This window comes from Micromonospora globbae, from assembly GCF_003610785.1.
GTDB classification, from domain to species: domain Bacteria; phylum Actinomycetota; class Actinomycetes; order Mycobacteriales; family Micromonosporaceae; genus Micromonospora; species Micromonospora globbae.
On the sequence record NZ_RAQQ01000019.1, the window covers coordinates 57,672 to 113,721 of the forward strand.

54 protein-coding genes (2 of these 54 only partly in view) are annotated in these 56,050 nt (G+C 74.7%); 34 read left to right on the forward strand and 20 right to left on the reverse strand.

All coding sequences use genetic code 11. The features are described 5' to 3' along the window. The 3 genes in view from D7I43_RS23725 to D7I43_RS23735 are tightly spaced (at most 9 nt apart) and all read left to right on the forward strand, a layout consistent with a single transcriptional unit that may run on beyond the window. Positions 1–1,004, forward strand: the 3' portion of a protein-coding gene (locus D7I43_RS23725; RefSeq protein WP_192902251.1) for a methyltransferase. Its footprint begins 34 nt before the window's first position; only the last 1,004 of its 1,038 coding nucleotides appear in the window; its start codon lies beyond the left edge, outside the window; its stop codon occupies positions 1,002–1,004. Between the two features lie 9 nt (positions 1,005–1,013). Continuing rightward, entirely contained in the window at positions 1,014–2,039 is a 1,026-nt protein-coding gene (locus tag D7I43_RS23730) for a methyltransferase (protein ID WP_120330766.1), read from the forward strand. Positions 2,040–2,042: 3 nt separating this feature from the next. Continuing rightward, the gene (locus tag D7I43_RS23735) at positions 2,043–2,237 is read left to right on the forward strand and encodes a ferredoxin (RefSeq protein ID WP_120330767.1); all 195 of its coding nucleotides are present in this window, start codon (positions 2,043–2,045) and stop codon (positions 2,235–2,237) included. 65 nt (positions 2,238–2,302) lie between these two features. Here the strand turns inward: D7I43_RS23735 and D7I43_RS23740 are convergent, their stop codons facing one another. The 4 genes from D7I43_RS23740 to D7I43_RS23755 form a co-directional block, all read right to left on the reverse strand. Beyond that, positions 2,303–2,863, reverse strand: a complete 561-nt coding sequence (locus tag D7I43_RS23740; RefSeq protein ID WP_120330768.1) for a DUF1062 domain-containing protein — start codon at positions 2,861–2,863, stop codon at positions 2,303–2,305. A gap of 257 nt (positions 2,864–3,120) precedes the next feature. Further along, positions 3,121–5,460, reverse strand: coding sequence for a xanthine dehydrogenase family protein molybdopterin-binding subunit (locus D7I43_RS23745; protein WP_120330769.1), 2,340 nt, complete (start codon positions 5,458–5,460; stop codon positions 3,121–3,123). 30 nt (positions 5,461–5,490) lie between these two features. Further along, complete coding sequence (locus D7I43_RS23750; RefSeq protein ID WP_120330770.1) at positions 5,491–6,693, reverse strand: cytochrome P450; 1,203 nt, start codon at positions 6,691–6,693, stop codon at positions 5,491–5,493. After that, on the reverse strand, positions 6,690–7,907 hold the full coding sequence (locus D7I43_RS23755; RefSeq protein WP_120330771.1) for a cytochrome P450: 1,218 nt from the start codon (positions 7,905–7,907) through the stop codon (positions 6,690–6,692). Before D7I43_RS23755 ends, D7I43_RS23750 begins: the two co-directional genes overlap by 4 nt. Before the next feature lie 78 nt (positions 7,908–7,985). Here D7I43_RS23755 and D7I43_RS23760 point away from each other — a divergent pair, with 78 nt between their 5' ends. From D7I43_RS23760 to D7I43_RS23845, 18 genes are read left to right on the forward strand one after another with little or no spacing between them, the layout of a single operon-like run. Beyond that, entirely contained in the window at positions 7,986–9,260 is a 1,275-nt protein-coding gene (locus D7I43_RS23760; RefSeq protein ID WP_120330772.1) for a cytochrome P450, read from the forward strand. A 37-nt stretch (positions 9,261–9,297) separates the two neighbouring features. Then, a complete protein-coding gene (locus D7I43_RS23765; RefSeq protein ID WP_120330773.1) occupies positions 9,298–10,437 on the forward strand; it encodes a steroid 3-ketoacyl-CoA thiolase in 1,140 nt (379 codons plus the stop codon). Between the two features lie 6 nt (positions 10,438–10,443). After that, complete coding sequence (locus tag D7I43_RS23770) at positions 10,444–11,715, forward strand: CaiB/BaiF CoA transferase family protein (protein WP_240033113.1); 1,272 nt, start codon at positions 10,444–10,446, stop codon at positions 11,713–11,715. 11 nt (positions 11,716–11,726) lie between these two features. After that, positions 11,727–12,479 (forward strand): 3-oxoacyl-[acyl-carrier-protein] reductase, encoded by a 753-nt coding sequence (gene fabG / locus D7I43_RS23775; protein WP_120330774.1) that lies wholly within the window; start codon positions 11,727–11,729, stop codon positions 12,477–12,479. Further along, positions 12,476–12,943 (forward strand): ApeI family dehydratase, encoded by a 468-nt coding sequence (locus D7I43_RS23780; RefSeq protein ID WP_120330775.1) that lies wholly within the window; start codon positions 12,476–12,478, stop codon positions 12,941–12,943. Before fabG ends, D7I43_RS23780 begins: the two co-directional genes overlap by 4 nt. Continuing rightward, a complete protein-coding gene (locus D7I43_RS23785; protein WP_120330776.1) occupies positions 12,943–13,413 on the forward strand; it encodes a 3-hydroxyacyl-ACP dehydratase FabZ family protein in 471 nt (156 codons plus the stop codon). The genes D7I43_RS23780 and D7I43_RS23785 overlap by 1 nt, the downstream gene beginning before the upstream one ends. Before the next feature lie 22 nt (positions 13,414–13,435). Continuing rightward, positions 13,436–13,690 carry an acyl carrier protein gene (locus tag D7I43_RS23790; RefSeq protein WP_120330777.1) on the forward strand — a complete coding sequence of 85 codons (255 nt, stop codon included), beginning with the start codon at positions 13,436–13,438 and terminating at the stop codon, positions 13,688–13,690. 1 nt (position 13,691) lies between these two features. After that, positions 13,692–14,897, forward strand: coding sequence for a beta-ketoacyl-[acyl-carrier-protein] synthase family protein (locus tag D7I43_RS23795; RefSeq protein ID WP_120330778.1), 1,206 nt, complete (start codon positions 13,692–13,694; stop codon positions 14,895–14,897). Then, positions 14,894–15,955, forward strand: a complete 1,062-nt coding sequence (locus D7I43_RS23800; RefSeq protein WP_120330779.1) for a beta-ketoacyl synthase N-terminal-like domain-containing protein — start codon at positions 14,894–14,896, stop codon at positions 15,953–15,955. The genes D7I43_RS23795 and D7I43_RS23800 overlap by 4 nt, the downstream gene beginning before the upstream one ends. Beyond that, positions 15,933–17,048, forward strand: a complete 1,116-nt coding sequence (locus D7I43_RS23805) for a beta-ketoacyl synthase N-terminal-like domain-containing protein (RefSeq protein ID WP_120330780.1) — start codon at positions 15,933–15,935, stop codon at positions 17,046–17,048. The genes D7I43_RS23800 and D7I43_RS23805 overlap by 23 nt, the downstream gene beginning before the upstream one ends. Next, positions 17,045–18,124 (forward strand): beta-ketoacyl synthase N-terminal-like domain-containing protein, encoded by a 1,080-nt coding sequence (locus D7I43_RS33750; RefSeq protein WP_240033114.1) that lies wholly within the window; start codon positions 17,045–17,047, stop codon positions 18,122–18,124. Before D7I43_RS23805 ends, D7I43_RS33750 begins: the two co-directional genes overlap by 4 nt. After that, on the forward strand, positions 18,121–18,930 hold the full coding sequence (locus tag D7I43_RS23815; protein WP_120330781.1) for an alpha/beta fold hydrolase: 810 nt from the start codon (positions 18,121–18,123) through the stop codon (positions 18,928–18,930). Before D7I43_RS33750 ends, D7I43_RS23815 begins: the two co-directional genes overlap by 4 nt. Then, the gene (locus tag D7I43_RS23820) at positions 18,927–19,850 is read left to right on the forward strand and encodes an acyl-CoA thioesterase (protein WP_120330782.1); all 924 of its coding nucleotides are present in this window, start codon (positions 18,927–18,929) and stop codon (positions 19,848–19,850) included. Before D7I43_RS23815 ends, D7I43_RS23820 begins: the two co-directional genes overlap by 4 nt. Continuing rightward, positions 19,850–20,539, forward strand: a complete 690-nt coding sequence (locus tag D7I43_RS23825; RefSeq protein ID WP_120330783.1) for a 2-hydroxychromene-2-carboxylate isomerase — start codon at positions 19,850–19,852, stop codon at positions 20,537–20,539. Before D7I43_RS23820 ends, D7I43_RS23825 begins: the two co-directional genes overlap by 1 nt. Then, positions 20,532–21,269, forward strand: coding sequence for a class II aldolase/adducin family protein (locus tag D7I43_RS23830; RefSeq protein ID WP_120330784.1), 738 nt, complete (start codon positions 20,532–20,534; stop codon positions 21,267–21,269). Before D7I43_RS23825 ends, D7I43_RS23830 begins: the two co-directional genes overlap by 8 nt. A gap of 26 nt (positions 21,270–21,295) precedes the next feature. Continuing rightward, a complete protein-coding gene (locus D7I43_RS23835; protein WP_120330785.1) occupies positions 21,296–24,076 on the forward strand; it encodes a cytochrome P450 in 2,781 nt (926 codons plus the stop codon). A 4-nt stretch (positions 24,077–24,080) separates the two neighbouring features. Beyond that, complete coding sequence (locus D7I43_RS23840; protein ID WP_120330786.1) at positions 24,081–25,211, forward strand: LLM class flavin-dependent oxidoreductase; 1,131 nt, start codon at positions 24,081–24,083, stop codon at positions 25,209–25,211. Continuing rightward, a complete protein-coding gene (locus D7I43_RS23845; protein WP_120330787.1) occupies positions 25,208–25,783 on the forward strand; it encodes an NADPH-dependent FMN reductase in 576 nt (191 codons plus the stop codon). Before D7I43_RS23840 ends, D7I43_RS23845 begins: the two co-directional genes overlap by 4 nt. A 64-nt stretch (positions 25,784–25,847) precedes the next feature. Here the strand turns inward: D7I43_RS23845 and D7I43_RS23850 are convergent, their stop codons facing one another. Together D7I43_RS23850 and D7I43_RS23855 are read right to left on the reverse strand one after the other, a co-directional pair. After that, entirely contained in the window at positions 25,848–26,381 is a 534-nt protein-coding gene (locus tag D7I43_RS23850) for a hypothetical protein (RefSeq protein WP_147427283.1), read from the reverse strand. 214 nt (positions 26,382–26,595) lie between these two features. Next, positions 26,596–29,352: a helix-turn-helix transcriptional regulator gene (locus tag D7I43_RS23855; protein ID WP_120330789.1), complete on the reverse strand. Its 2,757-nt coding sequence runs from the start codon at positions 29,350–29,352 to the stop codon at positions 26,596–26,598. Between the two features lie 559 nt (positions 29,353–29,911). On the opposite strand from D7I43_RS23855, the gene D7I43_RS23860 reads away from it, so the two are divergent. Next, a complete protein-coding gene (locus D7I43_RS23860) occupies positions 29,912–30,592 on the forward strand; it encodes a hypothetical protein (protein WP_147427284.1) in 681 nt (226 codons plus the stop codon). Between the two features lie 204 nt (positions 30,593–30,796). On the opposite strand, the gene D7I43_RS34145 is transcribed toward D7I43_RS23860, so the two are convergent. The 4 genes from D7I43_RS34145 to D7I43_RS23880 form a co-directional block, all read right to left on the reverse strand. Continuing rightward, positions 30,797–31,261, reverse strand: coding sequence for a low temperature requirement protein A (locus D7I43_RS34145; protein ID WP_120330791.1), 465 nt, complete (start codon positions 31,259–31,261; stop codon positions 30,797–30,799). Then, a complete protein-coding gene (locus D7I43_RS34150; RefSeq protein WP_120330792.1) occupies positions 31,258–31,977 on the reverse strand; it encodes a low temperature requirement protein A in 720 nt (239 codons plus the stop codon). Before D7I43_RS34150 ends, D7I43_RS34145 begins: the two co-directional genes overlap by 4 nt. Before the next feature lie 145 nt (positions 31,978–32,122). Beyond that, the gene (locus D7I43_RS23875; protein ID WP_120330793.1) at positions 32,123–33,673 is read right to left on the reverse strand and encodes an ArnT family glycosyltransferase; all 1,551 of its coding nucleotides are present in this window, start codon (positions 33,671–33,673) and stop codon (positions 32,123–32,125) included. Positions 33,674–33,760: 87 nt separating this feature from the next. Continuing rightward, the gene (locus D7I43_RS23880) at positions 33,761–34,999 is read right to left on the reverse strand and encodes an MFS transporter (protein ID WP_120330794.1); all 1,239 of its coding nucleotides are present in this window, start codon (positions 34,997–34,999) and stop codon (positions 33,761–33,763) included. A gap of 74 nt (positions 35,000–35,073) precedes the next feature. On the opposite strand from D7I43_RS23880, the gene D7I43_RS23885 reads away from it, so the two are divergent. The 3 genes from D7I43_RS23885 to D7I43_RS23900 all read left to right on the forward strand — a co-directional run bounded on the left by D7I43_RS23885 (position 35,074) and on the right by D7I43_RS23900 (position 36,802). Continuing rightward, entirely contained in the window at positions 35,074–35,562 is a 489-nt protein-coding gene (locus D7I43_RS23885; RefSeq protein WP_120330848.1) for a MarR family winged helix-turn-helix transcriptional regulator, read from the forward strand. Positions 35,563–35,650: 88 nt separating this feature from the next. After that, positions 35,651–36,166, forward strand: coding sequence for a DUF2087 domain-containing protein (locus tag D7I43_RS23890; RefSeq protein WP_120330849.1), 516 nt, complete (start codon positions 35,651–35,653; stop codon positions 36,164–36,166). Between the two features lie 210 nt (positions 36,167–36,376). Continuing rightward, positions 36,377–36,802 (forward strand): Hsp20/alpha crystallin family protein, encoded by a 426-nt coding sequence (locus tag D7I43_RS23900; protein ID WP_120330795.1) that lies wholly within the window; start codon positions 36,377–36,379, stop codon positions 36,800–36,802. 112 nt (positions 36,803–36,914) lie between these two features. Here the strand turns inward: D7I43_RS23900 and D7I43_RS23905 are convergent, their stop codons facing one another. Further along, on the reverse strand, positions 36,915–37,898 hold the full coding sequence (locus D7I43_RS23905; protein WP_120330796.1) for a helix-turn-helix transcriptional regulator: 984 nt from the start codon (positions 37,896–37,898) through the stop codon (positions 36,915–36,917). 86 nt (positions 37,899–37,984) lie between these two features. Between D7I43_RS23905 and D7I43_RS23910 the strand changes: the two genes are divergently transcribed. Next, positions 37,985–38,983, forward strand: coding sequence for a tyrosine-type recombinase/integrase (locus tag D7I43_RS23910; RefSeq protein WP_120330797.1), 999 nt, complete (start codon positions 37,985–37,987; stop codon positions 38,981–38,983). A 129-nt stretch (positions 38,984–39,112) separates the two neighbouring features. Here D7I43_RS23910 and D7I43_RS23915 read toward each other — a convergent pair whose 3' ends face one another. From D7I43_RS23915 to D7I43_RS23930, 4 genes are all read right to left on the reverse strand, one after another. Continuing rightward, positions 39,113–39,487 carry a VOC family protein gene (locus tag D7I43_RS23915; RefSeq protein WP_120330798.1) on the reverse strand — a complete coding sequence of 125 codons (375 nt, stop codon included), beginning with the start codon at positions 39,485–39,487 and terminating at the stop codon, positions 39,113–39,115. 82 nt (positions 39,488–39,569) lie between these two features. Beyond that, entirely contained in the window at positions 39,570–40,055 is a 486-nt protein-coding gene (locus D7I43_RS23920) for a cation:proton antiporter regulatory subunit (protein ID WP_158610143.1), read from the reverse strand. Beyond that, positions 40,055–41,617 carry a potassium/proton antiporter gene (locus D7I43_RS23925; RefSeq protein WP_120330800.1) on the reverse strand — a complete coding sequence of 521 codons (1,563 nt, stop codon included), beginning with the start codon at positions 41,615–41,617 and terminating at the stop codon, positions 40,055–40,057. The genes D7I43_RS23920 and D7I43_RS23925 overlap by 1 nt, the downstream gene beginning before the upstream one ends. A gap of 28 nt (positions 41,618–41,645) precedes the next feature. After that, on the reverse strand, positions 41,646–42,938 hold the full coding sequence (locus D7I43_RS23930) for an ArsB/NhaD family transporter (RefSeq protein ID WP_120330801.1): 1,293 nt from the start codon (positions 42,936–42,938) through the stop codon (positions 41,646–41,648). Between the two features lie 591 nt (positions 42,939–43,529). Between D7I43_RS23930 and D7I43_RS23935 the strand changes: the two genes are divergently transcribed. Beyond that, positions 43,530–44,483, forward strand: a complete 954-nt coding sequence (locus D7I43_RS23935) for a HAMP domain-containing sensor histidine kinase (protein ID WP_120330850.1) — start codon at positions 43,530–43,532, stop codon at positions 44,481–44,483. Beyond that, a complete protein-coding gene (locus D7I43_RS23940) occupies positions 44,480–45,127 on the forward strand; it encodes a response regulator (RefSeq protein WP_120330802.1) in 648 nt (215 codons plus the stop codon). Before D7I43_RS23935 ends, D7I43_RS23940 begins: the two co-directional genes overlap by 4 nt. A 64-nt stretch (positions 45,128–45,191) precedes the next feature. Here D7I43_RS23940 and D7I43_RS23945 read toward each other — a convergent pair whose 3' ends face one another. Continuing rightward, positions 45,192–46,895: an acyl-CoA dehydrogenase family protein gene (locus tag D7I43_RS23945; protein ID WP_120330803.1), complete on the reverse strand. Its 1,704-nt coding sequence runs from the start codon at positions 46,893–46,895 to the stop codon at positions 45,192–45,194. A gap of 161 nt (positions 46,896–47,056) precedes the next feature. Between D7I43_RS23945 and D7I43_RS23950 the strand changes: the two genes are divergently transcribed. Further along, positions 47,057–47,467, forward strand: coding sequence for an Rv0361 family membrane protein (locus D7I43_RS23950; protein ID WP_120330804.1), 411 nt, complete (start codon positions 47,057–47,059; stop codon positions 47,465–47,467). Positions 47,468–47,516: 49 nt separating this feature from the next. On the opposite strand, the gene D7I43_RS23955 is transcribed toward D7I43_RS23950, so the two are convergent. The 3 genes from D7I43_RS23955 to D7I43_RS23965 form a co-directional block, all read right to left on the reverse strand. Then, positions 47,517–48,227, reverse strand: a complete 711-nt coding sequence (locus tag D7I43_RS23955) for a thymidine kinase (protein WP_120330805.1) — start codon at positions 48,225–48,227, stop codon at positions 47,517–47,519. 75 nt (positions 48,228–48,302) lie between these two features. Further along, the gene (locus tag D7I43_RS23960; RefSeq protein WP_120330806.1) at positions 48,303–49,694 is read right to left on the reverse strand and encodes an MFS transporter; all 1,392 of its coding nucleotides are present in this window, start codon (positions 49,692–49,694) and stop codon (positions 48,303–48,305) included. Between the two features lie 17 nt (positions 49,695–49,711). Continuing rightward, complete coding sequence (locus tag D7I43_RS23965) at positions 49,712–50,479, reverse strand: glycerophosphodiester phosphodiesterase family protein (protein WP_120330807.1); 768 nt, start codon at positions 50,477–50,479, stop codon at positions 49,712–49,714. A 99-nt stretch (positions 50,480–50,578) separates the two neighbouring features. Between D7I43_RS23965 and D7I43_RS23970 the strand changes: the two genes are divergently transcribed. Further along, positions 50,579–51,034 carry a helix-turn-helix domain-containing protein gene (locus tag D7I43_RS23970; RefSeq protein ID WP_240033115.1) on the forward strand — a complete coding sequence of 152 codons (456 nt, stop codon included), beginning with the start codon at positions 50,579–50,581 and terminating at the stop codon, positions 51,032–51,034. Beyond that, positions 51,027–51,395 (forward strand): DUF4180 domain-containing protein, encoded by a 369-nt coding sequence (locus tag D7I43_RS23975; protein ID WP_120330809.1) that lies wholly within the window; start codon positions 51,027–51,029, stop codon positions 51,393–51,395. Before D7I43_RS23970 ends, D7I43_RS23975 begins: the two co-directional genes overlap by 8 nt. 953 nt (positions 51,396–52,348) lie before the next feature. Here the strand turns inward: D7I43_RS23975 and D7I43_RS23985 are convergent. Then, entirely contained in the window at positions 52,349–53,128 is a 780-nt protein-coding gene (locus D7I43_RS23985) for a lysophospholipid acyltransferase family protein (protein WP_120330851.1), read from the reverse strand. A gap of 207 nt (positions 53,129–53,335) precedes the next feature. On the opposite strand from D7I43_RS23985, the gene D7I43_RS23990 reads away from it, so the two are divergent. The 3 genes from D7I43_RS23990 to D7I43_RS24000 all read left to right on the forward strand — a co-directional run. After that, entirely contained in the window at positions 53,336–54,751 is a 1,416-nt protein-coding gene (locus D7I43_RS23990) for a cytochrome ubiquinol oxidase subunit I (protein WP_192902252.1), read from the forward strand. Between the two features lie 15 nt (positions 54,752–54,766). Then, positions 54,767–55,765 carry a cytochrome d ubiquinol oxidase subunit II gene (gene cydB, locus D7I43_RS23995; protein ID WP_120330812.1) on the forward strand — a complete coding sequence of 333 codons (999 nt, stop codon included), beginning with the start codon at positions 54,767–54,769 and terminating at the stop codon, positions 55,763–55,765. A gap of 81 nt (positions 55,766–55,846) precedes the next feature. Continuing rightward, a protein-coding gene (locus tag D7I43_RS24000) for an NAD(P)H-dependent flavin oxidoreductase (protein ID WP_240033116.1) crosses the window boundary here: on the forward strand, positions 55,847–56,050 show its start. 834 nt of this gene lie beyond the right edge of the window; 204 of the gene's 1,038 nt are visible here — the first part of the coding sequence; its start codon is at positions 55,847–55,849; the stop codon falls past the right edge of the window.

Here is a 56,050-nt window from a genome sequence, read left to right on the forward strand (position 1 = left end):
CCCTCATCCGGCTCACCGAACTGGCCGACTACACCGTGCCGTTCACCGTGCGCGCCGTCGCCGAGCTGGGGGTCGCCGACCAGCTCGTGGACGGTCCGCGGCCGGTGACCGAGCTGGCCGAGGCCACCGGCGCGCACGCACCGTCCCTGCTGCGGGCACTGCGGGCGCTGGCCGGCAAGGGCATCTTCACCGAAGTCGAACCCGAGGTGTTCGGGCTCACCCCGCTGGCCGAACCGCTGCGTACCGACCACCCGCTGTCGCTGCGCGACGCGTACCCGCTGCTGGCCGCCGACGTGCGTGCCTGGGCCGGGCTCGGGCGCAGCCTGCGCACCGGCGAGGCCGCCTTCCCCCGCACGCACGGAACCGACTACTGGTCGTACCTCGCCGCGCACCCGGCCGACAGCGTGGCCGTGGACCGGTGGATGTCGAGCCTGACCCGGCTGCACCTGCGTACCGTGCTGCCGGCCTGGCCCTGGGGACAGGCCCGGGAGGTGGTCGACGTGGGCGGCGGCGACGGCGCCTTCCTGGCCGGCCTGCTGCCCCGCTTCCCGGCGGTGCGCGGCACCCTGCTCGACCTGCCCCACGTGGTGGCCGCCGCGCCGGAACTGCTCGACCGGGCCGGCGTGGCCGACCGCTGCCGGATCGTGCCCGGCAGCTTCTTCGACCCGGTGCCGGCCGGCGCCGACCTTTACGTGCTCAAGACGATCCTGCCGGGGTGGGACGACGCCGAGGCCACGGCCATCCTGCGCCGGATCGCCGAGGCGATGCGCCCGCACAGCCGGCTCCTGCTGCTGGAGGCGATCATCCCGGCCGGCGACGTCTTCGACGTCGCCAAGCTCGTCGACGTGCACACCCTGGTGCTCACCGGCGGCCGGCACCGGACCCGCGACGAGCTGGTCGACCTGCTGGCCGACGCGGGGCTGCGCCTGGACCGGGTGGTCCCCACCCCCACGCTCACCGTGATCGCGGCCGGTCCCGCCGGGCCGGAGCTGACGTCCCGATAGGAGGTATCGATGGCCCCGACCCGACCCCGGATCGACATCGAGTCCGTGTTCCGACTGACCGAACTGGCCGACTACATCGTGCCGTTCACCGTGCGCGCCGTCGCCGAGCTGGGGGTCGCCGACCAGCTCGTGGACGGTCCGCGGCCGGTGACCGAGCTGGCCGAGGCCACCGGCGCGCACGCACCGTCCCTGCTGCGCGCGCTGCGGGCGCTGGCCGGCAAGGGCATCTTCACCGAAGTCGAACCCGAGGTGTTCGGGCTCACCCCGCTGGCCGAACCGCTGCGCACCGACCACCCGCTGTCGCTGCGCGACGCGTACCCGCTGCTCGAACCCGACATCGAGGCGTGGGCCCACTTCGACCACAGCATCCGCACCGGCCAGGCCGCCTTCGACCAGGTCCACCCGGAGGGCTACTGGTCCTACATGGCCGCCCACCCGCACGACAGCGCCCGCTTCGACGCCTCCCAGCAGGCGGCCACCCGGCTGGAGCTGCGGGCGGCGCTGCCCGCGTACCCGTGGGGCGAGCTGAGCACGATGGTCGACGTCGGCGGCGGCAACGGCGCGTTCCTCGGCGGGATCATGGCCCGGTTCCCGGGGTTGCGGGGCACCCTGTTCGACCTGCCGCACGTCGTGGCCGAGGCCGAGCCGGTGCTGCAGAAGCTCGGGGTGGCCGAGCGGTGCACGGTGACCGGCGGCAGCTTCTTCGAGACCGTCCCGCCCGGCGCGGACGCCTACATGCTCAAGCGCATCCTGTACGGCTGGAACGACGACGACGCCGTACGCCTGCTGACCGCCGTGCGGGCGGCCATGCGTCCGGACAGCCGGCTGCTGGTCCTGGAGCCGGTGGTCGAGCCCGGCGACCGGTTCGACGTCGGTCGCCTCTACGACCTGCTCCTGCTGGCCATGGTGGGCGGCGGCGCCCGTTCCCGGGAGCACATCGAGCGGCTCCTGGACGTCGCGGGCCTGCGGTTGGCCCGCAGCGTGCCCACCATGATGTTCCCCATCCTCGAGATCGTGACGAAGTCGGAGGCGTGAGCGATGCGACTGGTCGTGGACTTCTCCCGGTGCGAGAGCAACGCGGTGTGCGTGGGTCAGGCGCCCGAGGTGTTCGACGTCGGTGACGACGACCGGCTGCACGTCACCGAGCAGCCGCTGGAGGGTTCCCTGGCCGCCCGGGTCCGGGAGGCCGCGCGCCGCTGCCCCAAGCAGGCCCTCTCCGTCGTCGACGACTAGGGGACGACGGCCCCGAACGTGTCGGCAGGTGGCCGGGCGGACGTCCCGCCCGGCCACCTGCCCCGCTAGTCCCCGGCCAGCACCGTGAAGGTGAATCCAGTGCTCGTCGGTCGGCGCAGGGGGATGTCGCACTTGACCCGGCGCAGCGCCTCGTTCCTGCTGAGTCCGAGCCCCTGCGCGACGAGCCGATCCGGGCGCAGCGGCACCGGATCCGCGAAGACGACCGCCACCTGGACCGGCCACGCCGCGTCGAGACCGGCCGACGGGGCGTCCAGCCGCCAGGCCCCGGTCCAGTCCAGCGTGAAGTGGTGGCGCCGGGCGAGCAGCGGGTCCAACAGCGTGGACGCCACCAGGTCCGGGTCGTTGACGCCGTAGCCGTGGAGTTCGGCCGGATCGAAGGACCGGACCGGTGTCCGCTCGTGCACGGTGAGCTTGCTCGTCCGGTCGCAGGACACGCAGCGGACCAGCAGCCACACGTCCAGCAGCTTGCCGTTGGCGTTGACGCGGAACCTGCCCTCGCCGGTGGTGGCCGACTCCGACCGGCAGTCCACGCACCGCAACGACAGCAGAGGCAGCCTGGTCCGGCGGACGACCCAGGGCAGCACGGTATGGGGTGGTGAAGACATGACTCTCCAGACCTGATCTCTCGAAGACCCGACACGAGGCCGATTGCGCGACCTCGAACGCGGACCGGGCGCACGAGGGCAGCCCGGCGGAGCCGACGGGAGCGTCGGCTACCGGTGAGCGCGGAAAGGTGTCAGGTCTAGAGAGCAGGCGGGGTCACGCGGTGTCGTCCTCTGTCCTCACTGCGACGGGCCGCAGGCACGCTGCGGATCTGGGTCGCAGGCAAGCTACGGGACCGCGGTGGGACGGCTCAAACGGTTTACCGGCCGGAATCCCCGGCCTGCGACGTCGTGGCGGCGCGGATGGCCGACCAGACCCGCTCGGCGGTCAGCGGCATGTCGACGTGCCGCACGCCCAGGTGCCGGACGGCGTCGACGACCGCGTTCTGCACGGCGGGCGGCAACCCCACGGCTCCGGACTCGCCGAGCCCCTTGGCGCCGAGCGGGTTCACCGGTGTGGGCGTCTCCAGCGCCACCGTCTCGAAGGACGGCAGCTCGGCGGCGCCCACCATCGCGTACCGGTGCAGGTCGCCGTGCAGCGGCGTGCCGTCGGCGGCGAACCGGACCTCCTCGACGAGCGCCTGGCCGGCGCCCTGCGCCAGGCCGCCGTGCACCTGCCCCTCGGCCAGCATCGGGTTGAGCAGCACTCCCGCGTCGTCGACCGCCACCACCCGCAGCAGCGTCACCTGGCCGGTCTCGGTGTCGACCTCGACCACCGCGACGTGCGCGCCGTACGGGCAGGTCGCGGCGGACGGCTGGAAGGTGGCCTCCGCGAACAGCCCCTGGTCGGCCCCGCCGGCCTCGGCGTGGTCGGCGGTGTCGCCGGGGCTCCCGGCGGTGGTGTGCCGGCCGCCGGCGTCGACCGCCAGCTCGGCCCAGCCGGCGTCGCGGCCGCCCGCGGCGCGGAAGCGTCCCTCGGCGAACGCCACCTCCTCGACGGGCACGCCGAACCGGGCGGCCGCGGCCTCCCGGCCCCGGTCGACCAGGGCCAGGGCCGCCTCGCGGACGGCCATCCCGCCGGTCTGCAACGACCGGGACCCGCCCGTGCCGCCGCCCGCCGGGACCGTGCCGGTGTCGGAGTGCCGGACATCCACGTGGTCCAGCGGCAGCCCGAGCACGTCGGCCGCGATCATCGCCCAGGCGGTGACGTGTCCCTGCCCGTGCGGGCAGGTACCGGAGTGGACGGTGGCCCGGCCGTCGGCGCCGATCCGGACGGACGCGTACTCGCTGCGGGTGTCCGCGCCGGTGATCTCCACGAAGGTGGACAGTCCGATGCCCAGCTGGTGCACGTCGCCGCGTTCGCGCCGGGCCGCCTGCTCGGCGCGCAGCGCCGGATAGTCGGCCTCGGCGAGCGCCCGCTCCAGCGCCGCCGGGTAGTCGCCCGTGTCGTAGCGGGCGCGGGTGACCGTGGTGACGGGGAAGCTCTCCGGCGGCAGCAGGTTGCGCCGACGGACCTCGGCCGGGTCCATGCCGATCTCCGCGGCGAACAGGTCGACCATCCGCTCCAGCGCGGCCACCGCCTCCGGTTGGCCGGCCCCCCGGTACGACACCACGGGAGTGGTCGTCGTGGTCACGCTCGACGAGCTGAACCGGGCGCGGCCGATGGCGTACGGGCCGGTGAGCACGGTCCTGGTCCAGAACGGCAGGATCGCGCCGATGCGGGGGTACGCGCCCGCGTCCTGCACCACGTCCAGCGCGTACGACACGATCCGCCCGTCTCGGGTGCCGCCCAACTCGGCGCTCTGGTGCTGGGCCCGGCCGTGCCCGGCGGCGACCATGTTCTCGCTGCGCGTCTCGGCCCACCGCACCGGGCGCCCCAGCCGGCGCGCCGCCCAGGCCACGCAGACGTCCTCCCGGCTGGCGAACGCCTTGGACCCGAACGCCCCGCCCACGTCGCCGTTGACCACCCGCACGCGCTCCTCCGGCTCACCGAGGGCGGCGGCGAGCTGACCACGCCACAGGTGCACCGCCTGGCTGCCGGCCCGGTAGCACAGCCCGTCCGGCCCCCACTCGGCCTGCCCGGCGCGGGCCTCCAGCGGGCACGGCGCGACCCGGGGGTTGACCATCCGCTGCCGGACCACCACCTCGGCGCCCTCGTGCACGTCGGCCCGCCCGGCGGGGCGGCGGAAGGCGAGCTTGAGCACCAGGTTGGTGCCGGCCTCGGGGTGCAGCACCAGCTCGTCGGTGAGCGCCCGGTGGACGTCGACCAGGGGCGGCAGCGGTTCGATGTCCAGGTCGACGAGGGCGGCGGCGTCCACCGCCTCGGCCCGGCTGGTCGCCAGCACCGCGGCGACCGGTTCGCCGACGAACCGCACCACGCCGTCGGCGAGCACCGGCGTGGTCATCTTCTGGTTGAGCACGCCCGCCTCGGGCGGCAGCGGCGGCAGGTCCACGTCCGCCGCGGTGAGCACGGCGACCACGCCCGGCGCCCGCCGGGCGGCGTCGGTGTCCACGCGGCGCAGCCGGCCGTGGGCGAGCGGGGAGCGGACGAACACCAGCTCCAGGCATCCGGGCAGCGGGACGTCGTCGACGTACCGGCCTCCGGTGGTGAGCAGTGCCCGGTCCTCGGTGCGCCGGACCGGTCGGCCAATCAGTGACATCTGCGACTCCTCGTTGCGCCCGAGGCCGGGTCAGGCCGGGGTCACGGCCAGGGGGATCGACGCGTACGACCGGAAGAGGGCGCTGGGCTCGCGGACGGGCGCGGCGGCGAGGTCGACGGTGGCGAACCGGCGGGCGAGCCGCTCGAAGATCACCGCACCCTCGACCCGGGCCAGCGCGGCGCCGAGGCACCCGCGTACGCCGCCGCCGAAGCCCACGTGCGGGTTCGGCCGGCGGCCGATGTCGATGCGGTCCGGGTCGGCGAAGACGTCCTCGTCGCGGTTGGCGCAGCCGAGCAGGAGGAAGACCGACCGGCCGGGCCGGATCACCCGGTCGCCGACGGGGATCGGCTCCAGCGCCAGCCGTGCCGTGTACTGGATCGGGGCGTCGTACCGGACGAACTCCTCGGCCGCGGTGCCCGACAGCGACGGGTCCGCGCGCAGCCGGCGCCACTCGTCGGGGTTCCGCGCCAGGGCGACGCTGCCCGTGCAGACCATGTTCATGGTGGTCTCGTAGCCGGTGAAGCAGAGGAAGACGATGTTGTCGACGACCTCCTCGACGCCCTCGGCCGGGTCGGCCACCGCGAGCATCCGGTCGAGCAGGTCGCCGTCCGGGTCGGGGCGGTGGCCGTCCAGCAGGTCGCGGACGTAGCCGCGCAGCCAGACCAGTGCGTCCACCGCGGCCCGGTCGGTCTCGGGCAGGAACGGGGTGAAGGCCCGACCCAGCGCCGCCGAGCGGGGCCACACCTCGGCCCGCGTCCGCGCCGCCGGCAGGCCGATGAGCTCGCACACCACCGTCGCGGCGACGGGGAAGGCCAGGTCGGCGACGGCGTCGAGGCGCCCGGTGTCCAGCGCGGGCGTGAGCAGCTCGTCCACGAGCGCGCCGATCCGGGCGGCCGTGCGCCGGGCCACGCCGGGGCTGAAGGCCCGCACCATCTGCTGGTGCAGCCGGCTGTGGTCGTCGGGGTCGCGGGTCGGGATGATCCGCCGGAACACCTCCTGGGAGAGGTCCCGCGCCATCCGGAACTGCGGGTCGTCCTCGGGGAAGGTGTTGCTGAGCCGGCGGTCGCGCAGCAGCGCGGCCACGTCCCGGTGCCGGGTCACCCCCCAACTCGCCGGGCCGAACCGGCACAGCGGCCCGGCCGCCCGCACCCGCGCGTAGGTCGGGTACGGGTCATCGACCACCTCGGGGGAAAGGGGGTCCATCCGGGCCGGCAGCACACGTCCGGCGGTCATCCGGTCACCTCCACGGCCACCGGGACGCTGGCGTACGACCGCAGCGTCCCGCCGGTCTGCCGGCGCGCGGGCCCGCCGGGGGCGAGGGTGGGGAAGCGGCGCAGCAGCGTCTCGACGGTCACCTGCGCCTCCACGCGCGCCAGGTACGCGCCGAGGCAGTGGTGGATGCCGCCGCCGAAGGACAGGTGCGGGTTCGGGTCCCGGGTGACGTCGAGCCGGTCCGGCTCGGCGAACTGCTCCGGGTCGTGGTTGGCGCTGCCCAGCAGCAGGATGAGCACCCGGCCGGCGCGGATCGTCCGGTCGCCGATGTCGAGGTCCTCGCGGACCAGCCGGGCGACGCCCTGGATGGGGGCGTCGTAGCGGAGGAACTCCTCGACGGCGCGCGGCACGAGCGTCGGGTCGGTGCGCAGCAGGGCCATCTGGTCGGGGTGGTCGAGCAGGGCCGCGATGCCGGTGGCGATCAGGTTCGTCGTGGTCTCGAAGCCGGCGAAGAAGGCGAAGACGGCGTTGTCCACGATCTCGTCGGGGCCGAGCACGGCGCCGTCGTCGTCGGTGGCCGCGAGCATCCGCGAGAGCAGGTCGTCGCCGGGCTCGGCGCGGCGCCGGTCGAGGATCTCGCCGAGGTAGCCGCGCAGCCACTCGACGGCCCGGTCGGCGGCCGGCCGGTCCTCGTCGGGCACGATCGCCGCGAACGCCTTGCTGAGGTCCAGCGCGTACGGGCGGATGCGGTCGTGGTCGGCCGGTGGGATGCCCATGAGCGCGCACACCACCATCACCGGCAGTGGAAAGGCGAGATCCGAGACCGCGTCGAACCGTCCGGTACGCGCCGCCGGGGCGAGCAGCTCGGTGACCATCGACTCGATCGTCGGGCGGAGCCGGCGTACCAGGGCCGGGCTGAACGCCTTGGCCATGAGCCGGCGCAGCCGGCCGTGCTCGGGCGGGTCGCGGTAGAGGATGATCCGGCCGAAGAACGCGCCCGCGGGGCCGTCGCCGGCCGACATGCGGTGGTAGTCCGGTGGGAACTCGCTGCCCAGGCGGGGATCGCGGACCAGGCGGGAGACGTCGGCGTACCGGGTGACGCCCCAGCTGCCGGGCCCCATCCGGCACAGCGGGCCGGCCTCGCGCAGCGCGCGGTAGGTGGGGTAGGGGTCGGCGACCACGGCGGGGTCGCGGGCGTCGAATCTCGGCGGCATGCCGGTACGGGCCGAGGTCATGCCCGCCAGTATGAGCAACCGAAGATACGAGAAACAAGTACTTCCGAGATACGCGAAACACTACTAGGCTTTCGAGCCATGACCGAGACCGTGGTGAGCGCTGACCCCCGGATCATCGCCATGGAGCTGCTGATGAAGGCCCCCGCCACCGTCAGCAGCCCCTACCCGCACTACCACGCGCTGCGGGCCGCCGCACCGAAGTACCGGATGGAGCAACCCGGCCAGGGCGTGGGATGGGTGCTCACCACGTACGACGAGTGCCGCGCCGCCCTGCGCAGCCCCTCCCTGGACAAGTCGGCCCAGCGCCCCCGCATGGGTGACTTCCGCGGCCGCGAGGGCGCCCGCACCCTGCTCTTCCTCGACGGGCCCGAGCACACCCGGCTGCGCGGCCTGGTGAGCCGCGTCTTCACCCCCCGGCGCGTCGAGACCCTCCGGCCCCGGCTGACCGCGTTCGTCGACAGCCTGCTCGACGAGGTGACCCGCCAGGTCGGGCCCCGCGGCGGCGAGATCGACCTCGTCGGCGCGTTCGGCTTCCCGCTGCCGGTCATGGTGATCGGCGAGCTCGTCGGCGTGCCGCCGGAGGACTGGCCGCTGCTGCGCCGGCTGACCCGGGCCGCGTCCGGCGGCCTGGAGATCTTCGCGCCCGAGGAGGTGCTGAAGGCCTCCGACCAGGCGCTCGGCGAGATGGAGGAGTACTTCGCCGACCTGGTCCGCAAGCGCCGGGAGGAGCCCCGCGACGACCTCGCCACGGCGCTCGGCCAGGTCGAGGTGGACGGCGACAAGCTCTCGGTCGACGAGCTCATCCAGGTCATCGTGCTGCTCTTCGGCGCCGGCTTCCAGACCATGACCGACCTGATCGGGCTCGGCACGTACGCGCTGTGCCGCAACCCCGACCAGATGCAGCGGCTGCGTGAGCAGCCCGAGCTGACCCGCTCCGCCATCGAGGAGCTGCTGCGCTACGACTCCCCGGTGCACGTGCTGGGCCGTGCCGCGTTCGAGGACACGACCTTCCTCGACGGCACCCCGCTCGCCGCCGGCGAGCACGTCATCACGCTGATCGGCGCCGCCAACCGTGACCCGGCCCGCTACGCCGACCCGGACGTGCTCGACATCGCCCGGTTCGCCGGGCCCGAACCGCCCGAGACGCCGCTGTCGTTCGCCTGGGGGCCGCACCACTGCCTGGGCGCGCAGCTCGCCCGGGCGGAGGGGCAGATCGCCTTCCGCCGGCTGGTCGACCGGTTCTCCGTCGTCGAGCTGGCCGACCCGGACATCGACGAGATCGACCTGGAGTGGCGGCACAGCAGCACCTTCCGGGGCCTGGAGGAGCTGCGCCTGCGGCTCGTGCCGGCCTGAGCACCACGAACCACGCGCGGACCAGGAGGGGGAGAACGTGCCGGAGGCGGTGATCGTCGAGGCGGTCCGCACCCCGATCGGCCGGCGGAACGGGGCGCTGTCCGGCCTCAAGGCCGTGGAGCTGCTGCGGCACGTCCAGGTCGAGGTGATCCGCCGGGCCGGCATCGAACCCGGCGAGGTGGACCAGATCATCGGCGGCTGCGTCACCCAGGTGGGCGAGCAGAGCCTGAACGTCACCCGCAACGCCTGGCTCAACAGCGGACTGGACTACGAGGTCGCGGCGACCACGGTGGACACCTCGTGCGGCTCCGCCCAGCAGGCCAACCACCTCGTCGCCGCGCTCATCGCCGCCGGCGCCATCGACGTGGGCATCGCCTGCGGGGTCGAGTCGATGAGCCGGGTGCCCGTCGGCACCAACCTCTACCAGGGGCCCGGCCACTACAAGACCCCCGACTACCCGTACGACGACCCGCCCAAGGCGCAGTTCGGCGGCGCCGAGCGGATCGCGGCGCGGCAGGGGCTGACCCGCGCCGACGTCGACGCCTACGGGCTGCGCTCGCAGCAGCGGGCGGCCCAGGCCCGCGACGAGGGCCGGTTCGACCGCGAGATCAGCCCCGTGCCGCTGCCCGACGGCACCGTGGTGAGCGCCGACGAGGGCATCCGGGAGACCACCCTCGACGGGCTGGCCGCCCTGCGGCCGGTGCTCCCCGACGGCATCCACACCGCCGGCACCACCTCGCAGATCTCCGACGGCGCGGCGGCGGTGCTGTGGATGTCCCGGGAACGCGCCGCCGCCCACGGACTGCGGCCCCGGGCCCGGCTGGCCCACCAGGTCGTCACCGGCGCCGACCCCTACTACCTGCTCGACGGGCCCACCGTGGCCACCCGCAAGCTGCTCAAGCGGGCCGGGATGAGCCTCGCCGACGTCGACCTCGTCGAGGTCAACGAGGCGTTCGCCGCGGTCGTGCTCTCCTGGGCCGCGCACCACGACGCCGACCTGGACCGCGTGAACGTCAACGGCGGCGCGATCTCCCTGGGGCACCCGCTCGGCAGCAGCGGCACCCGGCTGCTGGTGACGGCGCTGCACGAGCTGGAACGACGCGACGCGGAGACGGCCCTGGTCACCATGTGCTGCGGCGGCTCGCTCGGCACGGCCTCCCTGCTGGTGCGGGAGTAGGCGGGCATGGACACCGACCTGCGTACCGCGCCGGCCACGGCGCCCGCCGACGCGCCGGACGCCGCGGCCTTCTACGCCGAGGCGCGCCACGACCTGCCCGGGCCCCTGCACGGCGTGCGGGTCCTCGACGTCACGAAGGTCTGGTCCGGCCCGGTGGCGAGCTGCGTCCTGGCCGACCTCGGCGCCGACGTGCTGCGCGTGGAGATGCCGGGCAACCGCGAGGGCCTCATGCCGCCGGAGATCCCCGGCACCGGGCTGTCCTGGTTCCGGCAGAGCGTGCACCGCAACAAGCGCAGCATCGGGCTGGACCTGCGCCGCCCCGGCGCGGCCGAGGTGTTCCTCCGGCTCGTCGCCACGGCCGACGTGGTGGTGGAGAACTACAAGCCGGGCACGTTGGACGCGTGGGGCGTCGGATACCGGGCCTGCCGTGCCGTCCGGCCCGACGTCGTGATGGTCTCGATCTCCGGCTACGGCCAGTACGGCCCGGACGCCGGACGCCCCGGGTACGACCCGACGACCCAGGCGGCCGCCGGCTGGATGGCGCTCAACGGCGAGCCCGACGGGGCCCCGCTGAAGGCGCCCACCTTCCTCGCCGACGACCTCGCCGGCCTGCACGCGGTGATCGGCGCGCTGGCCGCGCTGCGCCACCGCGACCGCACCGGGGAGGGGCAGCACGTCGACGTGAGCATGCTGGACTCCCTGCTCTTCTCCAGCAACGGCTACCTCACCCTCGGCGCGACGGGGGTGCCCCTGCGCCGCTGGGGCGACCAGGCGGACTTCGTGGTGCCGGCCGGCTGCTTCCGCTGCGCGGACGGGCACGTCTACGTGGCCGTCGCCCTCGACCGCTCCTGGCGGCGGCTCGCCGAGGTGGTCGGCCGGCCCGAGCTGGCGCGGGCGCCGGGGTACGCGACCAACGAGGAGCGCCGCGACAACCGGGCCGCGGTCAACGCCGTCCTCGCCGGCTGGTGCGCCGACCGGACCTGCGCCGAGGTGGTCGCCACCCTCGACGCCAACGGGATCACCGCCGAGCGGGTGCGCACCTTCGCCGAGGCCGCGGCCGACCCGCAGGTCCGCGCCCGGGCCATGGTGCAGGAGACGGTGCTGGCCAACGGCACCACCGCGCCGCTGACCGGCCCCGCCGTCAAGTTCTCCCGGACGCCGACGGCGGTGCGCACCGGCGCCCCCGAACCGGGCGCGGACACCGAACGGATCCTCGACGAACTGGGCGTCGACGCGCCCACCCGGGCCCGACTGCGCGCGGATCGGGCGATCGGATGACCGGAGGTGGCATGGACACGGCAGGCGACGCGCCGCGCTGCGCGCTGGTGACCGGGGTATCCCGCGGGATCGGCCGGGCGGTCGCGCTGCGGCTGGCGGCCGAGGGGTACGCCGTCGCGGGGTGCTACACCACGCCGAGCGAGGCGGCCGACAAGACCCGGGCGGAGGTCGAGGCGCACGGGGTGCGGACCTGGTTCGCGCCCTGCGACGTCACCGACGCCGCCGCGGTGGACGGCTTCGTCTCCGCCGCCGAGGAACACCTCGGGCCGCTCACCGCGCTGGTCAACAACGCCGGCATCACCCGCGACCGGCCGATGGTGCTCATGGGGCCGGACGAGTGGCACGACGTCATCGCCACCAACCTCACCGGCACCTGGCACACCTGCCGGACCGTCGCGTTCCGCTTCCTCAAACGCCGCCGCGGCGCCATCGTCAACCTGTCCTCCGTCGCCGGGGTCACCGGCAACGCCGGGCAGACCAACTACGCGGCCAGCAAGGCCGGCATCATCGGGCTCAGCCGGTCCCTGGCCAAGGAGGTCGCCCGGTACGGCGTACGGGTCAACGTGGTGGCCCCCGGGTTCGTCGAGACCGACATGACCGGCGTGCTCTCACCCCGGCAGCGCGACCAGGCGCTGGGGCAGATCCCGCTCGGCCGGTTCGGCGAGCCGGCCGACGTGGCCGAACTGGTGGCGTTCCTCCTGTCCGACCGGGCCGGCTACATCACCGGCCAGGTGATCCGGGTGGACGGGGGGATGGTGCTGTGACCGCCCCGCCCACCTTCCGCGCCGGGACCGACCCGGCGCAGACGTACGCCGCCGCGGCGGCGCCGCTGCAGGCCGTCGAATGGGTCGAGGTCGGCGCCGGCCCGCGCGGCGGGATCACCCTGCGCGCCGGCGTGACGGTCGACCCGGCCGACGTCTACCTGGGCGGGCACTTCCCGCAGCTCACCGTCTACCCGGGCGTATTCACCCTGGAGACGCTCCGGCAGGCCGTGACCGCCGCCGTGGGCTGCTGCGCCGGCCGGCTGCCGGACCTGCACCGGTTGCGCTCCGCCCGGTTCCTCGCCCCGCTGCTCGCCGGCGACACGCTCACCGTCACGGCGTCGCTCGGCCCGGTCGCCGACGACCAGTCCTTCGAGGTCACCGCGGAGTGCGTACGCGGCGACGGGGTGCGGGCGGCGACGGTGCGGGCGGTGTTCCGCTGGCCGGCGCCGGAAGGGGGCGTGTGATGAGGCTGGAGCACGCCGAGCTGCGGGCCCTGCTGCCGCACCGGTACCCGATGCTGCTGCTCGACCGGGTCGAGGCCGTCGAGCCCGGGGTGAGCCTGGAGGCGGTCAAGACGGTCACCGGCTGCGAGCCGTGCTACCGGGGGATCGCCGAGGGCGAGCCCGCCGACCGGTACGCCTACCCGGCCTCGCTGCTGATCGAGTCCTTCGGTCAGGGCGCCGCGGTGCTGTGGCTGCTGTCCCGGCGACCGGGCACGGCGGGGCTGCCGATGTTCACCGCGGCCCGCGAGTGCGTCCTGCTGCGCCCGGCGTACCCGGGCGACGTGATCCGGCACCGGGTCCGGCTGGACCAGGTCGTCGACGGGGCCGCGTTCGCCTCGGGATCCAGCTGGATCGGGGACGACAAGGTGGCGGAGTTCGGCTCGATGATGGCGGTCGTCCGACCGGTCGACGCCATCGCCCGAGCCTCGTGATGAGAGGGAAGAGGGGACCGCGATGAGTGAACACGACCAGCACATGGCGGAGCTGCGGGAGATCGTGGCCGAGGTGCTCGAGGTGGAGCCCGAGGAGGTGGCCGACACCGCGGACTTCGTCGAGGAGTACGAGGCGGACTCGTTGCGGGCGATCGAGATCCTGGCCCGGATCGAGAAGAAGTACAAGGTGGAGATCCCGCAGGCCGAGCTGAACGAGATGCGCAGCCTCAAGGCCGTGCACGAGGTGGTGGCGCGGTACGCCGGCTGGCAGGACTGACATGAACCGGGTAGTCGTCACGGGGCTCGGCCCGGTCTCGGGCATCGGCATCGGCGTGGACGAGTTCACCGCCGGGCTGCGGTCCGGGCGGTCGGCCGCCGCGCCGATCCGCAGCTTCGACGCGACCGGCTTCCCGCACCGGTACGCGGGCGAGGTGCCCGCGTTCCGGCCGGAGGCGGTGCTGCGCCGGCTGCGGATCGCCGACTGGGGCCGTTCGGCGCTGTTCGCCGCGGCGGCCGCCCGGCTGGCCGTGACGGACGCGGGCCTGCCGCTGCCGGCCGCGGATCCGGGGCGGACCGGCGCGGTCATCGGCACCACGAGCGGCGAGTCGACAGTGGTGGAGCAGCTCGTGGCCGAGCTCGTCGACGGCGGCTACCCGGCCATGTCCGCCGAGGCGCTGCGCCAGGCGCCGGCCGAGCGGCTGGCGTACGCGGTGAGCGCGGAACTGGGGCTCGCCGGCGAGTCCGTCACGCTCGCCACCGCCTGCTCGGCCAGCAACTACGCCATCGGGTACGCGTACGACCTGCTCTGCAGCGGGGAGGCGGACGTGATGGTGGCCGGCGGCGCGGACTCGGTGTGCCGGTGGGCGCACGCGGGCTTCTTCCGCCTCGGCGCGCTGACCGAACGGCAGTGCCGCCCGTTCGACCGGGACCGCTCCGGCATCCTCACCGGGGAGGGCGGGGCGGCGTTGGTGCTGGAGACCCTTGACCACGCGCGCGCCCGGGGCGCCCGCATCTACGCCGAGGTGCTCGGCTACGGCGTCAACTGCGACGCCCACCACATGGTCGCGCCGAATGAGGACAGCGTGGCGGCCTGCATGCGGCTGGCCCAGGAGAACGCCGGGGTCAAGCCGGCGGACGTGGACTACATCAGCACGCACGGCACGGGTACCCCGGCCAACGACCTGTGCGAGGCGCGGGCCATCCGGGCCGTCTTCGGCGACCACGTGCCACCGGTCAGCTCGATCAAGTCGATGCTCGGCCACACGATGGGGGCGGCGAGCGGCTTCGGCGCGATCGCCACCACCCTCGCGATCCGGCACGGGTTCCTGCCACCGACCATCAACTGGGCCAACCCCGATCCCGAGCTGTCCTGGATCGATCCGGTGCCGAACACGGCCCGCCCGGCCACCGTGCGGGTGGCTCAGAACAACGGGTTCGCCTTCGGTGGCAACAACGCCATCACGATCTTCGGAGCGATCCGGTGACCGGCGTGGTGACCGGCTGCGGGGTGCTCTCCGCCGCCGGGGACTCGGTCACCGACCTGCTCGCCGCGGTTCGCGCCGGCAGCCTGGTGGGCACCGACGTCCGGGGACGCTTCGAGGAGCCGCTGCCGGCGGCCGAGGCGCCGGCGATCGCCGACTTCGACGTACGGCGGCTGCTCGGCCGCAAGGGCACCAGCTTCCTGGATCGGGCCACCGCGCTGGCGATGGTGGCCTGCGGGCGGGCGCTGGCCGACGGCGGGCTGACCGTGGACGACGACAACCGCCGCCGCGTCGGCGTGGTGCTGGGCACCACCACCGGCAGCCTGAGGTCCACCATGGACTTCTCCCGCGACACGCTCGTGCAGGAGAAGCCGTACCTGGTCAACCCGGTGCTGTTCCCCAACACGGTGATGAACTGCGCGAGCGGCCAGGCGGCCATCCGGTACGGGCTGCGCGGTGTGAACGCCACCCTGGCCGGCGGTCCGCTCGGGTTCCTGTACGCGCTGCGCTACGCGCTCAACGCCATCCGCCGCGGGTACGCCGACGCGCTGCTGGTCGGCGGGGTCGAGGAGTACACACCGAACACGGCATGGGCCGCGGACCTGACCGGTGACGGCCCCGCCGGCGAGGCGGCCGCCGTCTACCTGCTGCGCCGCCCGGACGCCGCCGCGGCAGGGACGCCGCGCGCGGAGGTGCTCGCCGTGGCCACCGGCTTCCACCCCGACGACCCGGCCGAGGGACTGGCCGGCTGTGCCCGACGCGCGCTGGCCACCGCGCACGTCCGGGCCGGCGACGTCTGGGCGGTCGCCGGCGGCGACCCGGACCCGGACACGCTGCGGGGCGTCGTGCCCGCCGCCGTCGAGCGGCTGCCGGTGCGACCGGCCCTCGGGGACTGCCAGGCCGCGACGGGCGCGCTCGCGCTGGGCGCCCTGCTCGGCCGGTACGCCGAGGACCCGGCCCCGCACGGGCGGCCCGCGCTGATCACGGGACGGTCCCGCGACGGCGGCGTCGCCGTGGCCGTGGTGAGGGGGTGGCGGCGTGCCGGCGACCATCACGGCTAGCGCGGTCCGCACCTGCTTCGGCGACGGTCCGGCCACCTGGGCGGCGCTGCTGCGGGGCGACTGCGGTGTCGCGCCCCTGGAGCGGGCGACGGCGGAGCAGGTCGGCGTCGGGTCCGGCTACCCGATCGCCGACGGCGGGCCGTTCCGGCCGAGCCGGTGGCTCGCCGACTGCGTGCGGGAGGCGTTGGCGGCAGCCGGCGTCGATCCGCGCCGGCAGCGGGTCGTGAGCCTCGTCGGCACCGGTCTGCGGGAGTCCGCGGAGGTGGAGCGGGCCGCCCTGGCCGGCGTCGTGGACTTCCCCGCCGAGCGGCTGCACTTCGGCGGCGCGGTCGCCGCGGCGGCCCCCGGGGTGGAGCGGGTCGTCACGCTGGCCAACGCGTGCAGCGCCGGCGGGCACGCCCTCGCGCTCGCCCAGGACCTCGTGGAGACGGGCGACGCGGACGCCGTCCTGGTCGGCGGCACCGACGGCAGCACCGCCTCCATGCTCGCCATGATCGGCCGGGTCGCGAGCCGGCCCACCGAGCGGGTGCGGCCCTTCGACGCCGACCGCGCCGGGGTGCTGCTCGGCGACGGCGCGGCCGTCCTGGTGGTGGAGCGGGAGCGGGGCGACGGGGGCCTGGCGCGGCTGCTGGCCACGGGGCTGTCCTGCGACGCCGGCCACGAGACGGCACCGGACCCCGAGGGCATCCTGCGGGCCGTCCGGGACGCGCACGAGCGCGCCGGCCGCCGCCCCGACCAGATCGACCTCGTGCTGGCGCACGGCACCGGCACGGCGCTCAACGACGCGACCGAGGCGCACGTGCTGGCCGAGGTCTTCGCCGGCTGCGCGCCCGGCCCGCTGGTCACCGCCGTCAAGGGCGCCGTCGGGCACACCTCGGGCGGATCGGCGCTGCTCAGCGTCGCCGTCGCCGTCGAGGCCCTGCGTACCGGCCAGGTGCCGCCGATCGCCGGGCTGGCCCGGCCGGCGCCCGAGGCGGCCGGGCTGCGGCTGGTACGCGGCGAGGCCGTCCGGGCCGACCCGCGGGTCGCGCAGGTCGACGCGTTCGGCTTCGGCGGCCTCAACGCGGTCACCCTGCTGGAGGCCGTCCGATGACCACGCTCCGCCACGTCGCCACGCCCCACCCGGCCGCCACAGCCGGCCTCGGGCCGCGTGCGGCGGCGGGCGAGCCGGTGGCGGCCGTGCTCGCCGCGGCGCTGCACCTGCCCGGCGTCGACGCGCTGCCGGCCGACCTTCCCGGCGCGCGGGCGGCGACCGTCGAGGAGCCCGCCTGCCCGCCCGAGCGGGCCGCCGACCTGCTGGGCCGCAAGGGCCTGCTGGCGAAGGAGCCCGCCACCCGGCTGGCGCTCTGCGCCGTGCACCGGGCGCTCGGCCTGCCGGCGAAGGCGCCCCGCCGCACCGGGCCGGCGGACCCGCGTACCGCCGTGGTGGTCAGCTCCAACCTCGGCAACGTCGCCACCGTGGGCGACATCGCCCGCCGGCTGCGCGACGGCGGCCCGCGGGAGGTCGGGCCGTTGGAGGCGCCCAACGCGTCCAGCAACGTCATCGCCGGTGCGGTCGCCATCTGGTTCCGGTTCGGCGGGCCCAACCTCACCGTCTGCTCCGGCGCCACGGCCGGGCTGGACGCGATCTGGCTGGCCGGCCTGCTGCTGCGGATTGGCCGCGCCGACCGGGTCGTGGTGGTGGGCACCGAGCCGGACGACGCGCAGGCCCGGGCCCTGCACGCGGCCCGGCGCGGTCGCGCGGACAGGCGGCCCCTGCGCGCCGGCGCCGCCTGCCTCCTGCTCGGCCCGGTCGACGGGCCGGGCGAGCCGCTGGGTCTGCTCGGGCCGGTCCGCGCGGTCGGCGCCGACGGTGCCTCCCCGGCCGCCCCGGGGTCCGCCGACGACACCGTGCCCGGGTCGGTCGACGGTGACGTGCCGGGGTCGGTCGACGGTGACGTGCCGGGGTCGGTCGACGGCGCTGTGCCCGGGTCGGTCGACGGCGTGCCGCCGGCCGCCCCGCGCCTGGTCGACGACGCCGTCCTGCCCGGCGACCACTACGGCGCGGCCGGGGTCGTGCACACGGCGGTGGCGCTGCGGCTCCTCGCCGGGACGCCCGCCGTCCGGGTCCGCTGCGGTGACCCGGCCGACGGGTTCCGCGAACTCACGGTGACGGGGGCGGCACGATGACCGGCACCCCACCCCCGGCCCCCGTGCACCCGGTCGCGGGCCGCGCGGCCGGCGCGCCGACCGTCCTGCTCGTGCACGGCATGTCCGACACCTGGCGCAGTTGGGGTCCGCTGGCGGCGCTGCTGCCCACCGGCTGGCGGTCGGTCGCCGCCGAACTGCCGTGGAAGGCCGGCACCGACCACGGGTGGCGGCGGCGGGGCACCCCGGGAGCCTGGCTCGCGGCGACCGTCCGTGCCATGGCCGAGCCGCCCGACGTCGTGGTGGGGCACTCGCTCGGCGCGAACGCGGTGCTGGAGATGATCGCCACCGAACCGGACGTCACACCCCGCGGCGCCATGCTGATCGCACCCTTCTACTGCCCGCCCGACCTGCCGGTCACCTGGGCGGTGCACGAGCGGGCACAGGCGAACTTCGTGCAGATCATCGACGAGGGGCTGCGCAACCGACTCGGCGAGCGCCTGGCCGGGTTGGACGCCGAGACGCTCGCGTCCATGCGGGACATCATGGTGGACCGCATCGGCCCGGTCGGTTTCACCACGCTGTTCGACCACTTCACAGCCACCGCCGGCCTGCCGCTGCACGCCGTCACCGTGCCGACCATGGTGCTCACCGGCGGCCGGGACCCGAGCCTCGACGGCCCCCGGGCGACGGCCCTGCGGGCCCAGATGCCCGACGCGCACGTCGTCGTCGAGCCCGAGTTCCACCACTTCTGTCATCTCGACCAGGCGACCGAGGTGGCCCGGCACGTCGCGGGCTTCGTCGAGAAGGTCTGCCCGGATTCCGTGATCCGAGGAGGTACGCCGTGACCACGGCGGTCCAGAACGCATCCGTGACCCTGTCGGCCCGACCCGGGTTCGAGGGGGCGAACATCCGCACCTGGATCGGGTTCAAGCACTTCGCCTACCTGGTCGAGCAGGGTGTCCTGCAGTGGTTCCGGGAGCGCGGGTACGGCCCGGGCCGGCTCTACCACGAGCACGGCGTGGGACTGTCCGTCCGGGACTGCTCGCTGCTGCTGCCCGCCGTGCTCGACGTGGACGACGAGGTGACCGTCACCGTGACTCCCGGCGCGGGTGGCCGCTTCGCCGTCCGGCTCGGCGTCCGGCGCGGCGACGACCCGGGAAGCGGCGAGGTCACCGCCTGCCGCTCCCGCGTACGCGTCGCCCTGGTCCGTGAGCCGGAGGCGCCCGGCTCGGCGCCGGTGCCGTCCGAGCTGGCCGGTCTCGTGGAGGAGCCGGGCGGCGGCGAGGTGGGCGTACCGGCCGGCGACGACCCGGCGGAGACGCTGCGCGCCGCGGGCGCCGGTTTCGTCTGGCCCTGGCGGGTGCCCTACTTCTACTGCCAGTACTCCGAGCGCATGCAGCACTCCGGCTACGTGCGTGTGCTGGAGGAGGTGGTCGACCGGTACCTCGCCGACCGGGGCGTGTCGGTGGGACGGATGCTGCGCGAACGCGGCTGGATCCCCGTGGTCTCCCGAGCCCGGATCGAGGTGCGGGGCGACGCCCGGCTGGAGGAGCCCATGTGGGTCACCTTCACCGTCACCGACCTGCTGAAGGACGTCACGTACGACGCGCGGATGGACTGCCACGTCGTCCGCGACGGGCGCCTGGTCCGGGTCGCGACCGCCACCATCCTGCACGGGTACGCGGTCAGCCGCGGCACCGAGGCCGGCCGGCTGGCCACCCTCGACCCGGACACCGCCGCCGCCATCACGGCCGGAGGTCGCTGATGGCCGCCCGCAAGCCCCGGCTGTACTTCTCCTTCCGCAGCCCGTACAGCTGGCTGGCCGTGGAGCGGCTCACCCGCGCCCTGGGCCGGCCGCACGAGGTGCTGGAGTTCATCCCGTACTGGGATCCGGACGCCCGCACCGAGGCGGCGCTGACGGCCCGCGGCGGAGCCTTCCACTACGTGCAGATGAGCAAGCCCAAGCACCTCTACCTGCTCCAGGACGCCAAGCGGCTGGCGCGGCGCCTGGACGTGCCGATGCGCTGGCCGATCGACGTGGACCCCTGGTGGGAGCTGCCCCACCTGGGCTTCCTCGCCGCCCGCGAGCACGGCGCGGGGGAGGCGTTCTACCGGGAGGTGATCGCGGCCCGCTGGCAGCGGGGCGAGGACGTCTGCACCCCGGAGGTGCTCACCGGCGTCGCCGAACGGGCCGGGGTGGACCCCGCGGTAATACTCGGCGCGGTCGACGACGAGGCGGTCCGGGCCGCCGGGGTGGACTGCCTGATGCGGGCGTACGAGGAGGACATCTTCGGCATCCCGTACCTGCGGCTCGGGCCGCACCGCTTCTGGGGCGTCGACCGGGTCGACGACTTCCTCGCGGCGTACGCCGGGACGGGCACGCCGGTCCCGGTCCCCGAGCCGGTGCCGGCCGGCGTCGGCTACGACACCGACACGGGAGGCGGCTGTGGCTGAGCGACGCGACCCGGACCAGGAGCGGGCGTACCGCCGCCGGCAGCTGGTCCTCACGCTGCGGGCCTTCGCGCTGGCCGGCTTCGACGAGGGCGCCGGCGGCCACGTCACCGCCCGCGACCCGATCGAACCGGACACCTTCTGGATCAACCCGTTCGGCCGGCACTTCGGCCACGTGCGGGACGACGACCTGCTCCGGGTCGACCACGCCGGCGAGGTGGTCAGCGGTTCCGGCCGGATCAACCCCGCCGGGTACGCCATCCACTCGGCCATCCACAAGGCCCGCCCCGACGTGGTGGCCGCCGCGCACACCCACTCCATCCACGGGAGGGCGTTCTCCGCGCTGGGCCGGCCGCTCGCCCCGATCACCCAGGACGCGTGCGCGTTCTTCGAGGACCACGCGGTGTACGACGAGTACGGCGGGGTGGTGCTCGACGGCGCGGAGGGGGACCGGATCGCCGCGACCCTGGGCACCGGCAAGGCCGTGATCCTCCGCAACCACGGGCTGCTCACCGTGGGCGGGTCAGTCGCCGAGGCCGCCTGGTGGTTCCTCGCCATGGACCGCTGCTGCCAGGTGCAGCTGCTCGCCCAGGCCGCCGGTGAGCTGGTGCCGATCCCCGACGCCGCGGCCCGCGCGGCCCGCGCCGACATCGGCACCCCGCAGATCGCCCGGTTGAACTTCCGGCCGGTCGCCGAGCACGTCCTGGCGGTCAGCACCGACCTGACCTCCTGAACCCACTGCCAGACAGGAGTTGCGAGATGGCCGAGCTGCTGGAGCACCTCGTCCGCGACCGGGCGGACGAGGTGGCGCTGGTCGACGAGAACGCGACCTCGACGTGGGCCGAGCTGGACCGGTCGGTGGACCGGTGGATCGCGGTGCTGCGCGGCGCCGGCCTCGCCGTCGGCGACCGGGTGGCGTTCGTGCTCGGCAACCGGCGTGAGACGTTCGAGGCGCTGCTCGCCTGCGTGCACGCCGGACTCGTGGCGGTGCCGGTCAACTGGCACCTCACCGCGCCGGAGATCGCCCACATCGTGGCCGACTCCGGCGCCCGCGCGGTGCTCACCGAGGCCGCGTACGCCCCGACCGTCCGCGCGGCCGTGGACCTGGTGCCCGAAGCCCCCGACCTGCTCGTCACCGTCGACGGCGGCGAGGGGTTCGCGCTGGCCGCCGACCTGCCGGCGGGCCCGCCGGTGCCGGCGGCCTCCGGCGGCGTGCTGCTCTACACCTCGGGCACCAGCGGCCGGCCGAAGGGGGTGGTCAACCCGCTGCTGGTGGTCGGCGCCCCGGTGGAGCGGGTGGCCGGCACCACCGCGGCCCTCGGTGACGGGCTGGGCATCCCCACCCGTGGCCGGGCCCTGCTGGTCGGCCCCTGGTACCACTCGGCGCAGCTGTTCTTCGCCCAGTTCCCGCTGCTGCGCGGTTGCACCCTGGTGATCCGCCGCCGGTTCGACCCGGTCGAGGTGCTGCGCCTGATCGATGAGGAGCGGATCAGCATCAGCCATCTGGTGCCGACCCAGTTCATCCGCCTGCTCCGCGTCGACGAGGCCACGCGCGCGGCGTTCTCGGGCGCCAGCCTCGCCCGGATCTGGCACGGCGGCGGCCCGTGCCCCCCGGAGACGAAGCGGGCGATGATCGACTGGTGGGGGCCGGTGTTCGTGGAGTACTACGCGGCCACCGAGGCCGGCATCGTCACCCTCGCCGACTCGCAGACCTGGCTGGCCCGCCCCGGCACGGTCGGCCGTCCGGCGCCCCCCACCGAGGTGGTGGTGGTCGACGAGGACGGCAAGCCCGTGCCCGCCGGGCAGGAGGGCCGGGTGGCCGTGCGCCGCCCGCCCGGCCGCGGCTTCCACTACCACAACGCTCCGGAGCAGACCGAGAACGCCCACGTCGCCCCGCACACCTTCACCGTCGGGGACCTCGGCTACCTGGACGACGACGGCTACCTGTTCCTCACCGGACGCTCGGCCGAGCTGATCGTCTCCGGCGGGGTGAACATCTACCCCGCCGAGGTCGAGGGGGTCCTGCTCGCCCACCCGGCCGTCCAGGACGGGGTCGTCATCGGCGTCCCCGACCCGGAGTTCGGCGAGCGGGTCCACGCCCTCGTGCAGCTCGACCCGGACTGGCCGGCGACGGACGTCGACCGGGTGCTCGACGCGCACTGCCGGACCGCCCTGGCCGGCTTCAAGGTGCCCCGCTCGTACGAGGTGGTGGACCGGATTCCGCGCGAGCCCACCGGAAAGCTGCCCCGACGCGCCCTGCGGGACCGCTACCAGCACGATCCGGCGCCGCCGACCCGGCTCGCGGACCCGGCCACCTACCTGGCCGGCGTGCCGCACCACGAGTTCGCCCGCCTCCGCCGTGAGGCTCCGGTCGCCTGGGTGGACGAGGTGGAGCTGACCCGCACCGACGGGGACGGCCGGACGCGGTCGCGCGGCCGGGGCTTCTGGGCGGTGACCCGGTACGCGGCGGTGTCCGAGGTGTCCCGTGACCCGGTCACGTTCTCCTCGGCGGCCGGCGGCGCGTTCCTGGCCGACCCCCGGACCACGGAGGACCTGGAACGCAACCGGCAACTGCTGATCAACATGGACGCTCCCGAGCACACCTGGGTACGCCGCCTGGTGGCCGGCGTGTTCACCCCCCGGGCGGTGGGCCGTCTCCGCGACATGGTCACCCGGCACGCCGAGGAGGTTGTGGCCCGGGCGGTGGCGGCACGGGAGATCGACGTGGTGGCCGACCTCGCGGCCGAACTGCCGCTGCTCGTGCTCACCGACCTGCTCGGCATGCCGCCGTCGGACCGCAAGCTGCTGTTCGACTGGAGCAACAACCTCGTCGGCTTCGACGACCCGCGCTACGGCGGCGGCAGCGTGCAGCGCTACCGGGACACCTTCGCCGCGGCCTTCGCGTACGCCCGGCAGCTGGCCGCCGAGCGGCGGGCGCGACCGACCGACGACCTCGTCAGCCTGCTCGTGCACGCGCGCTCGGACGGGCGGGGCCTGACCGACGCCCAGTTGTGCCAGTTGTGGCTGCTGCTCGTCATCGCCGGCAACGAGACCACCCGGCACCTGATCTCCAACGGGGTGCAGGCGCTACTGGAGCACCCCGACCAGCGCGACCGGCTGATCGCCGATCCCACCCTCACGGCGTCCGCCGTGGAGGAGCTGCTGCGGTGGGTCACTCCGATCATGCAGTTCCGCCGGACCGCCACGCGGGACACCGTGCTGGACGGCACCCGGATCGCCGCCGGGGACAAGGTGGTCATCTGGTACGCCTCGGCCAACCGGGATCCGGCCGTGTTCGCCGATCCCGACCGGTTGGACCTCGGCCGCGACCCGAACCCGCATCTGGCCTTCGGTATCGGGCCGCACTTCTGCCTCGGCGCGCACCTGGCCCGGCTGGAGATGACGGCCTTCCTCACCGCGCTGCGCCCGCACCTGGCGGGGCTGCGGCTGACCGGGCCGGTGCAGCGCATGCGGACCAACTTCATGAACGCGATCACGGCGATGCCCGCCCGTTTCGACGCCGTGCCGGAAGGTGAGTGACCTGATGCCCCTGGAGCTGCACTGGTTCCTGCCGTCCCACGGGGACGGCCGCGACCTCGCCGAGCCGACCCGCAACGGCCCCCGGCCGGCGCGGGTCACCCGTCGTCCACCGGAGATCGGCTACCTGGCGCAGGTGGCCCGGGCCGCCGACCGGCTCGGGTTCGCCAGCGTGCTCACCCCGGCCGGGCTGTTCTGCGAGGACCCCTGGGTGGTGGCGTCCGCGCTGGCGGCGCAGACCGAACGGCTCAAGTTCATGATCGCCCTGCGTCCGGGCCTGGTGTCGCCCACCCTGGTCGCCCAGATGGCCGCGACCCTGCAGCGCGTCTCCGGCGACCGGCTGCTGCTCAACATCGTGGCGGGCAGCGATCCGGACGAGCAGCACCGGTACGGCGACTGGCTGGACCACGACGCCCGCTACGCGCGGGCCGAGGAGTTCCTCACCGTGCTGGGCGGCGTCTGGTCGGGCCGGCCGTTCGACTTCGCGGGCGAGCACTACCGGGTGCGGGGCGCCATGCTGGCGCGGCCCCCGGTCACCGTGCCGACCGTGTTCCTCGGCGGGTCGTCGCCGGCGGCGCAGCGGGCCGCCGCCCGGCACGCCGACGTCTACCTCGCCTGGGGCGAGACGCCGGCCCTGCTCGGGGAACTGCTCGCCCGGGCGCGGGACCTCGCGGGCGAGGCGGGCCGTACGCTGCGCACCGGCAGCCGGCTTCACGTGATCACCCGGGACACGGCGCGGGAGGCGTGGGCCGAGGCCGAGCGGCTGCTGGCCGGCGTCGACAAGGCGCGCATCGAGGCCGCCCGTACGCGGTTCGCCCGCACCGAGTCCGAGGGGCAGCGGCGGGCGGCGGCGCTGCACGCCGGCGCCAACGACCGGATGGAGGTGTACCCCAACGTGTGGGCCGGGTACTCGCTCGTCCGGCCGGGGGCGGGCGCCGCCCTGGTGGGCAGCCACGAGGAGGTCGCCGAGCGGATCGCCGAGTACCACGCCGCGGGCGTCGACCACCTCATCCTGTCGGGGCAGCCGCACCTGGAGGAGGCGTACTGGTTCGGTGAGGGGGTGCTGCCGCTGCTGCGCCGCGACGGTCTCCTCGACGCCCGGGCCGAGCAGGCGCCCGCGCTGGCGGTGCGCGGATGACGTCGCCCGCCCCGGAGCCGTCCACCGCGTACCTGCCCATGACGGTGGTCATCGGCAACCCGAAGCCGCACTCCCGGACGCGGACCGTGGCGCTGGCGGCCGCGTCCGCGCTGCACCGGCGGCTGACGGGCTGCGCCACGCCGGTCGGCCCGCCCGCCGTGGTCGACCTGTCCGAGCTGGCCGCCGAGCTGGTCGGGCAGGGCGGCCGGCCGGAAGTGCTCGACGAGGTGCTGGAGTCCGTACGCCGTCCGGGCCTGCTGCTCGTGGCCAGCCCGACCTTCAAGGCGGCCTACAGCGGCCTGCTGAAGCTCTTCGTGGACGTGCTGCCGCGCGGCGCGCTCGCCGGCGTGGTGGCGGTGCCGCTGATGACCGCCGCCCGCTCCGGGCACCGGCACGTCGTCGACACCCACCTGGGCGCGCTGCTGTCGGAGGTGGGGGCGTGCGTGCCCACGCCCGGCCTGTGCGTGCTCGAGCGGGAGTTCGACACGGCCGAGGTCGGCATCGGGCGCTGGCTCGACCGGGCGGCGCCGGCGGTCGCCGGGGCGCTGGCCAGCGCTGCCGGTCGGGGCTGAGGCCGCGCCGCGTCCGTGCCTCGCGCCGCCCGGCCTGCCCGGTGGCTCCGCCGGCGGGCGACGGTCAGGTCGCGCTGACCTCGGCGCTGTGCTTGCGCCGCATCCGGCTGATCCACCCCTGCGCCGTGTGCACCGGCACGTCGAAGTGCTCGGCCACCCGGCTGATGGTGCCGACCTGCTCGTAGACCGCCTCCAGGTGCGCCGGGTCGGGCGCGCGGCGGTAGGCCCGCCCGGCCTTGAGCCGGCTGAGCCGCTCCGGCTCGCCCGCCCGCGGCGCGGGGCGGGGCGGCTGCGGGCGCGGCGCGGTCTCGGTGGCGGCGGGGACCGGCCCGATGTCGGCGACCGGCCTGCCGGATGCCACGGTGCCCCGCACCCGGTCACGGTCCTGCGGTGGCACGAACGCGCGGAGCAGGGCGTCGAAGTCGACATAGGGAAGTTCGCCGGTGAGGCCGGCGTTCTCCGGTGCGCGGACGGTCAGCTCCCGGACGACCGGGTGGCCGCTGCCGGTGTCCAGCCGGACGACGGTCTGGGCCACCGGGCCGGCGATCTGCTCACCGTCGTCCTCGACCGGCACGATGGTGATGATGTATTGGCTCACGATGATGCCCTTCCTGCGCATCTCCGGCCAGGCACGGTTTCCGGCCTTTCCGACCCGCCTCGTCGGGTGTCCGGCGGCGGCGAGACAAGATCTGGGACCTCAGTATGGCAGAAGACGAGATGTCCGACACCGTCCGACGGCCGCCTATCCTCCATCTACCTTTCGTTACGCGTATCAGCTATCTTAACCGGGCACAACGGGCGAATGCCTGATCCTAGTTCGGGCCTCGCGGGGTGACCGCCCCCGACGCGAGCAGCGCCGCGAGCCCGGCCCGCGACGACACACCGGTCTTGCGGAAGATCCGCGTCAGGTGCGCCTCCACGGTCTTCACCGTCACGTACACCTGCTCCGCGGCCTCGGCGTTGCTCGCACCCGCCGCCACGAGGCGGGCGATGTCCCACTCCCGGCGCGTCAACGTCAGCTCCCCGCCGGCGGCCGCGTCCGGCAGGCGGCCGGCCGCCCCGGCCGCGCGGCTCTGCTCGACGGCCACCGCCCGCCGCAGCGGCGGCGAGTCGACCAGCTCGGCGATGCGCCGCGTCTCGGCGAGCTCGACCTCGGCCGCCGCCCACTCCCGCGCGAGACAGAGGGCCCGCGCCCGGACCAGCCGCGCCGACGCCTCCTCCAACCGCCAGCCCAGCGTGGCGAAGGTGTCCGCGGCGACCGCGGCGAGTTCCGCCGCCTGCCGCGGCTGCGCGTCCAGCGACAGGCGGGCCCGCGCGACGCGCACCAGCGCGCCCTGCCCCCGCAGCCGCACCTGGCCCGCGTACCGTTCCGCCACCTCCAACCAGCGGGCGGCCTCCTCCCGGCGGCCGGCCTTGTGGCTCATCTCCGCCAGTGCCGAGGCCCAGCACGGCCGGCTGCTCAGCTCCACCTGGTCGAGGTCGTCCCCGCCGCAGGCCCGCCGCAGCGCCGAGGCGGCGCCGGCCCGGTCACCGGCGAGGTACCGCAGCCGCGTGGTCACCCGCTGGCTCAGCCCGTCGTACCAGTTCGCGCGCCGGCCGGCGGCGTCCAGCAGGGCGGTCTCGGCGAGCTGGCGGGCGGCGGCCGGGCCGCTGCGCCACGCGACCGCGATGGCCCGGTACGCGCGGGCCAGCCCCACCAGCGGGTCGACCCCCATGGCGACGGCCACCTCCTCGGCGTCCTCGCCCTCGACGAGGGCGCGCTCCAGGTTGCCCAGCCGCCCGGTCACCGCGCACCGGCCGATCAGCAGCCACGGGATCAGGGCGACCAGGCCGGCGCGGCAGCACACCTCCAGCGCGCGGTCGAAGTGGTGCAACGCGCACCGCTCCCGTTCGTGCAGGTACTCCGCCCAGCCGAGCAGGGCCAGCAGGTCCGGGTGCCGGGCGAGGTCGGCGTCGGCCAGGGCGTCCACCTCGGACCCGGCGCGGTCGAGGGTGTCGTCGACCCGCAACCCGCAGTCGGTGTGCGCCGCCACGAAGGACTGCACCACGGCCGCCGTCGTGCCGAGTACCGGGTCATCCGCCTCGGCGGCGAGCCGGTCCAGGTGCCGCGCGTGTCGGGCGGCGTCGGCGGTGCCGCAGAGGACCCCGGTGACGGCGGCCTCGGCGGCCAGGGCGAAGCGGGCGCGGGGCCCGGCCGGCTCGTCGAGCCGGGGCGCCAGCAGCGCGTACCCGTCGGACGGCCGGCCCAGCAACCGTTCCACGCGGGCACGCGCGACCAGCGCCCGGACCCGCTGGTCGCCGTCGGCGAGCGGCCGGCCGGCCAGTTCCTGCAGCAGGTCGCGGGCCTGGCGCAGCTGGCCCGCGCCGACGAGGGCGTCGGCCATCGCGAAGTCCAGACGCGTGTGGCGCGGGTCGGCCGCGTCGGCGGCGGGCAGCAGCCGTCGGGCGTTGGTCAGCCAGCGGATCGCGTCGAGCCGGGGCACCGAGGCGCTCTCGGCGGCCTCGATCAGCGTGTCGACGGTCGCCGGCTCCGCACACTGGCCGCTCGCGGACAGGTGCTCGGCGTACCGGGTGACCGGATATCCCAGGTCCCGCAGGACGGTCGCCGCGGTCGTGTGCAGGCGGCGACGGCGGCCGGGGGAGAGCGACCGGTACACCACCGTGCGGTCGACCTCGTGCCGGAAGCGCAGGGTCGGCGCGTGCCCGGGGTCGGTGCGCAGCAGGTCGGCGGCCACCAGCGCGTCCAGCAGGTCGCTGGTGGCCTCGGTGCTCCGCCCGGTCAGCGCCGCCGCCAGCGTCGGCTCGAACCCGTCGGGGCAGACCGAGACGGCCTCCAGCATCTCGCGCTGCTCCCCGGGCAGCGCGTCGACGTCGAGCTGGACGGCCGCGGTGACGTCGACGGGCAGTTCGGCGGGCAGCCCGCGCAGTGCCGCGACGGGCCCGTCCAACGCGCCCGGCCGGTAGGCGAGCACGTAGCGGGGCAGTCCGCCGGAGAGCGCGTGCACCCGTTGGCCGGCCCGTCCGTCGGGCAGCCCGAGCAGCGCGGCCACACTGGACGGATCGAGCGGGGTGAGGGTGACCGAGCGCCGGCTGAGGTGTACCCCGGCGGCGAGCGCGGCCGTGGTGCGGCAGGGCATCTGCCGCGGCCGGTACGCGGTGACCCACAGCAACCCGGCCGGTGGCGCCTGCGCGAGGCGGGCCAGCAGCGGCGCCACCTCGGCCGGTACGGCGTGCAGGTCGTCCAGGAGCAGCAGTCGGCGGGCGTCCGGTCGGGGCGGGGCGTCACCTGCCGCCCCCAGCAGCTCGGACAGGACCCGCTCGACCTGGTCGCCGTGCCGTCCGGCGGCCGCGAGCACCGGCACCCCGGCGCGGCGCGCCCGCGCGCCGAACTCGCGCAGCAGCCGTGTCTTGCCGGAGCCGGGATCGCCGACGAACTCCAGCAGCGCCGGCTGCCCGTCACCGACACCGGCCAGGGCCCGGTCGAAGAGGTCGACCGCGCAGTTGCGCCCGACCAGGGGTTCGAGCGGGCCGCCCGCCGGCCCCCCGGCCGGTTCCTCGGTGGCCGTCATGAGCGTTCCGGAGCGGAGAGCCGGCCGCCGGCGCGGCGCGGAACGGTGGTGAGCCCGGCGGCCGGTGGAGCGACCATCGTGCGGGCTCGACGGGCGACGCGACGTGGCAAGCTTCGGTCCAGCATCAACTGCCATCCCCAGGATTGTTCCGTTCGGCCTTTTCGGCGGCCCGACGGGCCGTGCCAGTGCCGGCGTTCGGGCGAGCGGCAGATGTAACTCTACGGTGACGTGTCGACCGTCGCGATCACGCGACCGGTTGGTCCTTTCGGCCGAGCGGTGAAATGACGGTGGTCAAAATTCCGGAATAGGGGAATTCGTTCTCCACGCAGCGCTCGCCGACGCTCGCGGTCAGTTCACCACAGTGTCGGGTTTTCCCTACTGTCACATCGGTCGAAGTCGCTTAACGTCGACTCCGGCGGGTGCGACGCCGACCTGGGGGGAACGGGCGATGACGATGAATTATGGCTCCGATCTGGACAATCCGTCCGATGTCGAGGGAATCGGGAGCGAGGCGGAGCGATGGCACGCATTCCAATGCATTCTTCCGGCCAGTGCCGCGGTGGCGGACGCGTTCGTCACGCGCGGGGTGGGTCCGCTGCTGCGGGGGCTGCGGTCCGCGGGTGAGCTGTCCGGGTGGTCGTTCACCCGCGAGTCCCCGCGCGTGGTCAACCTCCACCTGCTGGGCGACGACCCGCGGCTGCTCGCCGCCCGGCTGGCCGGGCTCTGCGCCGCGGTCGGTGCGCGGGGCCCGGTGTACGCGCCGGAGCTCGCCGGGCCGCCGGACCGCGACCCGCGCCTGGTCGACGTGGCCGTCGACCTCATCGGGATGACCCCGGGGCGGCAGGCCCGGTTGAGCGCCGCGGCCGACGTCGCGATGGTGGCGGCGGTGCACAACTGTCCGGCCCTGCGCCCCGATGGTGGTGCGGCCGGCCGTGGGGACGTGGTGGTGCCGGCCGCGCGATGGTCGCGGATCGCCGCCGCGCTGGCCACCGAACGGCACCCGCTGACCTGCTGGTCGCGGGTGCTGGAGGCGCGGCGACGCGCTCCCGGCTACCACGGCACGGCGGCGTTCGACCTGGTGCACCTGCTGCACAACCAGCTCGGTCTCAGCCCGGGGGACGAGCAGCGGGTGCACGTGGGCCTGATCCGGTCGCTGTCCCGCCGCGCGGGCGGACCGCGCCGCGCGCCCCGCTGGCACCAGGGGGTCCTGCGGCCGGGGACGGTCGGCCCGAAGAGCTGACCCGAATGGCTCCTCGACGACCCGCCGGGCGGCCGCTCCGAACGACGGTGACCGCCCGGCGGGCTCGGACCTGAGCGGTCGCCCGGCCGCCGGGCCGTCCCATCGCGCCCCGGGCCGGAGGTGTACGCGCGACGGCCGGTCCGCGTCCGGTGTCTTCGCACCGGCGGCGGCGAGCCGCACCTGCCGGCACCGCGCCGGGTCGGGTCAGCCGACGCGCCCCGGCCGCAGGAACGGCAGCCGCAGGCGCGTGCCCAGCACGTCGAAGGCCACGACACCACCGAGCACCAGGGCGCACGTGACGGCCACCAGCATCGACGGCCAGCCACCCGCCCACGGCGCCACGGCCGGGAACACCAGCAGCCAGACGAGTCGGCGCCACGGCACCACCCCGGAGACCCGGTAGGTGAACGCCGCGCGCCCGAGGATGAACAGCGTGGGGCCGCCGAACATCAGCGCGAGCGACCGTACGGAGGTCTCCCCGGTCGGCTCGGCGACGATCCGGTCGAAGCCGCCGGCGATGCACACCACGCCGGCCAGCATGACCGCGTGGGTGTACGGCGCCACCCGGGCCGCCTGGCCCAGCGCGCGCCGGGAGGTGATCTGCAGGATCTGCCCGCTGCGGTAGACGTAGATCTGCCACAGCAGCAGCATCGTGACGAACGCGGTCACGAACGCGGCCTCGGAGCCGCGAAGTCCGACGTGCCGATCTTCAGGGTGGGCACCAGGATGATGTCGCCGAGGGCCAGGATGACGAACTGCTGGTACCGCTCGCCCAGGTGCTCGGTGGCCCGCTCGTACTGGTCGATCGGCACCCGGCCCAGCCAGGGCGTCGGGTAGCGCGCCCCCGCCGAGACGTAGTCGATGGCCGCCGCGGCGACCCACAACGGCCAGTGCGGCTGACCGGGCGGGAGGGCCCCGACGATCCAGAAGATCCCCGAGACCACGAACCAGAACATGAACCGGGCCGCCCGCTCCTGGGCGTTGTGGCGGTGCCGGTGCAGGGTGCTGACCAGGATCGCGCCCCGCACCAGGTGCGGCGCCACGTACGCGACGGCGAACACCAGCGCGTGGCCGCCGGCGGCCCGTGGCAGCGCCGCGGCCGCTCCCACGGCGCCCAGCATGGTCACCATGAGCACGGCCTGGATGGGGCGTTGCTCCGGGTCGTAGAAGTCGGTGGTGACCGAGGTGACCGACCAGATCCACCAGATCGCCATGAGCATGAGCAGCGACTGGCCGAGGGCGCCCCAGCTGTCCCGCTGGGCGATGGTCATCGAGATCAGCGCGAGAGCCGCCACGAAGACCACGTCGAAGAGCAGTTCCAGCAGCGTGGCGCGGTTCGACGCGTCCGGCCGGCGCACCAGCCCGGTGCCGCCTCCGGTCGTCATTCCGGCCTCCCGCCGATCCCGTCGCGGTCCGCGGGCGCCGCGTCAACGGGGCGTACGACCCTGGCGTCGCCTCTGGGAGGAATTATCGACGCCGTGGGGACGGCGGGTGGGATCTTCGAGGATTCCGCCCGGTGCGCGGCACCGGTCAACCGGCGTGGCGTACCTCGGCCTGCCAGATGTCGGCCCACGGTCGCCGCAGCCCCGTGCACACCCAGATCGGGCCGCCGTTCTCGTCGTTGTCGACCTCGACGCGCTGGTCGACCCGCCCGGCGAGGGTGACGTCGCCGAACCAGGCGCGCAGCCGGTCGGGGCGCTCCCAGCCCACGGCGATCACCACGTCGGCGTCGGCGGGCGGCTGCCCGAAGTCGGCCATGCTGTTGTGGCCGGAGTACGCCGCCGGCAGCCCGCGGGCCGGGCCGAAGCGCGCGATGGCGCCGGCCTCGCCGTAGTTGGCCGTGAGGACGACCGCCCGCTGCCGCTGTGCGGCCGGCAACGCGCGGTGCACGGCGGCGACCGAGTCGGCGAACTCGGGCCAGCCGATGGTCTCGCCCGCGTCGTAGTTCACGTCCACCACGAACCCGGGCAGCCGGTCGGCGGGCAGGGTGGGAAGCAGCAGCACCCCGTTGGGGGCCACGAAGAGCAGCGCGCCGACGACCAGCAGCCCGCGCCGAGGCAGGGTGGCGCCGCGACCGGCCCACGCGATGGTGAGCACGGCGCCGGCGGCGGCGAGCACCAGCAGCAGCGGGGCGTCGTAGTAGCCCTTCCCGCCGGCCAGCAGCACGATGGCGACGACGACCAGCCAGGCCCAGGCCAGCGCCCGGTACGCCCGCCAGGCCGGCCTGCGCAGCAGGGCCACCAGCCCGGCGATCCAGATCGGGACCGCGTACGGACTGATTATCACGAACTGGAGGGTGAGCGCGTCGAGCCGCCCGCTGTAGGAGCTGTCGCCACCGGAGATGGCGGCGGCCACGGACAGCTGCGGGAAACCGTGCGCGGCCTGCCAGATCAGCGTGGGGGCGGCCAGCAGCAGGGCGATGCCGGCGGCGGCGAGCACCCACCGGTCGCGCAGCAGCCGGCGGGGCCCGGCGATCGTCACACCGGCGAGCAGCCCGACGGCGAGCAGCGCGGGCAGCAGCTTGTTGAGCATCCCGACGCCGAGGGCCAGCCCGATGCCGAGCGCCCACCGGGTGTCGCCGGTGCGCAGCATCCGCACGGTGAGCAGGGCGACGACCAGCCAGACCAGCATGTCGACGGTGGTGGTGCTGAGCAGGTGCGCCGTGGCGAGCACCAGGCCCGACGTGCCGGCGAGGAACGCCGCGAACGTCTGCGCGCCGCGGCCGGCGCCGAACTCGCGGGCGATGGCGGCGACGAGCAGGACGCAGACCCCGCCGATCAGCGCGGACGGGGTGCGCAGCACCACGAGGTTGCCGGGCGCGACCGTGTCGGCCAGCCGCGCCAGGGCCGGCACGAGCGGGCCCTGGTCGACGTAGCCCCAGTCGAGGTGCCGACCGCAGAGCAGGAAGTAGAGCTCGTCGCGGTGGTAGCCGTAGCGGGGGGAGAGGAGCAGCAGCACCGCCGTCACGGCGCCGGCGATCAGCCACGGCCCGCGAGCGCGGGGGCCGGGCGGCGGCGCCGCGACGGGCGGGTGCGGCTCGTCGCGGCGGGGGCGGTCGAGGTCGGCGACGGATTCGGCCACGTCGACATCATGGCGGGCTGCGGTCCGTGGCGGCGCCCCGAACGCGGTCGGCGGCGTAACGGATCGGCCACGAGTCGGTGCGCGCGGTCACCGGGCGGACACCCGGTCGAGCGCCGGCTCCGTCGCCGGCGGTTGCTGCCACCCGACCCGCCGTACGCCGGGAACGAGCGCGGTGCCGCCGCACGCTACGAGGACCAGGACTCCGGCCACGGCGAGGGGCACGGGCTCGCCCCACAGCCGCGCTGCCAAGGGCGCCACGGCGTAGCCGAGCGGCATCGCGCCCAGGGAGACCAGCCAGTCGTAGGAGGTGACGCGGGCCAGCACGTGCGGCGGGAACTGTCCCTGTACGACGGTCTCCCAGATCGGGTTGAGGTAGCCGAGGGCGGTCAGCGCCAGCCCGTACGCGACGACGACGGCCGCGGCGGGGGCGGCGACGGCGAGCAGGATCAGCGGCAGGGCGTAGCTCGCCAGGGCGAGATTGGCCGTCAGCACGGGGCGGCGGGGCCGGATCCGGCTGGCGAGCAGCGATCCGGCGAGCATGCCGACGGCGCCCGCCTGGAGCAGCAGCAGCCAGACCCCTTCGCCGCCGAGGCGCTCGACGGCGACGGCCGGGCCGAGGGTGGTCAGCACGGCGGCCGCGCCGTTCCACGTGCCGTGGCCGAGCAGGCTGCTCCAGAACCAGCTACGGGATCGGACCTCGCGCCAGCCGAGCAGCAGGTCGGCGGTCAGCGACCGCCGCTCAGGTCGCGGAAGGTGCCGCACCTGGATGACCGCGAGCAGCGCGGCGCTGACCGCGAAGGACGCGGCGTCGAGGACGAACGCCCAGCCGGGGCCGGCGGCCCAGATGAGGGCGCCGGCCAGTGCGGGGCCGGCGAGCCGGCTGGCGTTGGCGGTGGCGCCGAGCAGCGCGTTGGCCGACTGCCGCTGCGCCTCGTCGACGGTGCCGGTGACCAGGGGCGACGTGGTGGGCAGGGCGAACGCGGCCGCGGTGCCACCCACCGCGCTGGCCACGGCGATCGTGGCCAGCGACGGGCCACCGCCGAGCAGTTCGACCCCGACGACGAGTTGGGTGGCGCAGCGGGTGAGGTCGGCGAGGACGGCGATCCGGCGGGCGCTGAACCGGTCGGCGGCGACGCCGCCGAGGGGGAGCAGGAGCAGCCGGGGAAGCATCGCGGCCGCGAGGACCAGGGCCAGGTCGGCGGTCGAGCCGGTGGCGCGCAGCACCGCGAGGGCGAGGGCGGCGGGCACGACGGCGTCGCCGACGGCGGAGACGGTACGGCCGACGAACAGCAGCCGGAAGGCGCGCAGGCGCAGAGGGTGGGTCACCCCGGCAAGATACTTCGACACCGAACCTTTAGACAACGAATATTTCGCTGTCGTAGTACCATGGCGAGGTGACCATGGACCGCACCGACGAACACGTGCAGCGCTGGCTGCCCGTGCTGCCGGACCTCGATCCGGACGTGGAGGGCGCCGTCACCCGCATGGCGCACCTGACCCGGTACCTGCGCGCCGTGAAGGAGCGGGCGCTGGCGGACGTCGACCTGCCGGCGCACGAGTACGAGACACTGCACGCCCTCGCGGGCCGCGGCGGCCGGGCCGCGCCCTCCGAGCTGGCCGCCGACCTGGGCATGGCGCCCGCCTCGATCACCGCCCGCGTGGACGCGCTCGTGCGACGCGGCTTCGTGCGGCGGATCCCGTCCAGCACCGACCGACGGCGGGTGGACGTGGCGCTCACCGACGCCGGTCGCGCGGCCTGGCGGGGCGCGCTGGACGTCTGCGGCGCCGAGGAGCAGCGGCTGCTCGGCGTGCTCGCGCCGGACGAGCGCCGTCTCCTGTCCGACCTGCTGCGCCGGGTGCTGCTGGTCGCCGAGCGACCCGGCGCCTGAGCCCGCCTCGGGCGGGCGCGGGGGACCTCGGCGACCTGGTACGGAAATCGTTGGCGCGGCCCGCGCGGCCGCTGGCAGGGTGGCCGCCATGACCGCTCATGCTCTGGCCGGCGCCCTCGCCGACGACGTACGCCGACGGGTCTTCGCCGCGCTCGTGCTGGGTGCCACGGACGCGGCCCAGGTCGCCGAGCGGGCCGGCCTGCCGGCGCGGGAGGTGGCGACGGCGCTGCGGCGGCTCACCGACGCCGGCCTGGTCACGGGCACCGACGGGGCGCTCGCGGTCGACGCCGGGCACCTGCGCGACCTGGCCCGCACCCCCCGGCCGGCCCGGCCCTCGGAGAGCCGCGAGGAGAGCGTGCTGCGGACGTTCGTCCGCGACGGCGTGCTGGTGGGGCTGCCGGCCCAACGCGGCCGGCGCCGGATCGTGCTGGAACACATCGCCCGGCGGTCGTTCGCGCCGGACACCGCGTACCCCGAGCGCGAGGTGGACGACGCGCTGCGCCCGTGGTGCGCCGACGGCGGGTCGGACCACGTCACGCTGCGCCGGTACCTCGTGGACGAACTGCTGCTCACCCGCGAGCGGGGCGTCTACCGCCGGCCCTGAGCGCCGCGATAACCGGCCCGGGCCCTCTACGCCCGGCACGGGTACGCGGAGATCCCGGCGTACTCGCAGGGCCCGTACGCCGATCACTGGTTCGAGAAGCTGCTGGGCTGAGCGGTTGACGATGCCCGCGGACCGCGCTATCACAGAAGAGGAAGTTGAGTCACCCAGACTCAACCTTGGAGATCTGAGGAGATCCGAGGAGACACGACCATGTTGATGCGCACCGACCCGTTCCGTGAGATCGACCGGCTCGCCGAGCAGTTCTTCGGCACGACCTCCCGCCCCGGCGTCATGCACATGGACGCCTACCGCGACGGGGACTACTTCTACGCCGCGTTCGACCTGCCCGGTGTCGACCCGGAGAGCATCGACTGCACCGTGGAGCGCAACGTGCTGACCGTCCGCGCCGAGCGGCGCCGGCCCACCGACGACAAGGTCGAACTGGTGGCCGCCGAGCGTCCGATGGGCGTGTTCACCCGGCAGCTCTTCCTCGGCGACACGCTCGACGCCGACAACCTCGAGGCGGGTTACGAGAACGGCGTGCTCACGCTGCGGATCCCCGTGGCCGAGCGCGCCCGGCCGCGGCGGGTGCCCGTGATCGCGGGCGGCAACGGCCGCAAGCAGCTCAACGCCTGACATCGCCACGGCGGCGGGACGGCGCGCGCGCCGTCCCGCCCCGGCCGTTTCACCCCGCCCCGGCCGCGCCGTCCCCCGGCCGCGCCGCCCCGCCCCGGCCGGGGCGGACACGTCACGCCTCCGCGGCGGGGTAGAGGGCCGCCAGCCGCTGTGCCGTGGCGGTGAACCGCTCCCGCAGCTCGGCCGGCGCGAGCACCTCCACCTCGGCGCCCAGCTTGAGCAGCTCGGTGTGCCCGTGCTTGATCGATTCGATCGGCACGGTGGTGAGCAGCCACCCGTCGGCGTCCGGTTCGCCGGCCGCCGCCCGCGCCGCCCGGCTCATGGCCGACGGGAAGACGAACGGCATGTACTCCAACGCGGCCGCCGTCATGCGGACCGTGGCCTCGGCCCGGTAGACGCCGCGCTCGTACCGGTCGGCGTGCTCCTGCCAGCAGCGGGCCAGGTCGAACCCGTCGGGCCGCTCCGCCGGCTCGTCCAGCACGCTCAGGTCGAGGATCGCACCGACCCGGTAGGTGCGCACGTCACCATCGACGGCCGCCACCAGGTACCACCGCCCGGCCTTGAGCACGAGCCCCAGCGGGGCCAGGTCCCGGGTCACCTCCCGCGGCGCCCGCCAGCGCCGGTAGCGCACCCGCACCCGCCGGTCGGCCCACACGGCGTCGGCCAGCGCCGCCAGGTGCGGGGTCGGTTCGGGTTCCCGGAACCACGTCGGAGCGTCCAGGTGGAACCGGTGACGGATCCGGTCACCCCGGTCGGCCAGCTCGGCCGGCAGGGCGGCCCGCACCTTCAGCTCGGCGGCCGCGAGAGCCGACCCGAGTCCCAGTTCGGCCGCGGGACCGGGGACACCCGCCAGGACGAGCGCCTGCGCCTCGACCGACGTCATGCCGGTCAGCCGCGTGCGATAGCCGTCCAGCAGCCGGTAGCCGCCGGCCGGGCCGCGCTCGGCGTACACCGGCACGCCCGAGGCGCCGAGCGCCTCCACGTCCCGGTAGACCGTGCGCACCGACACCTCGAGGGCGTCGGCGAGCTCCTGCGCGGTCATCCGTCCGCGTGTCTGCAGGAGCAGCAGCAGGGACACCAGTCGACTCGCGCGCACGGCCCGACCGTATCCGGCCCGACCGACGGATCTTCCCCGGGCGCGCCTCACCCCCTCGGCCAGCCGAACCTGAGAACCTTTTTCACATGGTTTCCCCCGAGGCCCCGGCGGTGGCCCGCGCGTCGGCCGGGCCGGCGCTGCCCGCCGGTCCCACGGACGTCACCGAGGCGTGGCTCGCCAACCGCCGGCTGTCCGCGCACACCCGCGACGCGTACCGGCGGGACATCGCCGGCTGGCTCGGCTGGTGCGCCGAGCGCGACCTGGACCCGCTGCGGGTGACGTTCCTGCACGTCAACGAGTACGCCCGCGCCCTGGAGACGACCCGCAGCCGGCACACCGGACGCCCGTTCACCCCGGCCACCGTGGCGCGCAAGCTCTCCGCCCTGTCCAGCTGGTACGACTTCCTCGCCCGGCTGCGGGCGGTCGAGGCCAACCCCGTGGCCGGCGCCGACCGTCCCCGCGTCGACCGGGACCACTCGGCCACCGTGGGACTCACACCCGAGGAGGTGGACGCGCTGCTGGCCGCGGCGGAGGCGGAGACCGGCCCGACGGCGGCGCGCAACCGGGCGGCCATCGCGCTCCTGGCCGACCTCGGGCTGCGCGTGGGCGAACTCGTCTCGCTCGACGTCACCGACCTCGGGGCGGAGCGGGGGCACCGCAGCGTGCGCTTCGTCGGCAAGGGCGGCAAGCCGCGCCGCCGGGCGCTGACCCCCGGGACGGCGTACGCGGTCGACGCGTACCTGGCGCAACGCGCCGCCGCGGAGGGTGTGCCGGTGGGGGAGCTGACCGGGCCGCTGCTGGTCACCGCCACCGGTGGCCGCCTCGACCGGCACGCGGTGTTCCGCCTGGTGCGCCGGTTGGCGCGGGCGGCCGGCATCCCGGCGTGGGCGCGGCTGTCCCCGCACTCGCTGCGGCACGCCTTCGCCACGACGGCCCGCGCCGAGGGGGTGCCCCTGGAGGACGTGCAGGACGCCATGGGGCACGCCGACCCGCGCACCACGCGCCGCTACGACCGGGACCGGCACAACCTGGACCGCGACCCGGCGTACGTCATCTGGGCCGCCCGCTCCCGCCGCCGCCCCTGACCCCTGACGCCTCTCCCGCGATCTTGCACTTTCCGCCCCGACGAACCGGGACGAAAACCCCGTAACGAGGGCACGAAGTGCAAGATCGCGGGATCCCGGGCCCGGGGGCCCGGGGCCCGGGAGTGGGCGTCAGCTCTGCGGGCGGGGGCAGATGCAGAAGGGCTGGCCGATCGGGTCGATGAGCACCACCCAGCGCCCGTCGCCGGGCTGGAACTCCGGCTTCGTGGCGCCCGCGGCCACGAACTCCTTCTCGGCGAGGGCGAGGTCGTCGACGTAGACGTCCAGGTGGTAGCGCTTGCCGCCGCCGCTGTCCGGCCAGGACGGCGGCCGGTACCCCTCGACCAGCCCGAAGCCGATGGCGGCGCCGCCGCCGCTGATCATCGCGTACTCGGGCTGGCTGTGGGTGACCTCCCAGCCGAGCACCCGGTGGTAGAAGGCGGCGTGCGCGGCGGGATCGGAACTGTCGAGGTTGACCATGGCGAGGTCGCCGGTTGTCGCTGTCATGCCCGGCAGCCTGCCGCAGGTACCTGACATCCTGTGGCAGGTACCTGCGGCGCTGTCATGCTGGCCGAACCTAGGCGGACGGTCACGGGTCGTCCGGGGTGAGCCGGCGGCTGAGCGCGGCCACACCGTCCGGGGTGCCGGCGACGACCAGCGCGTCGCCGTGCGCGATCCGGTGCCCGGGCTCCGGCGCCGTGGTCGACCGCCCGTCGGACAGCACGGCGATCACGGTGACCCCGCGTACGCCCGCCACGGCCTCGCCCACCGTGCTCCCGGCGTACGGCGAGACGGCCGTGACCTGCATGGTCGCGACGGTCAGGGACGCGGCCCGCCGCTCCAGGTCGGGCACGTGCTCGATGGTCGCGACCGGGTGGAGCAGCTCGGCGACCTCCCGCGCCTCGACGTCGGTGAGCACCAGCGACCGCTGCACGGTGTCCGGGTCGTCGGGCGCGTAGAGGACCAGCTCGCGCCGGCCGCTGCGGTGGCACACCACCCCGAGGAGGCGACCCTGCGTGGTGTGCAGGGTGTAGCTGACGCCGATGCCGGGCAGCGGAACACGTTCGATCTGCATCATCGCCTCCTGGTGGGTGGGCCGGCGGTCTGGAGCCGTCCGGCGGGCTCGGGTCGGGTGGCGGGGTCGGGGTGGCCGGACTCGCCGAACCAGTGCGCCAGCCGGCCGGCGCGGGCGACGGCCCGCAGCCGCCGCTCGGTGGCCTCCCGTACGCGCGGTGTGGTGAGCACGACGAGCTGGTCGCCGACGCGCAGCCGGGTGTGCTCGTCGGGCACGAACGTGTCCGGGCCGCGCACCACGAGGGTGGTCGCGGCCGGCGGTGGCAGCCGCAGTTCCGGCAGGTACACGCCCTGCAGCCGGGAGCCGGGCTCGACGGTGACGTGGATGAGGTCGGCGTCCATCGCGTCCAGCGGGGCGAGTTCGACCTGGAGGTCCGGCCCCACGTCGTGGTGGGTGATCCGCAGCTTGCGGGCCAGCCAGGGCAGCGCCGGCGCCTGGATGACGGTGAACACGACGACGAGCAGGAACACGATGTTGAACACCTGGTCGCTGCCGGGCGCCCCGGTGACCACCGGGATGGTGGCCAGCACGATCGGCACGGCCCCGCGCAGCCCCGCCCAGGACAGGAAGGCCTGCTCGCGCAGCGGCACCCGGAACGGGGCCAGCGACAGCAGCACCGACACGGGCCGGGCCAGCAGGAGCAGGGCGGCGCCGACCACGAGCGCGGGCACCACGCTCGACGGCAGCTCGCTGGGCGTGACCAGCAGCCCGAGCATGACGAACAGGCCGATCTGCGCGATCCAGCCGAGCCCTTCGGCCACCGACCGGGTCGCCCGCCGGTGCGGCAGGCCCGCGTTGCCGAGCACCAGGCCGGCCAGGTAGGCGGCGAGGAAGCCGCTGGTCTGCGTCAGCCCGGCCACGGCGTACGCGAGCACGCCGCAGGCCACGATCGCTATCGGATGCAGCCCGGAGGTGGGCAGCGTGATCCGGCGCAGCAGCCACGCCCCGGCCGCGCCGATGAGCAGCCCGATCACCCCGCCCGCGACGAGCTGGAAGATCATCGCGACGAGCGTCGGCAGCGGCTCGACGGCCTCCAGCGTCGCGGCGCTGAACGTCAGCACCAGGATGAACGTGGGCGCGTCGTTGAGCCCGGACTCGGCCTCCACCAGGCTGGTCAGCCGCTTGGGCAGCGGCACCGACCGGAGCACGGAGAACACCGCCGCGGCGTCGGTGGACGACACGATGGCGCCCAGCAGCAGGGCCGTCTGCCACCCGACGTCCAGCAGCAGGTGCGTCGCCGCTGCGGTCACGGCGACGCTCACCAGCACGCCGACGGTGGCCAGCACGGTCGCGGGCGCCAGCACCGGCCGCACGTCGCTCACGGCGGTCGTGAGCCCGCCCTCCACGAGGATGACCGCCAGCGCGGCCAGGCCCAGCGCCTGGGCCAGCGCGGCGTCGTCGAAGGGCAGGCCGAGCCCGTCCTGGCCGAGCAGCAACCCCACACCGAGGTACGCCAGCAGCACGGGCATGCCCAGCCGGGTGGCGAGCCGGGCCGCGGCGACACTGACCAGGACGACGCCCGTGCCCACGGCCAGCGTCAGGTAGAGCCCGGTCAGGTCCACCGCGGCCCCCGCCCCGCCTCCGCGCGGCTCACGCGAAGTAGCGCAGCCACACGTACCCCCAGGCGATCAGGGTGGTCATGACGGTGGTGACGATGCCGTAGCGGGTGAACCGCCAGAAGCTGATCGGCTCCCCGGCGCGGGCGGCGATACCGAGCACGACGATGTTGGCGCTGGCCGCCACGGCGGTGCCGTTGCCGCTGAGGTCGGCGCCCAGGGCGAAGGACCACCACAGCGCCTGCCCGGTGTGCGGGTCCGCCGTGGCCGCGATGTTCTCCACGATCGGCGCCATGGTCGCCGTGTACGGGATGTTGTCGAAGAAGGCGCCCAGCACGGCCGAGCCGAAGATGAGGCTGGTCGCGCCGGCGAACCAGCTGTCGCCGACGGCGCTGGTCGCCCACTGCCCGATCTGCTCGATGACGCCGGTCTCGCTCAGCCCGGCGACCATCACGAACAGGCCGAGGAAGAAGGTCAGCGTCGGCCACTCGACCTCCGCCAGGTACTTCGCGGTGTCGGCCCGGGTGACCAGCACCATCAGTCCGGCGCCGAGCAGGGCGATGATGGCCACGTCGACGCCGATCACGGTGTGCAGCCCGAAGGCGGCCATGACCAGGGCGAGCACGACGAGGCAGCGGGTCAGCATCGCCGGGTCGGTGATGGCGGCGCGGGCGTCCATGTCGCGTACGGCCGCGAACCGCTCCGGGTGGTACTCGAACGACCGGCGGAACATGAACCGCGCCAGCACCAGGAACGCCAGGAACATGACCACCGTGACCGGGGCCATGTGCACCAGGAAGTCGTTGAAGCTCAGCCCCGCGCGGCTGCCGATGATGATGTTCGGCGGGTCACCGATGAGGGTCGCGGCGCCGCCGATGTTCGAGGCGAGCACCTCGGCGATCAGGTACGGGACGGCGGAGATGCCCAGCCGGCGGCACACGGCGATGGTGATCGGCGCGACCAGCATGACGGTCGTGACGTTGTCCAGGAACGGCGAGGCGATCCCCGTGATGCCCACGAGCAGCGCCATGAGCCGGTACGGCCGCCCCTTCGACCGTTGCGCCGCCCAGATCGCGAGGAACTCGAACACACCGGTCTGCTTGACCACCCCGACGATGATCATCATTCCGAGGAGCAGGAAGATGACGTCCCAGTCGATGCCGGAGTGGTGGGCGTAGAACACCTCCGAGCCGGGCACGAGGCCGAGCAGCGCCATGAGGCCGGCGGCCCCCAGCACGACGGCCACCCGGTTGATCTTCTCGGTGGCGATGAGCAGGAACGCCACCGAGAAGATCACGATGGCGGCGATGGCGGGCCAGGTGCTCACGGGCGCCCACCCGGCGGGCCGTGCTCGGCGCCCGGACGCGCCTGGGCGGGGGCCGGCGGTCGTGCGGCCGGTACGGGCCGTTCACGTCGTGTGATCATCGGAGTCCTCCAGAGGGTCGGCCACCACGGGGAGCCCTCCCCGGCGGGCTCGGGACCACCGGGGAGGGCCGTCGGAGAGGTGGCGGTGTGGCGGGCCGGAAACCACCGGCCTCCTGGTGCCAAGTTCATCCGCCCGCACCGCCGTCCGACCATCGGGTCTGACACCCATTTGCCGCCGGTGCCGGCCCGCAAATCGGGCGTCGGCGCAGGTGGCGACGCCGAGCCCGGCGGCCGTCCCGACGGGGCGTGTCATGCTGGCCGTGTCCGGTCCGCGCCCGGTCCGCGCCCGGTCCGCCGTGCGGCGGCCGGTGCGGCCGGATCCGGCCGGGGCCCCGCGGGCGGGCACCCACGAGGGTGTGGGGCCACCCCCACGGGCAAATGGGTGCGGCCACGCATTTACACCGGCACCCGCTGCCGGACAGGCTGGGCCACGGTGGCCGACCACGAGCGTGTCCGCCGGCCGCACGGGCCGGTCGGGGAGGGAGTCGATCTGGTGTCGCTGTTCTGGCGGATCTTCCTGCTGAACGCCGCCGTGCTGGTCACCGCCACGCTGCTGCTGCTCGGCCCGGTCACCGTCTCCACACCGGTGCTGCTCACCGAGGCGATCGTCCTGGCCGTCGGCCTCGCGGCGATGCTGGTCGCCAACGCCGCGCTGCTGCGGGTCGGTCTGGCGCCGCTGCGGCGGCTGGCCCGGGCGATGACCACCATCGACCTGCTCCAGCCCGAGCCGCGCCTGGTGGCCGGCGGCCACGGCGGAACCGCCGAGCTGATCCACGCGTTCAACGCCATGATCGACCGGCTGGAGGCGGAACGCGCCGCGAGCGCCGCCGCCGCGTTGTCGGCCCAGGAGGCCGAACGCCGCCGCGTCGCCCAGGAACTGCACGACGAGGTGGGACAGACGCTCACGGCGATGTTGCTGGAACTCAAACAGGTCGCCCGGCACGCCCCGGAGCCGGTGCGGTCGCAGCTGATCCAGGTGCAGGAGACCACCCGCGACAGCCTCGACGAGATCCGCCGTATCGCCCGGCGGCTGCGCCCCGGTGTGCTGGAGGAGTTGGGCCTGGTCAGCGCGCTCAAGGCGCTCCTCACCGAGGTCACCGGGCACACCGACCTGACCGTCGAGCAGCACCTCGCCAGCGACCTGCCGGCCCTCGGCGGCGAGGCCGAGCTGGTGATCTACCGGGTCGCCCAGGAGGCGCTCACCAACACCGTCCGGCACGGCAAGGCCACCGCGGTCACGCTCTCGCTGGAGCACGGCGGGGGCACGGTGCGGCTGCGCGTCCGCGACGACGGGCGGGGGATCCGGGGCGCGCCCGAGGGCGCCGGCATCCGGGGCATGCGGGAGCGGGCCCTGCTCATAGGCGCCCACCTGAGCGTGGGGCCGGGACCGGCCGGCGGCACCGAGGTGCGGCTCACCGTGCCCGTCGAGGAGGGGGCCCGACGGTGACCACCCGCATCCTGCTCGCCGACGACCACGCGCTGGTCCGCCGGGGCGTACGCCTCATCCTCGACAGCGAACCCGACCTCCACGTGGTGGCGGAGGCCGGTGACGGCGCGGAGGCGCTCCGCCTCGCCGCCACCGAGCAGCCCGACCTGGTCATCCTCGACATAGCGATGCCCCGCATGACGGGCCTACAGGCCGCCCGGGAGCTGGCCCGCCAGCAGCCGGACCTGCGCATCCTGATCCTGACGATGTACGACAACGAGCAGTACTTCTTCGAGGCGCTCAAGGCCGGCGCGAACGGGTACGTGCTCAAGTCGGTCGCCGACCGGGACCTGGTGGAGGCGTGCCGCGCCGCCATGCGGGACGAGCCGTTCCTCTACCCGGGCGCGGTGAACGCGCTGATCCGCAACTACCTGGAGCGCAGCGCGCAGGGTGACGAGCCGCCGGCCCGCGCCATAACGGAGCGGGAGGAGGAGATCCTCAAGCTGGTCGCCGAGGGGCACTCCTCCAAGGAGATCGCCCGGCTGCTGTTCATCAGCGTCAAGACCGTGGAGCGGCACCGGGCGAACCTGTTGCAGAAGCTCGGCCTGCGTGACCGGCTCGAACTCACCCGCTACGCGATCCGGGCCGGCCTCATCGAGCCGTGAGCCGGGGCCGGCCCGGGAGACCGGCGGCCGGTCCCGCTGGTCCGCGGCCCGGCGCGGCAGGCGCTCAGCAGAGCAGCTCCAGGTGGTGGTGGGCGTCGGCGGCGATCTCCTCGTGCCGCAGCCAGCGGCGCGCCCACAGCCGGGCGGCCAGCTCCGCCTGCTCGTCGCCCCACGCCGCGTGCTCCACGAGCAGCGCCGCGGTGAGCGTGTGCGCCAGCCGCAGCGCCAGGTCGCGCGCCCCGGCGACCACGGCGACCGACTGCGGGTCGGCGGCCACCCCGGCGAGGCGTTCCCGCAGCTCGGCGGTGGCGGAGGCCACCGTGTCGGCGAGCGCGGGGGACAGCGGCCGGGCCAGGTCGGCGGCGGCGTCGAGGCGGCGCAGCAGCGGCGGCCCGGCCTCCTCCCGGCTGACCGCCCGCAGCACGTCGAGGGCGAGCACGTTGGTGGTGCCCTCCCAGATCGGCAGCACCTGCGCGTCGCGCAGCAGCCGCGGCACGCCGGTGTCCTCCACGTAACCGGCGCCGCCGAAGCTCTCCACGTACTCGCTGGCGGAGCCGACCGCGAGCCGGCCGGTGGCCAGCTTGGCCAGCGGCGCCACGATGCGCAGCTCCGCGGCGGCGGCCGGGTCGCCACCCACCTCCACCCGGCCGAGCAGCGCGAAGGCGTGCCCGGCCAGCACGAACGCGCCGGCCGCGTCGACCGCCAGCGCGCCGAGGGTGGCCCGGTGCAGCGGGGACGACGACAGCACGCCGCCGGCCACGTGCCGCGCCGAGGCGTACGCCCGCGCGTACGCCAGACCGCGCCGCATGCCGCCGGCGGCCGCCGCGGCGTTGTGCACCCGGGTGACCACCACGAGGGTCATGGCCCGGACCAGGCCGGGTTGCGCCGGGTCGCCCAACGGCAGGGCGTACGCGTCGCGCAGCCCGATCTCGGCGGTGGGCAGCGCCCGGGTGCCGAGCTTGTCCTTGAGGCGGTGCACTCGGACGCCCGGGGCGGGCGCGTACGGGGCGGCGGCGCCGGCGAGGGGGGAGTCGGCGGCGTAGCGGGGCACCAGGAACGGGGCGAGCACCCGGCTGCCCCGCCCGGCGTCCTCGGGCCGGGCCAGCGCCACCGCCATCGCCGAGTCGGCGGCCGAGCAGAACCACTTCTCGCCGGTCAGCCGCCAGGAGCCGTCGGCGGCGGGCCGGCCGGTGGTGGTGGAGCGGGCCAGGTCGGAGCCGCCCTGCGACTCGGTCATCCACTGCCCGCTGGTGATCGCCGTGTCCGGGTCGGTGGAGATCAGCCGCGGCAGCCAGGCGTCCCGCACCGACGGGTCGACCTCCGGGAGGCTGAGCAGGGCGGCCGCACCGTCGGCCATGGCGACCGGGCAGGAGAAGGTGGCCGACTCCGGGCCGTACAGGTGGAGCAGGGCGTGCTGCACGACCCGGGCGGCGGCGCCCCACGTGCCGCGGGCCGATTCCAGGTAGGGCAGGGCCACCACGGCGTGCCGGGCGGCGGCGGCGCGCTGCGCCTGCCAGCCGGCGGACGTGTCGATCCGGTCGACGCGGGCCCCCCAGGGGTCGTAGCGGACCAGCACCGGCGGGTGGGCTTCGGCGTCGGCGTGGGCGGCGCGCAGCGGCCCGGCCACGTCGGCGGCCAGGTCCGCGAGCCGGCCCTTGGCGGCGGCGTGCCCGGCCGCGCCGAGCTGCCGCTCCAGCCAGGACCGCAGCAGCGTGTCGCCGGCGTACGGGTCGTCGGGGGCGGGTACCGGCTGCACGTAGCGGGTCATGGTCTCGCTCCTGGCGCGTACGGGGGTGGTGGCCCGACGGTAGACGATGCGGCGGCGCCGGCGACAGAGGCGTTTGCCGCCCGCGGACCGGCCCGGTTCTCTACGGTCGGGGCGTGGGGGTGGGGCGGTCGTCGAGCCGGCCGGCCCGGCGGCGTCGTCCGATGCGTACGGGGATGGTGTTCGCCGGTGTCGGCGTCCTGCTGTGCTGCGTGGGCGTGTCCGGGCTCGGCGTGCGCAACCTCCAGGTGGTCACGCAGGCCGCCGGCCCGGTGCGGGAGACCGCGGACGAGTTCCTGCGGGAGGTGACCCTCGGCGACACCGACGACGCGTACGACCGGCTCTGCGACGAGGCGCGCCGGAAGTGGAGCGAGGGCGGCTTCACCAGTTGGGTGCAGACCCCGCCGGAGGTGCGGGACTACAAGATCGTGGACGTGTCGGTGACCACGCGCGGCGGCCGCCCCCACGGCACGGTGACGGTCGAGCTGACCCGCGACAGCGGTCTCACCGAGCAGCGCGAACTGCCGGTGGTGCAGGAGGACGGCGACTGGCGGATCTGCGGTGACCCCTTCTGAGCCGCGTCGGTGGACCGTCGCCGGCCCCGGTGGCGGGCCGCCGGGCCGGTCAGCGGCGGGGGCCGAGGTCGCCGCTGCGGTAGTGCCGCCGGCAGAGCACCTGGTAGCGCACCTCGGCGGTGTCCACGGTGTCGCCGATGACGACCTGCGCGCCCTCGCGGGCCACCCGCCCGTCGACCACGCGGGCGTTGAGCAGGCCCTCCCGGCCGCACCAGCAGAGCACCTCGACCTGGATGCGGGCCACCTCGTCGGCGAGTTCGAACAGCCGCTGCGCGGCGGGGAACAGGCAGGAGCGGAAGTCGGTGGCCAGCCCGAACGCGTACACGTCGACGTCGTAGCTGTCGACCAGCTCGGCCATCTGCTCGACGTGGGCGACCGTGTAGAAGCTGGCCTCGTCGCAGATGAGGTAGTCGACGCGGACGCCCTCGTCCCACCGGCCGCGCACGAGCGCCCGTAGGTCGAGGTCGTCGGTCACCTCGATGGCCGTGTGGGACAGGCCGATGCGGGTGGTGACCTGCGGGCCGAGCGACCGGTCGATGCGGGTGGTGACCAGGCCCCGGCGGCCCTGCCGGGCGTGGTTGTAGTTCATCTGCAGGGCCATCGTGGACTTCCCGCAGTCCATCGGACCCCAGAAGAACCGCAGCGCGGCGGCGTGCAGCGGCCGGCCGTCGACGCCGCGCGCCGCCGCGCACCCGACGTCGCCCGGCCCGGCGAGGGGGCGGGCCAGGCAGGTGGGTGCGGCAGCGGCGTCGTCGGTCACGGTCGGGCAGCCTAACGCATCGACCAGCCCGGATCCCCGCGGCGGATCATGGTCGCCGGCCGGACCGGGGCGGGCTCAGAGCACCCGCGGCGGGGTGTTGCCGGCCGCGACGATGGCCCGGCGCACCGGTACGGCCAGCAGCAGCAGGAACCCGACCACGAAGAAGATCAGCAGCGAGACCAGGCCGACCCGGTAGGAGGAGGTGAGCTGGAAGACCAGGCCGAACGCCAGCGGGCCGAGCCAGCTCGTGCCCTTGTCGCTGATCTCGTAGAAGCCGTAGTACTCGCCCTCCTTGCCGGCCGGGATGAGCTGGCTGAACAGCGAGCGGCTCAGCGCCTGGCTGCCGCCGAGGACCAGGCCGATGGCGGCGCCGAGGACCATGAACGGCAGGGGCGCCTCGGCGGGCAGCCGGAACGCGGCGACGATGACGACGGTCCACAGCACGAGGCTGAGCAGCACGGTCTTCCACGCGCCGATGCGCCGGGCGAGCGCGCCGAGCAGCAGGGCCCCGCCGAAGGCGAGGAACTGCACGAGCAGGATCGTGGTGATGAGGGTGCTCTGCTCCAGCCGCAGCTCCTCGGTGCCGTACTGGCTGGCGAGGGTGATGACGGTCTGGATGCCGTCGTTGTAGACGAGGAAGGCGAGCAGGAAGAACAGCGTCAACGGGTACGCCTTGACCTCGCGCAGGGTGCGGCCGAGCTGCCGGAACCCGTCGGTGAGCACGTTGCCGCCGCCGGTGAGGGCCGCCCTGGTGGGGTGCTCGCGCAGCCAGCGCAGCGGCACGAGGGTGAACAGGGCCCACCAGACGCCGGCGGAGACGATCGACCAGCGGGCCAGGTCCAGCGTGCGCTGAGGGTTGCCGTCCTCGCTGAGGAGGGTGACGGCGACCAGGTTGAGCGCGAGCAGCAGGCCGCCGCCGAGGTAGCCCAGGGCCCAGCCGCGGCTGGAGATGGCGTCGCGTTCGTCCGGCCCGCCGAGCTGCGGCAGGAAGGAGTTGTAGACCACGATGGCGGCGCCGAAGCTGATGTTGGCGACCAGGAAGAGCGCCCCGCCGAGCAGGTATCGGTCGCCGGTGACGAACGCCATCGCGACGGTCGCGGCGGCGCCGGTGAACGCGGCGCCCGCGAGCAGGCGCTTCTTGTGCAGCGACCGGTCGGCGATGGCGCCCATCACGGGCAGCACGAACACGGTGAGGAGCACCGACAGCGAGATCAGGTACGGGTAGTACGAGCCGGCGGCCACCCGGATGCCCAGCGGGTGGACGTAGCCGTCGCAGGTGTCCGCGCCGAGTTCGCAGCCGGCGGCCACCTCGGTGACCGAGGTGAGGAACGGCCCGAGGAAGACCGTGATCACGGTGGTCTGGAAGGCCGAGTTGGCCCAGTCGTAGACGTACCAGCCGGTGCGTTCGCGCCGGGTGCTGGCCGGGGGCGGGGTGTCGTGCACCGTGCCGGTCACGGTCTCGGCCATCGGGTCCTCTCGGCTCGTCAGGCGGCCCAGTGGCCGCGGCTGCGGTAGACGTCGCGCAGCACGCCGACGTGATCGGTCATGATGCCATCCACCCCAAGATCAAGTAACTCGTGCATCTCGGCGGGTTCGTCGATCGTCCAGACGTGCACCTGCAGGCCGAGTCGGTGGCAGTACGCGAGGAACCGCCGGTCGACCACGGGGATGCGCCCGTAGCGCACGGGGACCTGGGCGGCGACCACCGACGGCGGCAACCGCACCGGCCGCCCGTGCAGGGAGGCCATGCGCAGCCGGGCCACCCCGCGCATGCCGAGGTTGCTCGCGACCTTCGGCCCGGCCAGGGCGCGAAGCCGGGCCAGCCGGGCGTCGCTGAACGACGCGAGCAGCACCCGGTCACCGGCGCCGGTGCGGGTGACGGTCTCGACGGTGGGGACGACGCCGGCGTCGGCCTTCACGTCGACGTTGAAGCGGACCTCGGGCCAGGCGGTGAGGACCTCGTCGAGGCGGGGCACCACGGCGGCGCCACCGACGCGTACCGACGCCAGGTCCGCCCAGCGCAGCGCGGCGATGCGCCCCGGTTCGCCGGTGACCCGCTCCAGGGTGGGGTCGTGGAAGATCACCGGCACGCCGTCGGCGGTGGCGTGCACGTCGGTCTCGACGTACCGGTAGCCGAGCCCGATGGCGCGGGCGAACGCCTCGGCGGTGTTCTCGTCGCCGTCGGCCGCGCCGCCGCGGTGGGCGAACGCCAGGGGCGCGGGCGCGTCCAGGTAGGGGTGGCGGGGGTGCACGCCGGAAGTATGCCGGGCGCGGGCGGCACCATGGTGTCCGGCCGACGTCGCGCCGGCAAATTTCCCTATCCTTACCTATCTGGTCTACCGTGGGGAATGATGGGTAATGACATGTACTCGGTGGAACAGGTGGCGGAGCTGCTCGGCCTGCACGTGCGCACCGTGCGCGGGTACATCCGCAGCGGCCGGCTGCGGGCGGTGCGGATCGGCAAGCAGTACCGGATCGCCCGCGCCGACCTCGACGCGCTGACCGGCCGGCCCGCGCCGGTCCCGCCCGCCGCCGCGCTGGCGCTGGAGGTGTCGAGCATCGTGCAGGTCGACGGCGTCGACCGGGCCGCGGCCGACCGTCTGGCCACGTTCGTGCTGGCCGGCGTCAACACCCACCACGACCCGACGCGCCCGCTGCGCGTGCAGACCGTCCACGACGAGGAACGCCACCGCATGAAGTTCGTGATCCTGGGCGACGCCGCCGGCACAGCCGACCTGCTGCGCCTGCTCGACGCCGTGCTGACCGGCCGCAACGGCCTGCTGTCCGGGGAGGGCGGCCATGCCTGACGTGCTGCAGGAGAGGGCCGGGGTGACGGTGCTCGTGTGCGACCCGGCCGGGCCGCCGCTGGCCACCACCGAGGCGGCACTCGACCTGATCGGCGCGGCCTTCGCGGGCGCCGAGGTGGTCGCCGTGCCGGCGCAACGGTTCGACCCGGACTTCTTCTCCCTGGGCACCCGCTTCGCCGGGGAGATCATGCAGAAGTTCGTCAACTACCGCCTGCGGCTGGCGGTCGTGGGCGACATTTCCGCCCACCTGGCGGCGAGCGGCACGTTGCGGGCGCTGGTGGCCGAGTCCAACCGCCACGACCACATCTGGTTCGTGCCCGACCTGGCGGCGCTCGACGCCCGGCTGGCCGCCACCCACTGATGCGGCTGCAACTGGGTCGACCACGACCATCCGGCCCGGCCGTGCCCGACCGGACCACCCGGCAGCGCGGCCACACAGGCCCCGCGGATGCTGTCGAGCTGCCCCATATCTGGGGCACACGGCCTCCCGGGGTCGACACGAGCCCGACGCCCGGGTCGCACAACACAGCCTGACGGCCCCGGGTCGCACAAGTCGGCGGTCCCGGAGGCCCGCGACGGGCCAGGGGCGTGGCTGCGGGCCGGGGACCACGACGCTGTAGAGCTGATGCCGTGAACGATTCACGCCGACGGGCGTGACGAGCGAACAGGCTCCGGGCGCGAACAGCAGTCGACATCCACCGATCGACGCGCCGTCTCCCGGCGTTGCGGTGTCTCCCGGCGTTGCGGTGTCTCCCGGCGTTGCGGTGTCTCCCGGCGTTGCGGTGTCTCCCGGCGTTGCGGTGTCTCCCGGCGTTGCGGTGTCTCTCGGCGTCGTGGCGTCTCTCGGCGTCGTGGCGTCTCTCGGCGTCGTGGCGTCTCCCGGCGTCGCGGTGTCCTCCGGCGTCGCGGCGTCGCTGGCGCGTACCGCCCACGGCGATGCAGGGCGCCCCCCAGCCATCTGGCGCTCCCAGGTCCCTCTGCGCGGGGGCGCTCGCTGCATGCCCCATATCTGGGGCAGCTCGACAGGACACGAGCACATGTGTGGCTCCTGCGAGCAGGCGATCTACCCGGGCTGTCGCGTTGGTCGCTCGACTGTGCGCCAAGGGGCGCGAGTGTGGTGGTCGGATCCTTCGGAGGTGATGTCGTAGCCGATTCGACGGCAGGAGTCGCGCAGGCGCGAGACCGCAGGGATCGCGCGGGAGCAGGAAGATCGCGCGGGAACGGGGACCGCGCGGGAGCGGAGGTCGCGCGAGAGGCACGCGGGGGTCGCCTCGACGGAAGGGCCTCTCGGCGGGCGGCCGACGCCGCCCGCGCTCAGCGTCGCGGTGGCCGGCGGCGGTGGGAGCGGCTGGTGTCCGCGGGGCGGCCGGGGTCGACGTGGCGGGGGCGTTCCGGTTCGTCCGGCCGCAGCGGGACGAGCGCGTCGGTGATCGCGTCGATGATCCGGTCGGTGGCCTGCCGTGCGGCGCCGGGTGTGCCGGAGACCAGGCCGGTGAGGTCGACGGGCTCGCCGAAGTGCACCCGGATCACGGGGCGGCGCACCAGCGCCCGGGCGATCCCGCGGAGCAGCCCCTTCGGGGCGCGGTACGGCACGACCTCGTGTGAGCCCCACTGCGCCACGGGGATCACGGGCGCGCCGCAGGCGAAGGCGAGCCGGGCCGCGCCGGTCTTGCCGCGTTCCGGCCACATGCCCGGGTCCAGGCCGATCCGGCCCTCGGGGTAGACCAGCACCACCGATCCGGCGGCGACCGCGGCCGCGGCGTCGTCGAGGGCGTGGCCGACGGCGGCGGTGCCCCGGTCGACGCGGATGTGTCCGGCCCGACGCATGAGCGCGCCGATCACCGGGGCGCGGAACAGCCCGCCGGTGGCCATGATCCGGGGGGCGACGCCCCGGGCCCGGCAGGCGGCGGTGAGCACCACCGGGTCGAAGGGGCTGATGTGGTTGGCGGCCAGGACCAGCGGTCCGCGGCGCAGCGCCTCGGGCACCTCCCCGCTGACCTCCAGCCGGGCCAGGGCGGCCACGACGCCCCGGGCGAGCAACTGGGCGGTGCGCCAGATCGCCGGGGGCTGCCAGGTGGTGTGGGCGGTGTCCATCAGCGGTGAATGGTCGCACGGCGCGCGGCCGGCGCGGCGCCGAGGGCGGTCCGCGCCGCGCCGGCGGCGCGCCCGGGAGGCCGTCCGGCCCTGGGTGATCAAGGTCATTGGTCCCGGGGCGGTTCGGGACTCCTGTCCCTGCCGATCCGTCTACGACGGGCGGTAGTATTTACTACGTCTCGTAGTATGAACAGCTGGGGGTTACAGGTGGACGCCTTGGACGTCGCCCGCTGGCAGTTCGGTGTCACCACCGTCTACCACTTCCTCTTCGTGCCGCTCACGATCGGCCTGTCGGTGCTGGTGGCCATCCTCCAGACCCTGTGGCACCGCACCGGCAACGAGCGCTACCTCAAGCTCACCAAGTTCTACGGCAAGCTCTTCCTCATCAACTTCGCGATGGGCGTGGTCACCGGCATCGTGCAGGAGTTCCAGTTCGGCATGAACTGGAGCGACTACTCCCGCTTCGTCGGCGACATCTTCGGCGCCCCGCTCGCCATCGAGGCGCTCGTCGCGTTCTTCCTCGAATCCACCTTCATCGGGCTGTGGATCTTCGGCTGGGACCGGCTGCCCAAGCGCCTGCACCTGGCCAGCATCTGGGCCGCCGCCATCGGCACCAACCTGTCGGCGTACTTCATCCTCGCCGCCAACTCGTTCATGCAGAACCCGGTCGGCTACCGCGTCAACCCCGACACCGGCCGCGCCGAGCTGACCGACTTCGTGGCCGTGCTCACCAACAAGGTCGCCCTGGTCACCTTCCCGCACACGATCGCCGGCGCGTTCCTGGTGGCCGGGTCCCTGCTGGTCGCCGTCGCCATGTGGCACCTGATCCGCAACCGCGACTCCGCCGAGACCCCCACCTACCGGTTCGCCGCGAAGTTCGGCTCCTGGGTCACCCTGGTCGCCGCCGCGGCCGTCGTCATCAGCGGCGACATCCAGGGCAAGATCATGACCCAGGTGCAGCCCATGAAGATGGCCGCCGCCGAGGGCCTCTACAACACCGAGAGCCCCGCGTCGTTCTCCGTGCTCACCGTCGGCAGCCTCGACGGCACCCGCGAGCTGTTCGCCATCAAGATCCCGTACCTGTTGTCCTACCTGGGCACCGGCGACCCGAACGGCACCGTGCACGGCATCAACGACCTGCAGGCCCAGTACGCCAGCCAGTACGGCCCGGGCAACTACGCCCCGATCATCCCGGTCACCTACTGGAGCTTCCGGTTCATGATCGCCTTCGGGCTGGCGGCCGCGGCGATCGCCCTGCTCGTGCTCTGGACCCACCGCAAGGGCCGCGCCCCGCGCAGCAAGTGGTTGCTGCGCGCCGGCCTGGTCATGCCGCTGCTGCCGCTGGTCGCCAACTCGTTCGGCTGGATCTTCACGGAGATGGGCCGGCAGCCGTGGATCGTCTTCGGCGAGATGCTCACCCGCAACGGCGTCTCCCGCAGCGTGTCGCTGACCGAGGTCCTCACCTCGTTCACCGCGTTCACCCTGATCTACGCCACCCTCGCCGTGATCGAGTTCCGGCTGCTCATCCGGTACGCGAAGGCCGGCGTGCCCGACGTCACCGAGCAGCCCGAGATCGACGACAGCCACGACGACGCCGAGCGTCCGCTCGCGTTCGCCTACTGACCTCCGGAGCGCACCGTGGAGCTCACCACCATCTGGTTCCTGCTCGTCGCCGTCCTCTTCACCGGCTACTTCATCCTGGAGGGCTTCGACTTCGGCGTCGGGATGCTGCTGCCCGTGCTCGGCCGCGACGACCGCGAACGTCGCGTCCTCATCAACACGATCGGCCCCGTCTGGGACGGCAACGAGGTGTGGCTGATCACCGCCGGCGGCGCCATGTTCGCCGCCTTCCCCGAGTGGTACGCCACCCTGTTCTCCGGCTTCTACCTGCCGCTGCTGCTGATCCTGCTGGCCCTCATCGCCCGCGGGGTGGCGTTCGAGTACCGGCACAAGCGCCCCGAACCGTCCTGGAAGCGGCGCTGGGACGCGGCGATCTTCTTCGGTTCGCTGGTGCCGGCCGTGCTCTGGGGGGTCGCGTTCGCCAACATCCTGCGGGGTGTGCCGCTCACCGGCGACCACGAGTACGCCGGCGGCCTGCTCGACCTGCTGAACCCGTACGCCCTGCTCGGCGGCGTGACCACCGCGGCGCTGTTCCTCACCCACGGGGCGGTGTTCATCGCGCTGAAGACCGTCGGCGAGATCCGGGAGCGCGCCGGCGCGCTCGCGGTGCGCGTGGGCGCCGTCGCCGCCGTCCTCGCCGTGGTGTTCCTCGCCTGGACGCTGGGCATCCGCTCCAGCACGGCCGCCGTCGCGCTCGCCGCCGGGGCGGCGGTCGCGCTGCTCGCCGGTCTCGCCGCCGCCCGCGTACGCCGGGAGGGCTGGGCGTTCACGGGCACGGCCGTGGCCATCGGCCTGGCCGTGGCGACCTTGTTCGCGGCGCTGTTCCCCGCCGTGCTGCCCTCCACCCTGGACCCGGCGGGCACGCTGACCGCCACGAACGCCGCCTCCACCCCCTACACGCTGAAGATCATGAGCTGGGTGGCGGTGGTGTTCACGCCGATCGTGCTGGCCTACCAGGGCTGGACGTACTGGGTGTTCCGCAAGCGCATCGGCGTGGCGCACATCCCGCAGCACTGACCACCGCGCCCGGCCGCCGGCGGGGGGCCCGCCCCGCCGGCGGCCGGAGCGCGGGCCACCCGCCGGCCGTAGGGTGGACCGGTGACCGCGCAACCGTGGAGCGACCTGCTCGGCAGCCCGTCGCCGATCGTCGGCGCGCCGATGGCCGGCGGCGCCAGCACCCCCGACCTCGTACGGGCCGTCACGGCGGCCGGCGGGTTCGGGTTCGTCCCCGCCGGCTACCGGACCCCCGACGCGCTCGCCGCCGACCTGGCCGCGCTGCGCGCCACCGGCACACCGTGCGGG

Bases quoted from the DNA above. Each gene is read 5' to 3' on its own strand.
- D7I43_RS23730 (WP_120330766.1), top strand. From the start codon at position 1,014: ATGGCCCCGACCCGACCCCGGATCGACATCGAGTCCGTGTTCCGACTG.
- D7I43_RS23735 (WP_120330767.1), top strand. From the start codon at position 2,043: ATGCGACTGGTCGTGGACTTCTCCCGGTGCGAGAGCAACGCGGTGTGC.
- D7I43_RS23740 (WP_120330768.1), bottom strand. From the start codon at position 2,863: ATGTCTTCACCACCCCATACCGTGCTGCCCTGGGTCGTCCGCCGGACC.
- D7I43_RS23745 (WP_120330769.1), bottom strand. From the start codon at position 5,460: ATGTCACTGATTGGCCGACCGGTCCGGCGCACCGAGGACCGGGCACTG.
- D7I43_RS23750 (WP_120330770.1), bottom strand. From the start codon at position 6,693: ATGACCGCCGGACGTGTGCTGCCGGCCCGGATGGACCCCCTTTCCCCC.
- D7I43_RS23755 (WP_120330771.1), bottom strand. From the start codon at position 7,907: ATGACCTCGGCCCGTACCGGCATGCCGCCGAGATTCGACGCCCGCGAC.
- D7I43_RS23760 (WP_120330772.1), top strand. From the start codon at position 7,986: ATGACCGAGACCGTGGTGAGCGCTGACCCCCGGATCATCGCCATGGAG.
- D7I43_RS23770 (WP_240033113.1), top strand. From the start codon at position 10,444: ATGGACACCGACCTGCGTACCGCGCCGGCCACGGCGCCCGCCGACGCG.
- fabG (WP_120330774.1), top strand. From the start codon at position 11,727: ATGGACACGGCAGGCGACGCGCCGCGCTGCGCGCTGGTGACCGGGGTA.
- D7I43_RS23785 (WP_120330776.1), top strand. From the start codon at position 12,943: ATGAGGCTGGAGCACGCCGAGCTGCGGGCCCTGCTGCCGCACCGGTAC.
- D7I43_RS23790 (WP_120330777.1), top strand. From the start codon at position 13,436: ATGAGTGAACACGACCAGCACATGGCGGAGCTGCGGGAGATCGTGGCC.
- D7I43_RS23795 (WP_120330778.1), top strand. From the start codon at position 13,692: ATGAACCGGGTAGTCGTCACGGGGCTCGGCCCGGTCTCGGGCATCGGC.
- D7I43_RS33750 (WP_240033114.1), top strand. From the start codon at position 17,045: ATGACCACGCTCCGCCACGTCGCCACGCCCCACCCGGCCGCCACAGCC.
- D7I43_RS23815 (WP_120330781.1), top strand. From the start codon at position 18,121: ATGACCGGCACCCCACCCCCGGCCCCCGTGCACCCGGTCGCGGGCCGC.
- D7I43_RS23825 (WP_120330783.1), top strand. From the start codon at position 19,850: ATGGCCGCCCGCAAGCCCCGGCTGTACTTCTCCTTCCGCAGCCCGTAC.
- D7I43_RS23835 (WP_120330785.1), top strand. From the start codon at position 21,296: ATGGCCGAGCTGCTGGAGCACCTCGTCCGCGACCGGGCGGACGAGGTG.
- D7I43_RS23840 (WP_120330786.1), top strand. From the start codon at position 24,081: ATGCCCCTGGAGCTGCACTGGTTCCTGCCGTCCCACGGGGACGGCCGC.
- D7I43_RS23845 (WP_120330787.1), top strand. From the start codon at position 25,208: ATGACGTCGCCCGCCCCGGAGCCGTCCACCGCGTACCTGCCCATGACG.
- D7I43_RS23855 (WP_120330789.1), bottom strand. From the start codon at position 29,352: ATGACGGCCACCGAGGAACCGGCCGGGGGGCCGGCGGGCGGCCCGCTC.
- D7I43_RS34150 (WP_120330792.1), bottom strand. From the start codon at position 31,977: ATGACGACCGGAGGCGGCACCGGGCTGGTGCGCCGGCCGGACGCGTCG.
- D7I43_RS23885 (WP_120330848.1), top strand. From the start codon at position 35,074: ATGGACCGCACCGACGAACACGTGCAGCGCTGGCTGCCCGTGCTGCCG.
- D7I43_RS23890 (WP_120330849.1), top strand. From the start codon at position 35,651: ATGACCGCTCATGCTCTGGCCGGCGCCCTCGCCGACGACGTACGCCGA.
- D7I43_RS23900 (WP_120330795.1), top strand. From the start codon at position 36,377: ATGTTGATGCGCACCGACCCGTTCCGTGAGATCGACCGGCTCGCCGAG.
- D7I43_RS23910 (WP_120330797.1), top strand. From the start codon at position 37,985: ATGGTTTCCCCCGAGGCCCCGGCGGTGGCCCGCGCGTCGGCCGGGCCG.
- D7I43_RS23915 (WP_120330798.1), bottom strand. From the start codon at position 39,487: ATGACAGCGACAACCGGCGACCTCGCCATGGTCAACCTCGACAGTTCC.
- D7I43_RS23920 (WP_158610143.1), bottom strand. From the start codon at position 40,055: ATGCAGATCGAACGTGTTCCGCTGCCCGGCATCGGCGTCAGCTACACC.
- D7I43_RS23945 (WP_120330803.1), bottom strand. From the start codon at position 46,895: ATGACCCGCTACGTGCAGCCGGTACCCGCCCCCGACGACCCGTACGCC.
- D7I43_RS23950 (WP_120330804.1), top strand. From the start codon at position 47,057: ATGCGTACGGGGATGGTGTTCGCCGGTGTCGGCGTCCTGCTGTGCTGC.
- D7I43_RS23960 (WP_120330806.1), bottom strand. From the start codon at position 49,694: ATGGCCGAGACCGTGACCGGCACGGTGCACGACACCCCGCCCCCGGCC.
- D7I43_RS23970 (WP_240033115.1), top strand. From the start codon at position 50,579: ATGGGTAATGACATGTACTCGGTGGAACAGGTGGCGGAGCTGCTCGGC.
- D7I43_RS23975 (WP_120330809.1), top strand. From the start codon at position 51,027: ATGCCTGACGTGCTGCAGGAGAGGGCCGGGGTGACGGTGCTCGTGTGC.
- D7I43_RS23985 (WP_120330851.1), bottom strand. From the start codon at position 53,128: ATGGACACCGCCCACACCACCTGGCAGCCCCCGGCGATCTGGCGCACC.